The sequence below is a fragment of the Pseudomonas sp. K2I15 genome (assembly GCF_002204795.1).
Taxonomy (GTDB): domain Bacteria; phylum Pseudomonadota; class Gammaproteobacteria; order Pseudomonadales; family Pseudomonadaceae; genus Aquipseudomonas.
The window spans coordinates 55,689-112,122 of record NZ_NIXO01000002.1; the positions used below are offsets into that span (position 1 = coordinate 55,689).

Genomic DNA, 56,434 nt, shown 5'->3' on the forward strand with positions numbered 1-56,434 from the left:
AATTGGCCAATGCGGGCAGTGGCCTGGACCGTACAGCGGTGCTCAATGATTTACTCCCGATGGCCGAGTCTGTGGTCGGCATTGACGCGGGCGGGGAACTACAAGGCATTGCCCTGCTCCGTCGCTTTGGCCGTGGCCATATCATTGGTCCGGTTGTTGCGCAGAGCCAGGAGCAGGCGCAACACCTGATTACCCACCTGCTGCAGTTGATACCTGGCGCCTTCGTGCGCTTCGACATTCTTGCCGATTGTGGGTTGGCCGCCTGGCTGGAAAAACTGGGGCTGCAATGCGTGGATAGAGCACCGCGGATGGCTCTGGGCGCGCCCCCGCAAGCAAGCGACGGGATCAGGCAGTTTGCTCTGGTTACCCAAGCAATCGGCTAGCGATCACGACGGGCAGCGAGCGTTTTATCGGGTGCAAAAGGCTCAGTTGCATGAATGCCAAGTAAGCCTGCCCGATACAGCAGATTATCCCTTGCAGACGTGAACAACGGCATATTTTGCAGGGCGGTTTTGTTAGTTTATTGAGACGACACGGCCCCAAGTATTTACGGGGCGCTACGGCGACTCGCAAGTTCGCAGCGCCTATTACCGCTCTAAGGAGCCAGTTGGATGACCACGCACTCTTCGAATAGCCACGGCGTTGATCCGCAAACTTCTCTCATGTTTTATATCAACGGCCGTTGGTCTTACCCGGCGCTCCCGGCCAGTTTGCCGGTGGTCAATCCTGCAAGCGAAGAGGTTGTTGCACAGGTCGCGCGCGGGTCTGCCGAGGATGTCGATCGGGCAGTCGCTGCGGCGCGTGCAGCGTTTCCCGGTTGGTCGGCTTCCTCCACAACATCGCGTGCGCTTGTGCTTGGCAAGATCTACGAGCTGATCCTCGAACGAAAAGAGGTGCTTGCACAGGCCCTCTCTCTAGAAATGGGCGCAGCCATCGGTTTCGCCCGGGCAATGCAAGTGCCATTGGCGGCCGAACACGTGCGTGTCGCCCGTGACCTGCTGTCCAGCTATCGCTTCCAAACGGTTGAAGGCGGCACCGCGATTGAACGCGAACCCATCGGTGTCTGCGGTCTCATCACGCCGTGGAACTGGCCGCTTTATCAAATCACCGCGAAAGTCGCGCCGGCTATCGCCGCCGGATGCACCGTGGTGTTAAAACCCAGCGAACTGTCACCCCTGAGCGCCCTTCTTTTTGCACAACTGGTACACGACGCGGGCCTCCCGCCGGGTGTGTTTAACCTGGTGAACGGAAGCGGTCCCGAGGTCGGCGCCGCCATGGCGGCGCATGCCGATATCGATATGATTTCAATTACCGGCTCTAACCGCGCAGGCGCACTGGTTGCGCAAGCGGCGGCACCCACGGTGAAACGCATCACACAGGAATTGGGAGGCAAGTCCCCGAACCTAATGCTTCCAGACGCCGATTTCGCCAAAGCCGTGCCGCTGGGAGTGATGTCTGCGTTTCGCAACGTAGGGCAATCCTGCAGCGCCCCGACAAGAATGATCGTGCCAAAAAACCGGCTGGCCGAGGTTGAGTCGCTGGCTGCGGCAACCGCCAATGCGATCATCGTTGGTGACCCGCAATCGGAGGAAACGATACTGGGTCCGATTGCCAACGAGGCACAGTTCAATCGCGTTCAAGCCATGATCAAGCTGGGCCTGGACGAGGGTGCCAAACTGGTGTGCGGTGGGCCAGGACGCGTGCCGGGTTTTGAAAAAGGCTTCTATACCCGACCGACTGTTTTCTCCGAGGTGGACTCGGCCATGCGGATCGCCCAAGAGGAAATTTTTGGTCCCGTGTTGTGCATCATTGCGTATGAGACGGTCGATGAGGCGGTCGCTATCGCAAACGATACGATCTATGGGCTGGGCGCCCATGTTCAGGGTCAGGACCTTGATCTAGCGCGGGCTGTTGCCTCTCGCATACGCGCAGGTCAAGTGCACCTGAACTACCCCGCGTGGAACCCAATGGCTCCCTTCGGAGGCTATAAACGATCGGGCAATGGTCGAGAGTACGGTGTACACGGTTTTGAAGAGTACCTTGAAACCAAAGCCATCATTGGATTTGGCGAGCCGTGAATCACCCTGTCGTCTTTTCAACGACGCTTGGCTTTCGCCAGCTCAGCAATCAGGAAATCCCTGAACGCAGAAACCGCCGCCGGTAAATTGCGTCCAGCCATGCTTTGCAGTTCGATGCGCCGTGCCTGCATGCCTTCATCAAGGATCGGCAAACATTGCAACTCCTTGTCCGCCACCTGTTTGTGCAAGGTCATTTCGCTGGCCAGGCTGATACCGCCCTCTTCGCGGACGAAGCTGTAGAGCGCGGCAACGTAATTAGTGGTCAGCACCGGGTCGAACAACAACCCCTGTACACCGCAACAGATGTCGAACAGTTGCCGTATCGTGGTATCGGCCTTGGGTAACGCAATGGGCCAGGGTTGCAACTCGGCGAGGCTGACCGCTTCACGTCCGGCCAAGGGATGGGCATTGGAAACCACGGCAAAAATCGCCCCACTGAGGACATGTTCGACCTTGATTTCCTTTTGCGGCGTCAGGCTGAAGGTCATCGCCAGGTCGGCTTCACCGGAACGAACCTTCTCAGTCGCCTCCGCCGGCGCACAGACCTCCAACGTGAAATGAATGCCCTGATACTCACGCCTGAACGCACCAATGCTCCTGGGCATGTATTCCAATGCAAAACCTTCCGAGCACGCGACATGCACATGGCCCCGTTGCAAGCCATGCAGCTCGGTAATTTCCAGTACCACCTGCTCGGCCTCAAGCTGCGACTTGCGCGCATAAACCGCCAATCGCGCCCCCGCCTCGCTAAGCACCATGCCGCGGGCACGACGCTCAAACAGGCTGGCATCCAGGGCCAACTCAAGCTTGGAAATTTGTCGACTCACCGCTGACGCCGCGACATTCAGCCGCACCGAGGCTTCGCTGATCGATCCGCATCGCGCGACTTCAAGAAAATAGCGCAGTGCCGTGGACTGCACGCCATACAGCTGCATCAGTGCCCCCAAGGATTGCCTTTTCGGCAAAGGAAGTATCGAAATATTGTGCTTGTGGCATTGATAGCCCTTCCCTACATTCGTGTCCAGACCATAAAAAAATAACCTGAGCTTTTCATCCTCCTTTACGCATTTGCGATTCGCTGCCCTTTGATTCAACCACTCTCGCCAACGGAGACGACGGCATGGGCATCAAAGGTTTCGCCTGCAGTATTGCGCTGATGGGCCTTATCAGCAGCTTCCCGGCGCATGCCGGCAAAGCCAACGACACCCTGGTTTACGCTTCCGACAGCGAGCCTGAAAACATCAGCCCCTATCACAACGATTTACGCGAAGGCGTAATTCTCGGCCGGCTGATCTGGGACAACCTGATCTACCGCGATCCCAAAAGCGGCGAATACAAACCCATGCTGGCCACCAGCTGGAAACAGGTCGACGACACCACCATCGACTTTGAGCTGCGCAAAGGCGTCAAATTTCACAACGGCGACGCGTTCACCGCCGACGACGTGGTGTTCACCCTCAACTACGTGGTGTCGCCCGAAGCGAAAGTCGTTACCGTGCAAAACGTAGACTGGATCAAGAGCGCCGAAAAAACCGGTGACTACAGCGTTCGCGTGTATTTGAAGAAGCCTTTCCCTCCGGCACTGGAATACCTGTCCAACGCCGTTCCGATGTTTCCCAAGCAGTATTTCGAGAAGGTCGGCCTGGCCGAATTCAGTCGCAAGCCAATTGGCACCGGGCCGTATAAAGCCGTGTCGGTGGTGGCTGGCGAAGGCGTGACCATGGAGATCAACAAGGACTACTTCCCGGACAGCCCACAAGGCAAGCCGCATATAAGCCACCTCAAGTTCCGGGTGATCCCGGATGCAGAAACCCGCCTGGCCGAGTTGATGACTGATGGTGTCGACTGGACCTGGCGTGTGACCGCGGACCAGGCAGTCGACCTAAAAGGTATGCCGAACCTGACCGTGACCAGCGGCGAAACCATGCGCATCGGCTTCCTGATTCTTGATGCCCGAGGCACGTCCACTGAAAACTCACCGATGAAAAACCTCAAGGTGCGCCAGGCCATCAACCATGCGATCAACCGCGATGCGCTGGCCTCGCAATTGGTGGGTGGCGAAGCCAAACCCTTGCAGGTTGCCTGTTATCCAGGCCAGTTCGGCTGCGATACCAGCGCGGCCACGGTCTACAACTATGACCCGGCCAAGGCCAAGGCGCTGCTCGCCGAAGCCGGTTACCCAAATGGCTTCGAGACCGAAATCTTCGCTTATCGTGACCGTGATTACGTCGAAGCCATCATCGGCAACCTGCGCGCCGTGGGCATCAACGCCAAGCTGCGCTACTTGAAGTACGCCGCCCTGCGCGACCAGCAACGTGGCGGCAAGGTTCCCATGTCGTTTCAGGCCTGGGGCTCGTTCTCGATCCTCGACACCTCGGCGTCGGCCGGTACCTGGCTCAAGGGCAACCCGGACGACAACATCAAGGACCCACAAGTGCAGGGCTGGTTGCAGACCGCCGACAATGCCCTCGACCCGCAAGTGCGCAAGGACAACTACCGCAAGGCGTTGCAGCGCATCAGCGAACAGGCTTACTGGGCGCCGCTGTTCAACTACTCGATGAACTACGCCTACACCTCCGAACTCGCGTTCACGCCGTACCCGGATGAGCTGCCGCGTTTCGTCGAGTCTACGTGGAAGTAATACGCAACCTGGCGGATTGATCGAAAGGTGCCGTGGCGCATGGAGTCTTGCGCGCCACGCACATGTCCTCACACACGCTACCCTTTGGATATGAGGAAACTTGCCATGCTTGGATTCCTTCTGCGCCGCCTGGGCATCGCTATTTGCGTTGCCATTACCGTGTCGGTGATCAGCTTTTCTCTTTTGCATCTGTCCGGCGACCCGGCCACCGCCATTGGCGGGCCGGAAGCCACCAGCGAACAAATCGAACAGATTCGCGTGCAGTACGGTTTGAACAAACCGCTACCGACCCAGTACTTCAACTGGCTGGGCGATTTGCTACGGTTGGACCTGGGCAACTCTTTTTTCTTTCAGGAGTCGGTCTACAACCTCGTCGCCAGCCGCTTGCCGATTACCCTCGGGCTGGGTGCCATGGCGCTGGGTATCGCCTTGCTGGTAGCGATTCCACTGGGCGTGCTGGCCGCGGTCAAACGCGACACCTGGGTTGACCGACTGGCCTTGAGCATTGCGGTGCTGGGCCAGGCAATGCCAAGTTTCTGGTTTGCGCTGATGTTGATCGTGGTGTTCGCGGTGACGCTCAAGTGGCTGCCGGTGTCTGGCAACTCGAGCCTGCTGCACTTTGTCATGCCGGCCATTGCCCTGGGCTACTACGCAACCCCGGCAATCATGCGCCTGACCCGCGCCGGCATGCTGGATGTGCTCAGTTCCGATTACATTCGCACCGCCCGCGCGAAGGGCCTGCGCCCGGCCCGCGTGTTGTTCAAGCATGCACTGCGCAACGCCTTGATTCCGGTAGTCGCGCTGGCGGCGGTGGAGTTCGGCTTCATGCTCGGCGGTTCGGTGGTGATCGAAACCGTGTTCTCCCTGCAAGGCATCGGGCAACTCGCCTGGGACGCCATCGCCCGTGACGACTTTCCGGTGGTGCAGGCCGTGGTCCTGCTGATTGCGGTGATCTACATCATCCTCACCTTGCTGGCCGATGTGCTCAACGCACTGCTCGACCCGCGCATTCGCGTGCGCTAGGAGGCTTACATGAGCACCCCCACTCCCCTCGCGATCAATGACTACCTGCCACCTCCGAGCAGCCTGAGCCGAGTACTTGGCAAGAGCTTTCGTCATCGTGGTTTCGCCATCGGCGCGGTGTTGTTGCTGATCATCTTCGCGGGTGCACTGTTCGCGCCGTGGCTGGCACCTTACGACCCTTATGCGCAAGACGTGATGCTGCGCATGAAACCGCCGGTATGGATGGCCCACGGCACCTGGGAATACGTCCTCGGCACCGACAAACTGGGCCGTGATTACCTGTCGCGACTGCTCTACGGCGCACGTATTTCGCTGTTCATCGGCATTGCGGCGGCGCTGATTTCCGGCTTTATCGGCACCGTCATGGGGCTGTTGGCGGGTTACTACGGCGGCAAGGTCGATGCGTTTATCAGCTACCTGATCACCACCCGGCTGGCGATGCCGGTCGTGATGGTGGCGCTGGCCTCGGCGTCGCTGATGGGCGGCTCACTGAAAGTGGTCATCGTGCTGCTCGGCAGCTTGTTATGGGATCGCTTCGCGGTGGTGGTGAGGGCTTCGGTGCAACAGATTCGCGATGCTGAATATGTGGCGTCAGCCCAGGCGCTTGGCTGCTCGACCCTGCGCATTCTGGTCAGTGAAATCCTGCCCAATCTGGTCGGCGCGCTGATCGTCGTCGCGACGCTGGAAATGGCCCACGCGATCCTGCTGGAGTCAGCACTGTCGTTCCTGGGGGTTGGCGTGCAGCCGCCGACGCCGTCCTGGGGTTTGATGATCGCTGAAGGTAAACCCTACATGTTCTTTTCCCCGTGGGTCATCGCCATTCCCGGCGTCGCCCTGATGATTCTGGTGCTGGGCATCAACCTGGTCGGCGATGGCCTGCGCGATCTGATCCTGCCCGACGGCCGTAACTGATAGACGGCCGTAACTAATAGAGGGTACCGAACATGGCACTACTCCATGTAGAAAACCTGCGCGTGGACATCCCCATGGGCAACAGCCCGACGCCGGATGACATGCTGCATGCCGTGCGTGGCCTGGACTTTGAAGTCGAGCGCGGTGAAATGCTGTGCATCGTCGGCGAATCCGGCTGCGGTAAATCCCTGACCTCGCTGGCGCTGATGGACCTGTTGCCACGCAAGGCCAAACGCACCGCGTCCCGGCTGACGCTGGACGGCATCGACATGCTCGGCCAGAGCGAGCGGCGCATGTGCGACCTGCGTGGCAACCGCCTGGCGATGATCTTCCAGGAACCGATGACCTCACTGAACCCGGCCTACAGCATTGGCGATCAGCTCAGCGAAGTGCTGACTCAGCATCGCAAGGTGTCGCGCAAGGATGCGCTGGCTCGCGCCGCGCAGATGCTGGAGAAAGTCGGGATCAGCAATGCCACCGAGCGCTTGCGTCAGTATCCGCATCAACTTTCTGGCGGTTTGCGCCAGCGGGTAATCATCGCCATGGCGTTGATGTGCGAACCGGACCTGATCATCGCTGATGAGCCAACCACGGCACTGGATGTGACCATTCAAGCGCAGATCCTGCGCTTGATCCGCGACATTCAGAAAGAACTCGGCCTGGCGGTGATTTTCATCACCCACGACCTTGGGCTGGTGGCACGGATCGCCGACCGGGTCGCCGTGATGTATGCCGGGGAAATCGTCGAAACCGCCCCTGCCCTGCAACTGTTCGAGAACCCGCAGCATCCGTATACCCGTGGCCTGCTGGCCAGTATTCCAATCCCTGGCCGGACCAAACCGGGTGAGGCGCTGGGTTCGATTCCAGGCCTGGTGCCGAGCCTGGTCGGCGAACAGCAAGGGTGTGCGTTCCGCAATCGTTGCGGCCTCGCGATACCGGCCTGCGCGCAAGACATCCCCGAAGTCGAACAGGACGGGCACATGGCGCGCTGCCTGTTCGCCGCACCGGCCCCGGCACCGATTCGCCTTCAGGAGCGCGCAAGGTCATGAAAAAAGACATCACGTTGGAGCTGTGTGACATCCGCCGCGAGTTTCGGATCAACAAGGGCTTTTTCAAACCCGCCGCCACCCTGAAGGCCGTGGATGGCGTTTCCCTGCGTCTGATGCGTGGCGAGACCCTCGGCCTGGTGGGCGAGTCCGGTTGCGGCAAAAGTACCCTGGCCAAGATGCTGCTCGGTCTGTTGCCGCCTACCAGCGGCGATGTGCTGGTCAATGGCAAACATCTGGCGGCGACTGACCGCAAGGAAATGTCCCGGCATATTCAACCGATATTCCAAGACCCGTATTCCTCGCTGAACCCACGCAAGACCCTGCGCGAAATCGTTACCCTGCCGCTGATCGTGCATGACATCGGCAGCACCGCCGAGCGGCGCAAGAAGACCGAAGAAATGCTTGATGTGGTCGGCCTGCCCAAGCGGGTGATCGACAGCTACCCGAGCCAGCTGTCGGGCGGGCAACGCCAGCGGGTGGCGATTGCACGGGCGCTGATCATGCGCCCTGATGTGTTGATCTGCGACGAGCCCACCTCAGCGCTGGATGTGTCGGTGCAGGCGCAGATCCTCAATCTGCTGCAAGACCTCAAGCGCGAATTCGGCCTGACCTATCTGCTGATCAGCCATAACCTGGCGGTCATCGAACACCTCGCAGACCGGGTCGCAGTGATGTATCTGGGGCGCATCGTCGAAGAACGCACTCGCGAATCGTTGTTCGCCAACCCCGGCCACCCTTATACCCGCGCCTTGCTGGATTCGGTGCTCACGCCCGATCCGCGCCTGGGCATTCCCGAAATCGGCCTGCACGGCACCTTCCCCAACCCCATGTCACCGCCGTCCGGTTGCGCCTTCCATCCGCGCTGCCCGAGCTGCTACGCCCCCTGCAAAACGGCCTATCCGGCCAATGGTCCGCTTATCGGCGGCAACGTGCGTTGCCACCTTCACGACAATTCTGCCCAAACACTGGAGCTTGTCCACTCATGAGTCGTTCACTGGCTATCAGCAACACCACAGAGCAATTCGACAACGGCGATTTTTTTAATCTACTCGAACGTAGCGTCGCCTTGCACACCGAAAGCCAGGCAGCGGACAGCCAGCCCGAGCTGTATCGCTACCTCAATGACTTCATCACCCCGCATGTCGAGGCGATGGGCTTCAGCGTCAAGGTCTATGACAACCCGGTGGCAGAACGCGGCCCCTTCCTGATCGCCACACGTATTGAACATCCGGAACTGCCGACCGTGCTCAGCTACGGCCACGGTGATGTGGTGCGCGGCTACGAGGCGCAATGGCGTGAAGGCTTGTCGCCGTGGCAAGTCATTGCCGAAGGCGATCGCTGGTACGGCCGCGGCACGGCGGATAACAAAGGCCAGCACCTGATCAACCTGACCGCGCTGGAGCAAACGCTCAAGGCTCGCGACGGCAAGCTGGGTTTCAACGTCAAGCTGCTGTTGGAAATGGGCGAAGAAGAAGGCTCGCCGGGCTTGAATGCGTTCTGTGCCGCACACAGTAAAGAGCTCGCGGCGGATATTTTCATCGCCTCGGATGGCCCGCGCCTGGCGGCATCACGCCCGACGATTTTTCTCGGCTCACGCGGGGTGTTCAACTTCGAGCTGGTGGTCAATTTGCGCGAAGGCGCTCATCACTCCGGCAACTGGGGCGGGTTGCTGGCCAACCCCGGCATCATTCTGGCCAATGCCATCGCGAGCATGGTCGATGAACACGGTCGGGTGAAAGTTGCGGGCCTGATGCCCGAGACACTGCCGGAGCCGGTTCGGCAGGCACTGGCCGATATTGACGTCGGTGGCGGACCGGGCGATCCGGAAATCGACGCCAACTGGGGTAACCCGCAGCTCTCGCTGAGCGAAAAGGTGTTCGGCTGGAACACCCTCGACGTCATCGCCTTCAAGACCGGCAACCCGGACGCCCCCGTGCATGCGATTCCCGGCAAGGCTAACGCCCACTGCCATATCCGCTTCGTGGTCAACAGCGACTACACGACTTTTATCCCGGCTGTGCGCACCCACCTGGATGCTCATGGTTTCAGCAATGTCGAGGTCAAGCAAAGCCGCATCGATGTGATGCATGCCACTCGGCTGGATCCGCAAAGCCCGTGGGTCAGCTGGGCGCTCAGCTCCTTGGCACAAACCACCGGCAAAAAACCTGCGCTGCTGCCAAACCTCGGCGGCTCGCTGCCCAACGACGTGTTCGCGGACGTGCTCGGCCTGCCGACATTGTGGGTGCCGCACTCGTACCCGGCATGCTCACAACATGCGCCGAACGAGCACTTGCTGGCACCGGTGGTCAAGGAAAGCCTGCAAATCATGGCCGGGCTGTTCTGGGACCTGGGCAACGACGCGGCACGCCTGACTCAGGAACATCAGTTACGGGAGCAAGCGCAATGAGCGCCACCCCACAACAGGCGCTGGACTGGCTTGCTGACCAGCGCCAAGCCATGGAAACGCTGCTGCAGCGTATCGTCGACACCGATTCCAACAGCTATGACAAGGCGGGCGTCGATGCTGTGGGCGCGCTGCTCGCGGCTGAACTGGAAGCCGACGGCATCCTGCTCAAGCGCATACCGGTCGATGGTTTTGGCGACGTGATGCTCGCCGAAGTGCCAGGCGAATCTGGAAAGCCGGTGTTGCTGCTGGGCCATCGCGACACGGTTTTCCCCAAAGGTACCACCACGACTCGCGGCTACAGCCGCGACGCCAACCTCGCCTTTGGCCCCGGTGTCGCCGACATGAAGGGCGGCCTGGTGCTCAATTGCTTCGCCCTCAAGGCGCTCAAGCGCGCCGGTCGGTTGCCCTATCCGGTGCAGGTTCTGTACACCGGTGACGAAGAAATCGGCTCCGGCAGCGCCAGAACCCATATCGAAAACGCAGCCCTTGCCGCCCGCGCCGTGCTCAATACCGAGCCCGGCCGGGCCAGCGGTAACGTGGTCAGCGCACGCAAGGGCGGTGCCACGCTGATCATCGAAGTCAGCGGCCGCGCGGCACATGCAGGGGTCAACCATGCCGACGGCGCCAGCGCGATCGAAGCCCTGGCACGCAAGATCGTCAAGCTCCATGCCTTGACCGATTACCCGGCAGGCATCACCACGAACGTCGGCCTGATTTCCGGTGGCACCTCCAGCAACACCGTCGCGCCGAGCGCCTGCGCCCGGCTGGACGTGCGCTTTATCGAACTCAAGCACTGGGACCAGATCTTCAGCGCAATCCAGGCCATCGTCGCAGAAGAAGAACTGATCGGCACCCGCGCCATCCTCAAGGAAGCGACGACCTTTCTACCGATGGAAGCCCATCACAGCGAACGGCTGCTGCACATCTACCAGCAAAAAGCGCTGGCGCTGGGTTTCAGCGTCGAAGGCGAGTTCACTGGCGGTTGTGCCGACTCCGGATTCACCGCCAGCCTGGGCATTCCAACCCTGTGTGGCCTGGGGCCCGTGGGTGGCAAGGTCCACACTGATCGTGAATACCTGGAACTGGACACGCTGGTGCCTCGCGCCCTGGCCTTGGTGGCGACTATTTTGGCTGTCGGCGACAGCGCTTGAGGTAATGGGTCTCTATGAATCGTCGGGGTCAGGGTGTCGGACAGGTTCACCGAGCACCCCAAAACAGTTGACGAGGGCATTGGTTAAATCACGCCGCGCGACTGCAACAGGCTTTTCGCCAGACCCCGGGTCGCCGATAACACCTCTTCCACCTGTCGATCCATCGCCGCAGTGGAAGAGGCTATTTTTCCAAGCTCGACAACGCGCAGCGGATGGCCACAGACGGACCCCAGCCAGGTCAGGCCAGGAGCCGTGCCAACTTCGACATCCAGTAAAAAGCTTCCATGAGGGACACAGCGCAACAGTTGGCTGGCATAACACGCGTCGCCCCCAGCAGATTTCTCCGGGCTAGACCCAGCCCGCAACCAGTCGACCCTCAACGCCTCGGATTGCTGGATGGCCAGATGAGCCACTTGGTCCCAGTCATCTATCGCCAGGTGCAGCTTGTCGATCATGTATTGGGGCAATGCGACGCTGGTAACGATGACCACTGCGGCATCCGCCGAAGGTTGCTTGATCCAGACTGCGGATTGCGATATCGCATGCATGGCGGTACTCCCGGCGGTTTGGTAGGAGCCGCTTGCTCCGGACGGCGGTCTGACGATGAGGCCATGACATTCAATATTGATGCCGACTAACCCCACCGCTTCGTGAGCAAGCTCGCGCCTACAGGTTATTGGCGTTAATCAACCGTTGCGGAACAGGAAGCTGTAGGCATTCAGCGCAGGCGCCCCGCCCAAGTGCGCGTAAAGCACTTTCGAGCCTTCGGGGAACTCGCCACGGCGGACCATTTCAATCATCCCGTGCATGGACTTTCCCTCGTACACCGGATCGGTCAGCACGCCTTCGAGGCTCCCGCACAGGCGAATGGCTTCCAGCGTACCTTCGTTAGGCAAACCGTATTCCGGATAGGCGAAGCGTGTGTCGAGCACCACATCCTCTTCGGTGATCTCGCGGCCTAACTCCACCAGTTCTGCGGTGTGCCGGGCGATACGCAGGATCTGTGCCTTGGTTTTCTCGGGCTTGGCCGAGGCATCAATGCCGATAACGTTCTTCGAACGGCCGTCCGCGGCGAAGCCGACGACCATGCCGGCCTGGGTACTGCCAGTCACGGAGCAGACCACGATGTAGTCGAACTTGAACCCCAGTTGTTTTTCCTGCTCCCGCACTTCCTCGGCAAAGCCGACGAACCCGAGGCCGCCGTAGGGATGTTCGGAACACCCCGCAGGGATCGGAAACGGTTTGCCGCCCCGCTCCACCACATCGTTCATGGCCTTCTCCCAGCTGGGCCGGATGCCAATGTCGAACCCGGCGGCGTCCAGTCGTACATCCGCGCCCATGATGCGAGACATCTCGATATTGCCAACGCGGTCATACACCGCATCGGAGTAGTTCACCCAATTTTCCTGGACCAGCACACACTTCATGCCCAGATGGGCAGCGACGGCGGCGACCTGACGGGTCTGGTTCGACTGTATCCCGCCGATGGACACCAGGGTGTCGCAGCCCTGTTCGAGTGCTTCGGGAATCAGGTATTCGAGCTTGCGCGTCTTGTTGCCGCCGAAGGCCAGGCCGCTGTTGCAGTCTTCACGTTTGGCATACAACTCGACCTTGCCGCCCAGGTGTTCGCTGAGGCGTTTCAAGGGCGTGATGGGAGAAGGACCGAAGGTCAGCGGATAACGTTTAAAACGATTCAGGTTCATGACTCTGCTCCTTGTTTATTGGGTATCCAAGCGCCAGGCCGAAAGGCAAAAGAGGCTGCATTGCAGGCTCTTTCAGAGGGGCTTCGATGAGTTCAATATTAAGAACAAAGCTGAAAATATGTGTTGCAAGTTTCAATCATTTAAAGAAACATAAATCATCAAATACTACTTAAAACATATTTTTATTGTGTAGAAACCAATATGAACGCAACAAATAACCACAACAAGCCCGACGCCTCAGGTGCGCAGCCGCACCCGCTGGACCGGACCGACCGCGCCATTCTCAAGACCCTGCAGCGAGACGCCTCACTCTCCAATGTGGCGCTCGCCGAGAAGGTGAAACTGAGCGCGCCGGCCTGCCTGCGACGAGTCGAACGCCTCAAGCAGGCGGGCCTGATCAAGGGCATTGTCGCGTTGCTGGACAATCAAGCGCTCGATGCAGGGATGGTGGTGTTGATCGGCGTGGTGCTGGACCGCTCGACGCCGGAATCCTTCGCAGCCTTCGAAACCGCGGCGCAAAAGGTGTCTGGCTGCATGGAATGCCATGTGGTGACGGGGGAATTCGACTACTTCATGTTGATACGAACCAAGGACAGCAACAGTTTCAACCGGCTACACGCAGAGCAATTGCTTTACCTGCCCGGGGTTCGCCAGATTCGCTCGTTCATGGGGTTGCGCCAGGTCTTGTCGACAACCCACATCCCCCTTTGATGCACAAATCAGCCCGAGCAGGCGTGGGCCTGCATAAACGTTACCTCACCGCGGCAATCGTTTCACAGAGCCCAAGCTGTCGGTCACCTTGTAGATCGGATCGCGTTTACTGTGTGGTAATTGATCGGGAGTGCGGCTTTTAATCCCGCCGCGATTGATAGCGTGTCGTCTTTCATCGTCTCCAGCCTTGCCGGAAACTCTGCAAATGCTCCCTGCAGAAAATCTTTGCTGGCGTCGAAGAGTCAATGTGTTGCCCGGAAGCTCCTGCCCCTCCTACCTCAAGGCCCAATGGATCCACTAAATCCAAAACACAAAAAACATATCCGATGATCGCACAACTAATAGCACTCAAACCAAAAGACACGCTTGACTCCAGCAAACGCGAGCCATTTAATGGATCCATTAAATAAGAACAATCCCTCGCCTGGAGAGTCGCCATGTATCCCAAGAACACCTGGTACGTCGCCTGCACACCCGATGAAATCGCTCAAAAACCGCTGGGTCGGCAGATCTGCGGTGAAAAAATGGCGTTCTATCGTGGCTCGGAAGGCAACGTCGTGGCCATCGAGGACTTCTGCCCCCATCGCGGCGCACCTCTGTCTCTGGGCTATGTCGAAAACGGTAATCTGGTGTGCGGCTACCACGGCCTGGTCATGGGTGGCGACGGCAAGACCGTCGAAATGCCCGGGCAGCGGGTGCGCGGTTTTCCGTGCAACAAGACCTTCGCTGCGGTTGAACGCTACGGCTTCATCTGGGTATGGCCAGGCGATCAGGCCCTGGCCGACCCGGCGCTGATCCATCACCTGGAATGGGCGGTGAGTGATCAGTGGGCCTATGGTGGGGGCTTGTTTGACATCCAGTGCGATTACCGCCTGATGATCGACAACCTGATGGACCTGACCCACGAAACCTACGTTCACGCCTCCAGCATCGGCCAGAAAGAAATCGACGAAGCACCGCCGGTGACCACGGTCGAAGGCGACGAAGTGGTGACCGCCCGGCATATGGAAAACATCTTGGCCCCGCCGTTCTGGCGCATGGCCCTGCGCGGCAATAACCTCGCCGATGACGTGCCGGTAGACCGCTGGCAGATCTGCCGTTTCACCCCGCCCAGCCATGTACTGATCGAAGTCGGCGTGGCCCACGCCGGCAAGGGCGGCTACAACGCCGCGCCCGAGCATAAGGCCGCCAGCATCGTGGTGGACTTCATCACCCCGCAAACCGATACCTCGATCTGGTACTTCTGGGGCATGGCGCGCAGCTTCAATCCACAGGACCAAGCACTGACCGCCAGCATTCGCGAAGGCCAGGGCAAGATTTTCAGCGAAGACCTGGAGATGCTCGAACGCCAGCAACAGAACTTGCTCGCCCACCCCACGCGCAACCTGCTCAAGCTCAATATCGATGCGGGCGGCGTGCAGTCACGCAAGATCCTGGAGCGACTGATCGCCAAGGAACGCGCCCTCGAACCGCAACTGATCGCCACGACCACCGCCTGAACAACGCGCCAATACTGCGAGGACTGAATATGATCGATGTGGTGGTGGTGTCGCGTAACAACGAAGCCCAGGATATTTGCAGCTATGAGCTGGCCGGTGTGAATGGCAACCCACTGCCCGCCTTCAGCGCCGGCGCGCATATTGACGTGCACCTGCCCGATGGCGTGATCCGGCAATATTCCTTGTGCAATCACCCTGAAGAACGCCATCGCTACCTGATCGGCGTCCTCAAGGATCCGGCCTCTCGTGGCGGTTCCCGCAGCCTGCACGAACAGATACACAAGGGCGCCCACCTGAAGATCAGCGAACCGCGCAACCTGTTTCCCCTGGCACACGAAGCCCAGCGCAGCCTGCTGTTTGCCGGCGGTATCGGCATCACGCCGATTCTGTGCATGGCCGAGCGACTGGCCCATGGCGGTGCCGATTTCGAACTGCATTATTGCGCCCGCTCAAGCGAGCGCGCGGCCTTTGTAGAGCGCCTCAAGGGCTCATCGTTTGCCGAACGGGTGTTCCTGCATTTCGACGAGCAGCCCCACACCGCCTTGAATGCAGCCCAGGTGCTGGCGGCGCCTGCAGATAACGTGCATCTCTACGTTTGCGGTCCCGGCGGTTTCATGCAGCATGTGCTCGATAGCGCCCGTGCCCAGGGCTGGCAGGAGGATTGCCTGCATCGCGAATACTTCACGGCGGCACCGGTAGACAGCAGCCTCGACGGGTGTTTTTCGGTGAAGGTCGGCAGCAGCGGCCAGGTATTCGAAATACCGGCCGACAAGAGCGTGGTCCAGGTCCTGGAAAGCCACGGCATCGAGATTGCCGTGTCCTGCGAACAAGGCATTTGCGGCACATGCCTGACTCGTGTGCTGGAAGGCGTACCGGAGCACCGTGATCTGTTCCTCACCGAGCAGGAACAAGCCCTGAACAACCAGTTCACCCCCTGCTGCTCGCGCTCGAAAACCCCACTGCTGGTGCTCGATATCTGAAGCGCGTCACTGCTCGCGCAGAATGACCTTCATGCGCGCGTTGGCAGTGGCTGAACTGAAGATCTCGGCATAACGCAAGGTCGCGTTGGCGTGCTCGCGCATGATCGCCTCGGCCCGCGCGCCCTGGCGATTGACCAGGGCATCGAATACCGAATGGTGTTGCATGTGGGCATAGTTGAAACGCCGGTATTCACGCGCCATGTCCTCGCGATCCACCGCCAGCGCCGTCACCGAAGCGAACGGCAGGTGATCATTGCGTGCCAGCGCGTCGGCGATTGCCGGGTTGTGGCTGCCTTCCACGATGACCTGGTGAAACCGCATGTTCAGGTCGTGATACACCTCAAGGTCGTCCTCGGTCACGTAGCCCTTGTCGAACAGTTGATCACCCTCTACCAGGCAACGTTCCAGCGCAGCGCGTGCCTCGTCGGACAAACCATGCTCGGCGGCTTGACGCGCCGCCAGGCCTTCGAGCACACCGCGCACCTCGACGCCCCCGGCGATGTCGCTGGGGCTGACCGAACGCACTTGATACCCGCGCCCGCCAAACGGGACCAGCAGCCCTTCCTGTTCGAGGGTGCGGAATGCCATGCGCACGGGCATGCGCGACACGCCGAATAACTGTGCCGTGGGAATTTCCATCAGGCGTTCGCCCGCCGCCAACTCCCCGCTGGCAATCATCTTGCGCAGTGCAACCAACACCAATTGACCGGGCTTACTCATCCAGACAACTTCCAGGACACGTGGGCTGCCATAGTACCGCAAGCCTCGCTTCAGCAACCCCCTTTCCTGCATAGCCGCGGAATGCATGGATAGGTTCATTGCTTGTGCTGATGCAGCATCGTCTGAATCTGCTGCGTAGCCTGACGTGTATTCTCCGCCAGCTTTCGCACCTCATCGGCCACCACCGAAAACCCGCGCCCGACATCACCCGCCCGTTTTCACGATTAGGAGCCTGCTGGAGTTCCTCGCGAAACATTTCCAGCGTTTGCCCGCTGCGCTCCCGCCTGGCATTAGAAAAAAACGGCGCCCTCAGGCGCCGTAAACAATCGATGGTTATCAGCAATGACGGATCACAGCCGTGAAGACGGCCGCTGACAAGCATTGATTGGCGGCACCCGACCACGCCAGGGTTGAGCACGCTCAAGCTGTGCGGCAAGACCCAACAACGTACTTTCCTCGCCAAAGCGCCCGGCAAAATGCGCGCCCATCGGCAGGCCGCCGGCGCTCCAATACAACGGCACCGACATCGCCGGCTGACCGCTGGCGTTGAACAGCGCAGTGAACGGTGAGTAACTGTGGAAACGCTCGATCAGTTCTTCAAGGCTCATGCTGTCGTCTTGCAAATCAAGTTCGCCAATGGGTACCGGCTCACGTGTCAGGGTCGGCGTCAGGATCACATCGTAGTTCTGCATGAACACCGCCAACTGCCGGCCCAAGGCATGAATCCACTCAACCGCGCCCGCATATTGCGCGCCGCTGACGTCGCCCTTGCTACGCAAGATAATCCGCGTGCGGGCTTCCAGTTCTTCAGGCTGCACCGCAAACCCGCGCATCTGGCCCAGCACGTCGACATAGTGACGAGTACTCGCGCCAATGATGGTAAAGACCTGATCCAGAAACTGCGGCAACGCCACCGGCAAGCTGACCGGTTCAACACGGTGGCCCAGGGACTGGCACAATCTGGCAGCCTGGCGCACCGCGCCCAGGCTCTCAGTCGAGGTCGACCAGGGCCCTAGTTGCTCAACCAGCCCGATACGCAGTGGACGCGGATCACGCTGCACTGCCGCGACGTAAGGTAGCGTCTGCACTGGCGCAGCGTAAGGCGCGCCCAGATCGATCCCCGCTGTCGCATCGAGCAACGCCGCGCTGTCACGCACCGATAAGGTGACAGCATGCGGTGTACCCATTCCGGCCCAGCCCTCTCCGACCATCGGCCCCGAAGGCAGCAGCCCACGGCTCGGCTTGAGCCCGAATACCCCACAGCAGGAAGCTGGAACCCGCAATGATCCACCGCCGTCGTTGCCGTGGGCGAAAGGCACTACGCGTGCGGCAACCAGTGCGGCTGCCCCGCCGCTGGAGCCACCCGCACTGTGAGCCAGGTTCCAGGGGTTGCGCGTGGCGCCAAAACGGCTTGATTCGGTGGAGTAAGAGGTACCGAACTCCGGGGAGGTGCTGGTCCCGACAATCAAGCAACCCGCACCTCGCAAACGGGTCACGATTTCAGATTCAAAATCTGCCCGAAAACCTCCAAGCGACTGCGAGCCATTGGTCATCGCAGCCCCATTGACCGCAGAGAACAGGTCTTTGATCAGCGTCGGTACGCCGGTGAAAACACCGTCCCTGGACGTCGACTCGCGTGCCGCCTGACGCGCCGAGTCGTAAAGCCGTTCGGCCACCGCGTTAAGTTGCGGCTCAACCAGTTCAATACGATCAATGACCGCTTCAAGTAACTCGCCGGGTTGCACTTCACCGCGCTTGACCCACTCGGCCAGACCTGTGGCGTCTTCACTGTCCAGCAAGTTCTGGATGTCTTGCATACCCATGCTCCTAGTCCCTATAAATTACGAATGACTTGATCCAACAACCGTGACAATGGCTTTGCGTCGCGCCTGCACGCCGGCCAGTGCCCAAACCAAAGCCGAGGCAAAGCTGGCGACCGCTAACCACTGGATCGAATGGCGCAGGTCACCCGCAAAGGCACTGATCAGTGCCACCACCAGCGGGCTGACAAATTGGCCAAAATACAAAAAGGCAGTGAACCCACCCAACCCGCGCCCTCGGGTTTTGGCAGTCAGGGCATTCATTACAGGGGCCATCGCATTGGGCACCAAAAGCCCGGCACCCAGACCGTGGATAAGCACCGCCACCAACACCTCGTTGTAGCTTTGCGCGCGCATCAGCAGCCACAGCCCGAGCCCCAGCATTGCCAGCAACAGCGCATTACAACCGGCGACACCGATGCGTCGGCGCAACAGCGGCCACATCAGCGACCCGCCCAAGGTTGCCAGCAGGCTCAACCCAGCCGACAGCCCGATCAACGTGCTCGAGGTGACGTCCAGACTGACCAACAGAATCGGGGCCTGAATCGGTACGATAAAACTCAACACCATCCCGCTGAGGACCAGCATGTACCCGATGATCAGAGGCAACACAGCGACCGTTCCTGTGTCGGGCTCCTCGAACGGTTGCTTGCCGGTTGCAGGCTCCCATAACACTTTTATCATCACCGGGACCAACAGCAGCGGCAGCAAGTAGAGCAAGAACGGGAGCCGCCAGGAGTGCTCACCCAACGCCCCGCCGACGACAAAAAACAGCGAACCCACAAGGCCAATGGTGACCACTTGGCGATTGACGTAGCGCAGCCGTTCCTCGCCCCGCCAATAGTCTGCAATCAACGTGGCGCAACAGGTCATCACCGCCGCTTCAGCGCAGCCGAACAGCAGGCGTACACCCACAATCGCCGACAAGTTATCCAATACTGCCGGCACCGCTCCCAGCAACGCATACAGCAGGGTTGCAATCACAAGTAACGCCTTGCGTCCAACCCGATCGGCCAGCCACCCGGCCAAGGGGGCGCACAAGGCAATGGCCAGTGCCGGCCCGGTGACGGCCAATGGCACCAGCAAATCCGCCTGGGGATTAAAGGGGCCAAACTCGGCGCCGAGCTTGGGCAGGATCGGTGCAACCATCACCGAGCCCATGATGGTCAGGCTGCTGCCAAGCATCAGTACCAGCCCTTCACGCCGCCCACTGGCTTGACGCGGCGAAGACAGGGTCGCGGGTAAAACAGCGTGTGATTGATTCATAACACCTCCTCAAAAACTTTGAGAAATACGCAACGCCACGGTGTAGCCCTGGGCACGGTTTTGCGCGTCGAACTCCTTGTAGGCGTGCAGCCAGACAGGTGGCAGCCCTGGTTTGAAGTAACTGACTGCGGGGCCGACAGCCAGCACACGCGCGCGGTTACCCGTTTCAAGGTCAGGCGCATTGTCATCGGTGAACTGGCGGTAGTAGTAACCACCCACGCCCAAGGTCCATGGCCCTGCGTGCTGGCCCACCGCAAATTCGTGCCGGTACTCAATACCGCTTTTGTAATCGGTGGCGTTGTTACGTGTATTGATGTCGGCTTCAAAGCTTGAAGACACCTCGAAGCCGCTGTCACTGATATAGGTGGCGTTCAGTATTGGCGAGAAGGTCCAGTGATTCAGGCCCGGGGACACCAGGCGATTCTTGTCGTAGTCACCGGTGGGGGCCTGAATTTGGAACTGCGTATTGATGAACAGATTCGGTGACACGTTCCATTGCAGGATCAATGGCACAAACTGCACGTCGGCCAAACGGAACGGATCGGCTTCCAGGCTCAGCGGCCCTGCGGGCGTGGGTACTTTGATTGAAGCGTCCATTTTGAAGAACGGCACGATAACGCCAAACCCATACTTGGCGCCCAGGACAGTGTTATCCGTCATGCGCATGTAAGCGACGCCGATGGACAGCACATCCAGGGAAAAATGATTATCGACTGAGCGCCCTTCACGGTCCTTCTGAACATTGGCCGAGTAGAACGCGGTTCGCAGACCCAGCGTGCCGAACGGTGTCGCCGGGGGCGACATACCCGCACCAAAATCATAAACGCCGACGGCGGTGGTTGGAGCGCCGCCTTCAGTACCATGAGCGCTGGTGCAAAGACCCACCAGCCCCAAAGTAATCAACGTAAATTGTCTGATGTTTGAGTTGTTTTTATGGTTCATCGAATGCCCTCCCATCCCGTTGGTGTAGGGCCATCCTAGTAAGCAGAACGTTGAGCGGGTTATCCGATTTCAGCAGAGTTCAGTACGGCGTAATGTCTGCGAAGGGCATTCACCGAACAGAGTGCGATAGTCACTGGAAAACCGGCTCAAGTGCCAGAACCCCCACCGTGCGGCGACTTGCTGTACGCCATGCGGTTGAGTGCTCGTACGCAGCTCACGGCGCACCGCATTGAGGCGCAATGCACGCAGATAAGCCACCGGATTGATCCCCAGGGTTTCCTGGAAACAGTACTGGAGTTTGCGGCGACTGGCGCCGATGTGATTACACAGGTCAAGGATCGACAGCGGCTCGTCGATATGAGCCAGCGCATACTCACGCGCCCGATCGACCATGCGCTTGCGCGCCGTGGGACTGAGTGCCGGCGCCGGATCCGGAGCGACCAGTTCAAGCACATGCAGCATCACTGCATCGCGAATACCTCGGCGGATTGAGTCATGGCCCAGCAGTACATCGCATCCTTGTTCACCCTTCGACAGCTCGTCGAACAAGGCAGCGAGCTCCGTTCGAACAGACGAATTGCCCAAGCGGTAACACTTGGGAAGATCGGTAATTTTAAAGTGACTGCCCTGGCACTCCAGCACATGCTCAAGCGCGCGCTCATCAATCGCCACACCCATCAAGTCAAGATGCTGCGGCGTGCTCAGTTCGGGCAGGTTGTCACCGTGAGCAACCAACATGCTGAGCTCTTGAATGGGATGCCCCAAGCAAAAAACCGGGCCATGGGCGCTCAACGGGATGCTGAAGGTAATGGCGCCTTTACAGGCCGCGCCGCTTTTGGTCATGGCCTGATTAGAGCGGTCGCGCACCACCCGCATCCCATCTGCACGAAACTCAATCAGCTCGCCTTCGAAGCGTCCAGGTGTTAACTGATCGTAACGAACCTGCCATCCCTCCATGTTCTGCGCGTGTTCATCAATGTCATTCGTGACAAAACGCCGGATCGGTAGTAGTGGCAAAACAGGTGCTGGGGGCGGTGCTTTCTGCACATTATTATTGTTCATGGGCCCAACCTTTATCAGTTCACCAGGGTGCGTGCCTCTGGTTATGCAAACGTCATTCCGATCATGCCGATGAACTGTCACTTGTGCCGAAATGGGACAGTCCACACGGGGTGGCCTGTCCCTTTTCAGACAAACGCCAGCGTTTCTCGAGCGCCCTCTATCGCCACCCGATGCTGGGCCACCCGGGATGGCAGATAGTTGAAAAAGAACCTGGCACTTTGCAGTTTGCCAGCGCGCAGCGGATCATCTTCGGGTAGCGCCCTGGAGACCCGCGCGGCCCGTGCCCAGGCCAGGGCCAGCAGCGTCACACCGCACAACTGGAGGAAATCCCCAGCGGCCCGATAAGGGTATTCACGGTCCTCGCGGGCACGTTCTCGTATGTCGTCAACCACGGTCGCCAGCACGTCGCACAGGGTGCCCAGCGCAGCGGCAAAGCCAGCGCATTCGGCGCATTCGGCGCATTCGGCCCATTCGCCGCCCTGCCCGGCCTCATCATGCAACTGCGCCAGCAGCAGCCCGAAGGCACGGCCCTCGTCCCCCAAAACCTTGCGCAACAACAGGTCATTGGCCTGAATCTCATTGCTACCCTCGTAGATCATCGCGATGCGGCTGTCGCGCAGGGTCTGTTCGATAGCGAACTCGGCGACGTAGCCGTAACCGCCGAACACCTGCAGGGCATTACTCGCCTGACGAAACCCCTGTTCGGTAAAAAACGCCTTGATGATCGGCGTCAGCAACTGCGCCAGTTGGCTGGCCTGCTGCCGCGCCAGCGGGTCCGGGTCATGCTCGGCTTGATCGAGCAAATGCGCCGCCCAATAGCCGATGGCTCGCATCCCCTCGCTGGTGGTGCGTAACTCCAGTAGCACCCGGCGAATGGCAGGGTGATAAAGAATCGGATCCGCCACCTGAGCCACCACCCCGTCGGGGCGCAGCGGCGCGCGCATCTGCACCCGCCCGGCAGCATACTCACGGGCATTCTGCCAGGCCGCTTCAACGTGCCCCAGGCCTTGCAGGCCCACATGCAGGCGCGCCGAATTCATCATCACAAACATCGCTGCGAGGCCCTGATGGGCATCGCCGATCAGCCAGCCTTGGGCACCGTCGAACACCAGCGAACAGGTGGCGCTGCCCTTGATGCCCATCTTGTGTTCGATGCCGTCGCAACGCACGCTATTGGCGCGGCCATCGTCCAGCTGTTTGGGTACCAGGAACAGCGAAACCCCGCGACTGCCCGGCGGCGCATCGGGCAGGCGCGCCAGCACCAGGTGCAAGATATTGGTCGTGAGGTCGTGCTCACCGCCGGAGATAAACAGCTTGCTGCCACTGAGACGATAGCTGCCGTCCTCTGCAGGTTCGGCGCGACAACGCAGCAAGCCGACATCGCTGCCGGCTTGAGGCTCGGTCAGGCACATGGTGGGCAAGGCCTGGCCACTGACGATTTCGGGCAGGTAGCGTGCCTGCAGCCAAGGGGCGGCGTGGGTCTTGAGGCACAGGTAAGCGCCATGGGAAATGCCGGTGTACATGGCCCAGCCGTGATTGGTGGCGTAGAGCATCTCTTGCAACGCTGCGTCGAGCAGTTGCGGCAAACCTTGCCCGCCCAGTGCCTCGGCGCACGCCAGTGCAGGCCAACCACCGTCGACATAGGCCCGATACGCCTCGGCAAAACCGTCTGGCGTGCAGACCTGGCCCGCCGTCCAACGGCAGCCCTGACGATCACCGCTGCCGTTCAGGGGCGCCAGCACGCCCTGGCTGAAGCGCCCCGCTTCTTCCAGTACCTGCATGGCCAACGGCATGTCCAACGCCTCGAACGCCGGGCTACGGCTCCACGCCTGGGGCGCTTGCAGCCAATGTTCAAGCACAAATTGCATGTCGCGCAGGGGCGCCTGATAGCTCCACATGGGAAACCTCATCGAATAAAAACGAGTAACACCGCTGAAACCTCAGGCGCGATACGCCGGGTTCTCGATCAACAACGCCATGCCCTGCCCGCCGCCCACACACGCAGCGGCAATCCCGTAGCGCAGGTTGTTCTGGCGTAATTGTCGGGCCAGGGTCATGACCAGACGCAAGCCGGTGGCGGCCAGCGGATGCCCGAGCGCGAGGGAGCCTCCCTGGACGTTGAGCCGGGCGCTGTCCAGCTCCAGCTCCTGAGCCACCGCCAGCACCTGGGCCGCCTGGGCTTCATTGATCTCGAAACGGCCGATGTCGCCCAGGCTCAACCCGCTGCGTTGCAACAGCAGGCGGATCGCCGGCGCAGGGCCAATGCCCATGAACTCCGGGGCCACACCCACCACCGCGCTGGCCAGCAAGTGCGCCAGGGCCGGACGCGTGCAGGCCGAAGCCCGCCCCACCAGGGCTGCCGCTGCACCATCAACCACTGCGCAACTGTTGCCGGCGGTTTGCACGCCATCGGCGTGCACCGCGCGCAAGCGTGCCAGGGCCGCAAGGTCCGTGGGCCGTGGGTGGCTGTCCTCGCTGACGGCACCGGCCCGGCGGGCCAGGGTGATGCCCCTAGGCTGATAACCCTCAAGCTCAAACACCTGGTTATCCACCGTCACGACCTCTTCAGCCCAGGCCCCTGCACACTGCGCCTGCAACGCTCGCTGATGGCTGTCACAGGCATAGCGGTCCACCGCCTCGCGACTCAGGCCATAACGCCGTGCAAGGTTGTCGGCGGTGGCAATCATGTCCAGGCCCGGGGCCGGGTCGTACAGCGCCTCCCAAAGAAAATCCTTGAACTGCACTTCGCCGCCGAGGCGAAACCCGTCCCTGTGGGTGTAAGCCGCAATGGGGTTGCGCGACATCGATTCACTCGCCACACACAGGGCCAGTTGCACGTTGTCACGCAGTTGTTCAGCGGCCTGGCGCAACAGCTCGAAACCGGTGGCGCAGATGCGCTGCACACCCAGTGCCGGGACCGATTGCGCCACACCGCTGTACAAGCCGATATGCCGTGGCAGCAAGTAGGCATCGAAGCTGGCCTGGGCCATGGAGCCCGCCAGCACGCTGTCCACCGCCACGGGATCGACGCCCGCCCGGGCCAGCACTTCGCGCCCGACCTTGATTCCCAGGTCGATGGGCGACACCTGGGACAGGGCGCCGCCGAGGTCGACCCAGGGCGTACGAACCGCCTCGAAAATCGCCACATCGGCAAACGCCGAATACTGCCCCGTGCTGCTCAAGGCTTGGGCCCGGCACGCAGGATCGTGGCGTCTTCACCGCGATACAGCGCCTCGACCTTGGCCGCACGCCATTGCAATACGGCGCGCTGGTTGATCGAACCTTTGTCGGTAATTTCCCCACGGTCGATGGACGCCGGCTCATCGAGCAAGGCAATCCACTCCAGGCGACTGGCATTACCGGTGGCCTCGCGATTGAGTCGCTGCAACCAGTTGCCGAACCATTCACGCACCGGCGCGCTGGCCAACACGTCGGCGTCGCTGGCCTCGCTATTCAAGCCCGCCAGCCGGCGGCACTCGTAGAGCCTGGGGAACACGAGCGCGCCCAGGCACTCGCGGTCCGGCGCAGCAATCACCAGGTCCTGAACATAGGGCGAGCCTTCAAGCACCGCGCGATTGCGCAACGGGCCGACGCTGACAAATACCCCGGAGGACAGCTTGAAGTCTTCGGCAATTCGCCCGTCGAACATCAGCCCCAGTTGCGGCTGATGCAGGTCGGCGAGCTTGATCGCGTCCCCCGAACAGTAGAAGCCCTGTTCATCGAACACTTCGGCGGTTTGCTGCGGTGCCCGCCAGTAACCCGGCATGATGTGCGGGCCGCGAAAGCGCCCTTCGAACTTGCCGTCCACCGGCACCAGGCGCACCTCACAGCCTGGCGCCGGCAAACCGATATAACCGGCCATGGACAACGGCCCGGTAGTGAAGGTGCAGGACGGTGCGGCTTCGGTCATGCCCAACCCGGCCATCATGCGGATGCGTTCTCCACAGTGCAGCTCGGCCACACGGTCGAGGCGGTCCCAGACACTTTGTGAAAGGCCCGCGGCGGCGAAGAAGAACAATGTCATTCGCGCAAAAAAGCGCTCGCGCAACTCGGTGTCCTGTTCCAGCGCATTGACCAGCTCTTCCCAGCCCTTGGGCACCGTCAAGTAGGCCGTCGGCGAAACCTCCTTGAGGTTGCGCAGGGTCTGGGCAAAACCCTGGGCCGTGGGTTTGCCATCATCGAGATAAAAGGTGCCGCCGTTGTAGAGCACGATGCCAACGTTGTGGCTGCCACCGAAGGTGTGGTTCCACGGCAGCCAGTCCACCAGCACCGGCGGCTCCTCACCAAACACCGGAAACGTCTGCAACAGCATTTGCTGGTTGGCGCAGAGCATGCGCTGGGTAGTAATCACCGCCTTGGGCAATTTGGTCGAGCCGGAGGTAAAGAGAAACTTGGCGATGCTGTCAGGGCCGGTGGCGTTGAACGCCTGCTCGGCCTCAGCACCACCCGGCGTTTGCAGCAGGCTGGCAAAGCTCACTTGAGCGCGCCCCGGCACTTCACCGCGCACGGTAATCAGCGGGGTCTCAGCCGGCAATACGGCGTCGATCGCACGCTGGTAGGCCGCCGCATCGCTGACGAACACCAGCCCCGGTTGCAGCAGATCGCACACATGTCGCAGCTTGGCGAAATCCTGGGACAACAACGAATACGCCGGCGACACCGGGCAATAAGGAATACCGGCGTACATGGCGCCGAGGGCTATCTGCAAGTGCTCGATGTCGTTGCCCGACAGCAGCGCCAATGGCTTGTGTGCAGAGAGCCCGTAACTCAGCAGACTCTGGGCAATCGCACGCACGCTTTCGAGCATCTGTGCATAGCTGACACGGCGCCAGTCACCGTCGGCCTGTCGCGCGGCGATAAACGTCTGGTCGGGCCGCACCTGGGCCCAATGCACCAGACGATCAAGCAAGCGCGCCGGCAACTCGGCCAGGGGCTCCAGGGAGCGCATATGCAGCACGCCGTGCTCTTCAGTGACCGCCACCGGTGCGTGGCCGATGGAGACCTCGCGGTATCGCGGTGCGGGCTGGGGTTGCGGTCTGAATTCGGAACTCACAAGGATGTCCTCCATCAAGGCGGATCACAGCCGCCTTGTTATTGTTATGTCGCAACGCCTGCTCAGATCGGGTAATGCCGTGGCCCGTTCTGCAAGGTCACCCAGCGCAATTGCGTAAAGTGTTCAATCGAGGCCTTGCCGCCAAAACTGCCGTAGCCACTGGACTTGACTCCGCCAAACGGCATCTGCGCCTCGTCATGCACGGTCGGGCCGTTGATATGGCAAATGCCCGATTCCACCTGCTGCGCCAGTGCCAATGCACGCCCGGTGTCGCGACTGAAGATCGCTGCCGACAGACCGAACTCGGAGTCGTTGGCCAGGCGCAGCAGTTCTTCATCACCGTCACCGCGCAGCAGCACCGCCACCGGCCCGAAGGACTCTTCGCGGTACAAGCGCATGCTCGAGTTGACGCCATCGATCAGGGTCGGCTGCAGGATGCTGCCGTCCAGTTGGCCGCCCACCACCAGCCGCGCGCCCTTGGCCAGGGCATCGTCGATCAGGGCCTTGATGCGTGTGCCAGCGCTGGCGTCTACCAGTGAACCCAGTACCGAATCCGCCGCAACGGGATCGCCCGCGCGCAGGGTCGCGACCTTGGCCGCCAGCTTTGCGGTGAACGCATCGGCGACCTTGGCATCGACAATCAGGCGCTCGGTGGACATGCAAATCTGGCCCTGGTTGAAGTAAGCCCCAAAGGCTGCCGCCGCCACCGCAGCATCGAGGTCGGCGTCGTCGAGCACCAGCAACGGCGCCTTGCCGCCCAGCTCCAGCAACGCCGGTTTGAGGTGGCGCGCCGAGAGTTCGCCGACAATCCGCCCCACATGGGTCGAGCCGGTAAAGTTGACGCGACGCACGGCCGGGTTGGCGATCAACCGCTCGACAATCGCAGCAGCATCCGCCGGGGCGTTGCTAATGACGTTGACCACACCATCGCCAAGGCCGGCATCCTGCAGTACCTGGCCAATCAGGCGATGCACCGCCGGGCTTAATTCCGAGGCCTTGAGCACCACGGTATTACCGCAGGCCAACGGCATGGCGATGGCGCGAGTGGCGAGGATCACCGGGGCATTCCACGGCGCAATACCCAGCACCACACCGCAGGGCTGACGCAGGGCCATGGCGAAACTGCCGGGGACGTCTGAGGGAATGACCTCGCCCGTGATCTGGGTGGTCATCGACGCCGCTTCACGCAGGATGTTGGCCGCCAGGCGCACGTTGAAGCCATACCAGTTGGCCATGGCGCCGGTCTCGCCGGCTGCGTCTATGAACTCGGCGCTGCGCGCCTGCAATTGCTCGGCAGCGTTGAGCAAGCGGGTGCGGCGTTCGTTGGGCGCCAGCGCCGCCCACATTGGGAACGCGGCTTGGGCGGCGGCGACGGCAGCGTCGGCATCTTCCAGGGTGGCGGCGGCAACCCGCGAGACCACTTCACCGGTCACCGGGTTGCGGCGCTCAAAGGTTCGACCGTCGCGGGCGGCGCACGACTGGCCGCCGATCAACAGGGGCACGTCCAGCATGGTGATTCCTCTTTATTGTCTTTATCGGGAATGCAGTGCAGCGGTGTAACAGTAGCGCCCGCAGGCGGCAGCGAACAGCGGGATGCGCCCGCTACTCACCTGCGTGCTTCAGCGTTTGTAAGCCTGAAGGCCGGGCTTGATGCTCTTGTCGTCAAGGAACTGCTTCATGCCTTGCTCGCGACCGCCTTCGGTGTCGAGCAGGCGCGACTGATCGAGCTTGGCGTAGAGGTAATCTTCGTTCTGCTCCCAGGTCAGCTCACGGCAACGCTTGAAGCCATGCTTGGCCGCACGCAGCACCACCGGGTTTTTCTCCAACAGGTTGCGCGCCAGTTCGATGGTGACTTCCCGCAGCTGGGCCAGGGGCACGCTCTCGTTGACCAGGCCCATTTCGGCGGCTTTTTGCCCGCCAAAGGTCTTGCCGGTCATGATGTAGTACAGCGACTGGCGATGGCCCACGGTGTCGGCCATGGCCTTGCTCACCAGGTTGCCCGGCGGGATGCCCCAGTTGATTTCCGAGAGGCCGAAGGTGGCTTCGTCGGCGCAGATCGCCAGGTCGCACGCTACCAGCGGGCTGAAGCCACCGCCGAAGCACCAGCCATTAACCATTGCGATAGTGGGCTTGGCGTACATGCGCAACAGTTTCCATTGCCATTGCGAGGCTTCACGACGGATTTTTTCCTGAAGGATTTCCGGGCCGGCATCCACTTCGCGAAAGTATTCCTTGAGGTCCATGCCGGCGGTCCATGCCTCACCCGCACCCGTCAGTACCAGCACGCCAGCCGCCGGATCCTGCTCGAGGGTTTCCAGTACGTCGATCATTTCCCGGTTCAGGGTCGGGCTCATGGCGTTGCGTTTTTCCGGGCGATTGAGAATGACCCAGGCAATGCCTTCCTCGATCTCTACCTTGACGGTGGTCCAGCGGCCTTCGTAATTGCTCATGGTGGTTGCTCTCTTGTTCTTGACGTGAAGATGATTCGAAATTAAACCGCAAATATAGTTATGTCAATTAACTATTAATTCGCATAACCAATATTTTCGTAACGTAAAACCTGCGCTGTCCCGGCGTTGCGAAAAACCGGCATAGCCATGGCTCGCCAACCCCGGCAAACTAGATAGCCTTCTTAACCTCCACCTTTTGAGGATTGCACTGTTAATGGCCAAGCCTTCCAACATCGCCGACGCCAGCCAGGCCCTGCCCGACAACGCCCAGGCACGGGCGCCGCTGGATTCAGCCCTGGACGAATTGATCGGCTACGCCATGCGTCGCGCCCAGCTCAAGCTGTTCCAGAATCTGATCGGCCGGCTGTCGGACCACGACCTGCGCCCCGCTCAGTTCTCGGCCCTGGCGATCATCGACCAGAATCCCGGCCTGATGCAGGCCGACCTGGCACGCGCCCTGGCCATTGAGCCGCCTCAAGTGGTGCCCTTGCTGAACAAGCTGGAAAGCCGCGCCCTCGCGGTGCGGGTACGCTGCAAGCCAGACAAACGCTCCTATGGGATCTTCCTCAGCAAGACCGGCGAAACCCTGCTCAAGACGCTCAAGGAGATCGCCGCCCAGAGCGACCTGGATGCCACCGCAGCCCTGGACCTTCAGGAGCGTGAAGAGCTGCTGCGCTTGCTGAAGAAGGTGTATCAAGACTGATCCGCGCCCATCGCGTGGCGCCTACCAGAGCGCCACGGTGTAGAGCACCAGGAAGCGGGTCTGGTTTTCATCGCGAAACGCCGCACCGCCAGGGAAGTCATTGCGGTAGATCGATTTGCGCGCCATCAGCCCGACGTTCTTCAAGGGGCCGCTCTGGATCACGTAACCCAGTTCCATCTGGAACTCGCGCTCCTTGCGGTCCTCGGCATTGAAAGCCGCCAACTCGATATTGTCGCCGCGCACGTACCGCAACCGGCCCTTCAGGCCCGGTAAACCCGATGCCGCAAAGTCATAGTCGTAGATGGCTTGCCAGGTGCGCTCTTTGGCGTTGAGAAAGTCCGAACTCATGGTCAGTTCGCTCATGCCCATCAGCTCGGTTCCCGAGATATAGGGCGTCGCCGTGTCCCCGCTGGAATGCATGTATCCCAAGCTGAACCGGTGCTCGCCAAGGCGGTAGCCAAACAGTGCCGAGAGGTTGCGGTTATCCACTTTCCCGGCCTTGGCGCTGCCGTCCTCGCGACTGAAGAAACTGCGCAGATCGCTGGTCAACACACCGTCGCCCACTGGCAAGTTATGCAGCAGCGCGAAGGTGTCCTGCTGGTAGAGGTCCGCCACTTCGGCGTGATAGGCGCGCAGGCTGAGGTCCTTGTTGACCTGATAATCGCCCCCGACGTACGCCAAGTGCGAGGTGGTTGCCGTGGCGTTGAAACGCCGGTTGGGCGAGGCAATGGTCATCGCCTGATAGTCAGTGGAATCACGCTTGTTGATACGGTCGATATAGCCGGTATTGAGGGTCAGGCCATCGATGTCCTTGGAACTTAAGGTGGTGCCGCGAAAAGTTTGCGGCAGCAGGCGTGAGGGGCTGGCAAAGGCGAACGGCAGGAAGATCGACACGTCGCCGGTCTTTACCGTGGTTTGTGCAAACCGCAGCTTGGCGGTGGGCGCCAGGCGTGAGTACTCATTGGCGGCGCGCTTGTCGCTGGCCGACACCGGCAATAGCTCGGTGCCGCTGCGGTCCGGCGAAGAGTCGAGTTTGACCCCCATCAGCCCGCGCACATCCAGGCCAAACCCCAGGGGGCCAGGGGTGTATCCCGACTCCATGTTGACGATAAACGCCTGGGCCCATTCCCGCGCAGCGGTCTTCGCACCGTCGTCCTTGTAGTCGCGGTCCAGATAGTAATTGCGCAGGGTCAAGGTGCCGTGGCTATCGTCGATAAAGCCCTCTGCCCATAACTGGGTAGGCAAAGCGCTCAAGGCCAGCAACGCCAGGGCCCAGCCTGGATTGCTGTTCGACACACAGGAAACTGACGCAGCCGCAGCGGCGTCCGCAGGGTGTTTTCGCATGTTCGATGTCCATTTTTTGTTGTTGTTTTTGGGGTGACACACGCTCGGCGCAATCGGCCTGGCGAACAAAGAATGGAAACAGCCGACGGCTCTCGTCAACTGCCAATGACCGATAATCGAACATTAATAAAGCTATCTATTTTTTTATTGCACATTGATCTACATATCAACCAATTGTTTTTATTGATTTTATTCGTATTTTTTTGCCATTCTTATACACCATTCATTTTTTAGTTATCTTTGTTATCTTAATCGCCAGCAGCCGATCAGGCGTGCCACCACAACAAAAACAACAATGAGGTTTGCCCATGAACAGTCCATCGCGTCGTTCGACGCTGACTATCGCGTTGTGCTTTATCGTTGCGCTGATCGAAGGGTTCGATCTGCAGGCCGCCGGAACCGCCGCCGCGGGGTTGCGCCAGAGCTTTGCCCTGGACCCGAAGATGCTCGGCTGGGTATTTAGTGTCGGGATCATCGGCCTGCTGCCCGGCGCGTTCTTCGGCGGCTGGGTTGCCGACCGAATCGGGCGCAAGAAAATCCTGGTCAGCGCCGTGCTGCTGTTCGGGCTGTTCTCCCTGAGCACCGCGTTTGTCGAAAGCTACTCGAGCTTGCTGTTGGTGCGTTTTCTGACCGGCCTGGGCTTGGGTGCGGCGCTGCCCAACCTGATCGCCCTGTGCGCCGAAGCGGTGAGCGAACGCAACCGAGGCACCGCCATCAGCGTCATGTACTGCGGCGTACCGCTGGGTGGCGCATTGGCCGCCGTCGTGGCGATGTTTTCCAGTGAGCACTGGCAGACTACTTTTATTATCGGTGGCCTGGCGCCCTTGCTGGCCGTGCCGCTGATGATCCTGCTGCTGCCTGAATCCAACGCCTTTCGCCAACAACTCGAAAAACCCCTGAGCCTGCGCCCCTCCACCCGCCAAGCATTGTTCGGCGAAGGTCGCGCACGCACCACGCTGGCCTTGTGGCTCAGCTACTTCTTCACCCTGACGGTGATGTACATGCTGCTCAACTGGTTGCCTTCGTTATTGCTGGCACAAGGCTTCAGCAAACCCCAGGCAGGCATTGTGCAGATGCTGTTCAACATCGGCGGCGCGCTGGGTTCGCTGCTCGGCGGCGTGCTGCTGGACCGTTGCAATGCGCTCAAGGTGGTGCTGTTCGTGTATGCCGGGTTGTTGGCGGCGCTGGCCGGCGTCGGCCTGTCGGCCGGCATCGTGCCGATGGCTATTGCCGGCTTCGCCGCCGGGTTGTTTGTCATGGCCGCGCAACTGGTGCTCTATGCTTCGGCGCCGCCCTCCTACCCCACCGCCGTGCGCGCCACCGGCGTCGGTGCAGCCGTGGCCATCGGCCGCTTGGGCTCGGTGGCCGGGCCGTTGGCCGCCGGGCAACTGCTCGCCGCAGGCGCCGGCACCACGGGGGTACTGCTGGCCACTTCCCCCGGGGTGGTGATCGCCGCACTGACCATCATCAGCGTCATGGTGCGTACAGCGCCGCTGAACCTGCCCGGCCTTGGGGCTGCCCGGCACACGAAAGCCTAGAGCTTGTGCAGCCAATTGAGCACCAGCTTGTTGCCCTCGGTGCGGTTTTCGGCCTGCTGCTCAAAGTAAGCGTTCACCGACAGTACGTTTTCCTTGTTGAAGGCGTAGACCAGGCCTGGGCCAATGGCCCAGACCTTTTCCCGACGCCCGCTGACGGCGTGCCCGTCCACCTCGGTGTCAGTGATCTGCTTCAACCAGTACCCATTCAACCCCACGCTCAGTTGTTGGCTGAGGGCGTATTGCACGGTCAGGTTGGCATGCAGCGCCTGCCCGGCCTGTGTCGTGGAGACATCACCGAAGCCCGCTTGCGGGTCATCGTTCTTGCCGTTCCACAGGTACATGAAACGCCCGCTCGCCGACCACTTGGGATTGAACCAGTACGTCGCCGCGTAATACGGGTTGAATGACCAGAAGTTGCTACCCGGATTGATTGAGCGGTTGCGGTCGTAGGCCCCCACCGGAATCGATACATCGGCCTCGACCCGCTGGGTCAGCAGCGGGCTGCCGTCGGCCCGGGTCAGGGTTGGTAATTGCAGGAACGGGCCAACAATCAGATCACCAAAGCCGGCGCGGGAACTGAGTGCTGCGTTGTGCAAACCATCGTCGACATCAACGTGGGCCAGCGACGTATTGATCAGGGTGAAACCCGGCATTGCCCCGTTCGCCAGGGGTTGGCCGACATAGATGATCTGCGTGGTGGGCGCCACGACTTCCAGGTCCTGCTTGGGCAATGCCAGCTTGTTGCCGTTGGCATCATTGAAACGGCTGGCGCGGGAGTACGTCAGGTATTCCTCCAGGTACCAGCCAGGGCCGGCGGGTGCCGGTGAACCGTCGTAGAAACTGGTGCTGCCCAGGTTGAGTCCGGGTAAGTCATAAGCGTAGGCAGTCGATGAGAGTGCGACAAAAGTCATGGCCGCAACTGTCCGCAAGATTGGCTTGAGCATCTTGTAAGTCCTGTATTTTTGTTGTTGTTCAAGACCCCCGGCGCGGTGGGTCCGCGCCGGGGCTTACCGCTGTTGCAACCGCTACACGTAGGTGGCCGCCAAACCGCCGTCCACCGGCAAGTTCACGCCATTGATCCAGCGCGCGGCGTCCGAGCAGAGGAAGGCGATCACGGCTGCCACCTCATCGGCCAATGCCGGACGGGTCATGCGCTGGCTGTCCTGGGCCACCCGCTCCGGCCCGAGCATGCTGACGAAATCGCCGAGAATCGGCGTAAACACCGGCCCCGGCGCGACGCAGTTGATGCGCACCGAATGATCGCGAAACCAGCCCTGGGATTGCTGGAAGCTCCAGACGATCAGCGCTTCCTTGAAGTACTGATAACCCGTGGCCTGCTCAACCGGGTTGGCTGCCAGCCACTGCTGCCCGGCCCCAAAGCTTTCTGTCGCCGCCAGCGCTTTGTGCAGTTCCAGCCGTTGCGGCCACTGCGCGCCCAGCACCGAGGCGACGTTGACGATGCTGCCGCCCGCCGGCATGCGTGGCAGCATCGATTGAGTGAGATGACGCAACCCCAGGTAATTGACCTCAGCCACGGTTTGTACCGGCGCCGTACCGGGCACACCGGCGATATTGCACAGCCCGTCGACCCGCGCCGGCAGGCGCGCCACCAGCGCATCGATGCTCGCGGCATCGCTCAGGTCGGCATGGAAAAAGCCATCCAGGGTCAACTGCGGTTCGTGGCGGTCCACACCGATCACCGTGGCGCCCTGGAAGCGCGCCAACCGCGCCACTTCCGCACCAATGCCCGAAGCCACACCGGTGACGATCAAGGTTTTGTTGTACAGGTTCATGTTCAAGCCCTCTTATTTTTGTATAGGCATGCGTGTATCAAACCCATGAGCCAGGGCTCAGAAGGGATAGATCGGTGGCGTATTTTTCACGGTGACCCATTGCCACTGGCTGTACTCGTCCCAGTCGGCCGGACCACCCACACTGCCGCCATTGCCGGATGCGCCGCGCCCGCCAAAGGGGTTGATGCATTCGTCGGCCACGGTTTGGTCGTTGATGTGCAACAGGCCGCAGTCAAGCCGCTCGCCGATGGCCATGGCGCGCCCAACCGACGGCGAGATAATGCCGGCCGACAGGCCGTACTCCGTGCGATTGGCCAGTTCGATGGCTTCCTCGTCCGTGGCAAAACTGACCACCGTGGCCACCGGGCCGAAAATTTCATCCTCGAACGCGCGCATGCCCGGGCGCACGCCACTGAGTACGGTGGGCTGGTAGAACAGCTGGTCATATTCGCCTCCCGCCTCCAGCCGTGCGCCGGCCTGCAGGCTGTCACTGACGATCTCGTGCACGCGCTGCAATTGGCGCTGGTTGATCAACGGGCCGAGCGCCGCTTCACCCCGAGCGGCATTGCCCACGGTCAGCGCCCGGGCCTTGTCCACCAGCTTGCGCGTGAGGCTTTCGGCGATGGACTCATGGGCCAGAATCAGCCCGGTCGCCATGCAGATTTGCCCCTGGTGCAGCCAGGCGCCCCAGGCTGCGTTGCTCGCGGCCAGGTCCAGGTCGGCGTCTTCGAGAATGATCAACGGGTTCTTGCCGCCCAGTTCCAGCGCGACTTTTTTCAGGTGTCGCCCGGCAACCTCGGCGACTTTGCGCCCCGCCGCCGTGGACCCGGTGAACGCGATCATCCGCACATTGGGATCGCGGCACAGCGCCTCACCGGCCGGCGCGGCGCCGGGCAACACGTGCAGAAGGCCCTTGGGCAAGCCCGCCTCTTCGAATAACCGGGCAATGATGAACCCGCCACTGACCGGGGTCTGCGGATCGGGCTTGAGCACCACCGCATTGCCTGCGGCCAGGGCCGGCGCCACTGAACGCAGCGACAGCACCAACGGGAAATTGAACGGGGAGATCACGCCGACCACGCCATGGGGCCGGCGCCGTGCATAAGACAGGCGCCCTGCCGCACTGGGCAACACCAGCCCATGGGGTTGGGACAACAGGCCTGCCGCCTGGTGCAGCAGCACAATCGCCTCGCGCACTTCGTGTTCGCCCTTGAACAGCGCGCCCCCGGTTTCCCGGGCGACATACAACGCCAGTTCGGCGAATGACTGCTGGGCCAAGTCGGCAGCCTTGCGAAAAACCTCGGCACGCTCCCGTGGGCCGAGTGCGGCCCATGCCGGCTGGGCCAGGGCCGCGCTACGGCAGGCGATAGCGATGTCGGCCGGCTGGGCCATGGCGCAGCGCATCAGGGGTTCGCCGGTGGCGGGTTCGATCACCGGGATCACGGACCCCGAATCGGGTATCCAATCGCCGTTGAACAGGCATTCGGACTCAATGGCCCGTTGTAGAAAGTGGGTGGTTTCAGACACTGACATGGCAACTCCCGGTTCTTGTAATTGTCATCGTCTGCACACTGTGCAAACGCCGCATCAAGCCTTGAGCAAAGGCTGTGCCGCTTGCGTACAGCGGCGCTGACATAAACCGGCGCAAGCTCTGGAACAAGGCCTGCAGCGCGCAGCTCACACGCGGCCCACCGATTGGTTGCAAAAACCGCGGGCGTGCCACTTGTCCAATTGATAAGGTTATGTTTAATAACTATCTCAGCAGTTACTCATATCGTTCACTCGCTTTGCAGGGGCATAACAATGACTAATCCCCACAGCTCGCTGCCCGACGACCGGGCCGCCACCGCGCCCTACCATCCTCGGGGCGACAGCCGCCAACTCAGCGACAGCAGTTCGCCGACGCCGGCGGAACTGACCGACTGCCTGTTCTTTTCTCCCGAAGATGGGCGCATCTGGCTCAACGACCAACGCATGCTGTTGCTGCACAGTTCCTCGTTCGGCGCCCTGCGCGGGGAGGTCATCGAGCGCCTGGGGCTGGAGCAGGCGCGCGGCCTGTTCACGCGCACCGGTTACGCCTCGGGCGCGCGCGACGCGCGGCTGATTCGCGAACGCTGGCCACAGGCCGATGCCGCCGCGGTGTTTCGCGCCGGGACGCACCTGCACACCCTGGAAGGCATGACCAAGGTCGAACCCTTGCACTTCAAGTTCGACGCCGACTCAGGGTTCTACGAAGGCGAGTTTCTGTGGCACCACTCCTGCGAGGCCGACGAACATGTGGGCGCCTATGGCATCGGCCAGGACCCGGTGTGCTGGACTGAGACCGGCTATGCCATCGGTTTCGTCAGTGGCCTGTTCGGGCAAATGGTGATTTTCCGGGAGACGGAATGCCGTGGCATGGGCCACAGAAGCTGCCGGGTCATCGGCAAGACGGCCGAGCAATGGGGCGACGTCGAGCAGGACCTGCGCTACCTGAATGTGTCCCAGGCCGTCACCGGCCCCCTCGTCGCCCCCGCGCCCGACAACCCGCTGAGCCCCAGCGCCAGGGTCAACCAGCCACAGGCGTTGATTGGCGCCAGTGCGGCCTTCAATGCCGCGACACAAGCCTTGCAACGGGTCGCGCAGACCCCGGCAACGGTGCTGATCAGCGGTGAGTCCGGGGTGGGCAAGGAGATGTTTGCGCGCCAGTTACACCAGCTCAGTGATCGGCGCGACAGCCCCTTTGTGGCCCTCAACTGCGCAGCCATCCCGGACAACCTGATTGAGGCTGAGCTTTTCGGCGTCGAACGCGGCGCGTATACCGGCGCGACCCATTCACGACCTGGACGTTTTGAGCGTGCCCAAGGCGGCACACTGTTTCTGGATGAGATCACCAGCCTTAGCCTGGGCGGGCAAAGCAAGTTGCTACGGGCCTTGCAGGAACGGGAAATCGAACGGGTTGGCGGCGTGCGCGGGATCAAGGTGGATGTGCGAGTAGTGGCCGCCACCAACATTGATCTACGCAAAGCTGTTGCCGACGGTACATTTCGCGAAGACCTGTTCTACCGGCTGAACGTCTACCCCATCGCCCTGCCACCGCTGCGCGAACGCAGGGATGACATCCCGCTGCTGATCAACGCCTTCCTGACGCGCTTCTGCCAGGAATACGCGCGAACACCGGTGGGCCTGACCATGCGCGCCCTGAAAGTCTTGCTGCGTTACGACTTCGCGGGCAATGTGCGCGAGCTGCAGAACCTGATCGAGCGCGGCCTGATCGCCAGTGATGAAGGCCAGGCGATTGACCTGGTGCACCTGTTTCGCAACGAACCCATGCCAGCAGATGCCTATGGCCTGGACGACCACGGCAGCCTGTCAAACACCGGGCTTCATGCAGCGCCCTCGGTACCCCGTGCGGCAATGCTGGAAACCCTTAGTCAGTTGGACCAAGGGTTTTCCATCGAAGGCCTTGAATCGCGGCTGATCAATGAAGCGCTGCAACAGAACTCAGGCAATCTGGCTGCCGCGGCCAGGCTCGTGGGGTTGAGCCGTGCTCAATTTGCCTACCGCTTGAAGAAGCATCAGCGGCGCAAATGTTGATCACTACTGGACCAACTGGGACCTGGCTAACATAGGCTCGATGATCGCCATCGGCATCCTGACGGATCGTCGCGACATCTATGAAGAAGCCGTCCTTCGTAAGCGCTCCATGAACCCCACATTCAAAGCCGCCAAGTGATCCCGGATGCGCGACTTGCGCGCCAAGGCTGGTACCGACAAGGCGCAATCCAGCGCAGACACCCTACAAGCGAGGGATCAACTTGGGCACACCACCTTGGTGATGACCGAGAACTACATTCGCAAACGGGTAGGCAAAAAGGTTGCGCCAACCTAGTGAGTTGCGGCGCAACGTTTGAAATTGCGCAGCGGAAACAAAAAGGACCTGCCTGATAAATCATGCAAGTCCTTGAATATGATGGTGCCCGAAGCCGGAATCGAACCGGCACGCCCTTACGAGCGGGGGATTTTAAGTCCCATGCGTCTACCAGTTTCGCCATTCGGGCGGTAGCGCTATACAGCGAGCCAAGCAGCTTCAAAAGCCCTTGAGCGGTGCAGCAGGCTAGGGAATATATAGATCCAGCCCCCTCGATGCAAGGTCGGGCGCGGGCTTTTTCAAACAAACCAGCTGCGCCCCGGCAAACAAAAAAGCTCGCCAGATCAGTGATCTACAGATTTCGGCAGCCACAATGGGCGACAGCGGCGCCGACCGCTTCGCCATGTACAGCAATTAAACCGAGGCACCCTAAGAAAAATAGGTTATTACCGCAATAACCACTGAAACCCAAACCAGGGTCATCAAAAACGACAGCGCAGCCAACGTTTTGCCCATTTGCCTACTCGCCCCGATGAAAACCGCTTCAGTGGATCAACTCTTTTGCCTTCTCCAGGCACTCCGTGGCGCTGTCCAGTGCTTCGGCGGCTTTCGCCGAATCGGCATTGTCATTTTTGCTGCGTTTGCCGGTGATGACAAACAACACATCGATACCTGCCGCGGCAATCAGCGCCAGATAATCTGCGCGCGGAAAACGCACGCCGTTTTCATAACGGCCCTGGGCATTGGTTTCAACGCCCCCGACCTTGCCCAGCGCCGCTTGAGAATAGCCAAGCCTGACACGCTCTGCCTTTAACCTTGCGCCAATATTCATGAAGAACCTCCTTGGTGGGACCGTGAATACGATACTGCGCACAAAAGGTTAGTTCCTTGACTGGTTCAAGCGCCAGCCCCCCTTAGCCATAGCGCCACTGCCCACTGTCTATTCCCTGATACCCGAAAATGATCATCCACGGTTTACCTGCTCCTGCTGCGCCCCGACTCATCTGATACGCTTTTTTCTTGCGCATCTGCCCCTGTATCGGAACTCGCCCTGCCCTGACAATAGACCCACTCCCGACACGCCCGTGGAGCCCGACAGGAACCGTCCTGCCGGCCCGTTCATTTCGGAGGCCTTATGGCTAAGATGGCATTTTTCCTGTTCGGTTTTCTTGCACTGACCATCGCGATTGGTCTGCTTGCCACCATCTCACCGGTCTAGGGATCACCGCCTGGGTTTTGAGGGCGTTTCAGCCCGCAAAAAACATCGGGTACAACGACAGCACCAACAACCCCGCCATCGACCAGTTGAACACCCTCAACCAGCGCGGCTCGCGCAGCACATTGCGCAGGCCGCTGCCACAACCGGCCCATACGCAAACGCTGGGCAGGTTCACCAAGGCGAACACGGCGGCAATCAACAATACGTTGGTGACATAGCCGTCGGCAGGCGTGTAGGTGGTGATCGCGCCCAACGCCATGACCCAGGCTTTGGGGTTGACCCACTGGAATGCCGCCGCACCGAGAAACGTCATGGGTTTGCGCTCGTCATCGGTGTCATCGGACATGGCGCTGGAGGTCGCAATTTTCCAGGCCAGATACAGCAAATACGCCGCCCCCACATAACGCAATACGGTGTAGGCCCAGGGTAACGCCTTGAACACTTCACCGAGCCCAAGGCCCACGGCGATCACCAGCAACATGAAGCCAATGCTGATGCCTAGTGCATGGGGAATCGAACGGATAAAACCGTAGTTCACCCCGGAAGCCAGCAACATGGTGTTGTTGGGGCCAGGAGTGATCGAGGAGACAAAGGCGAACAGCGCAAAGGCTGAAAGCAGGCTTGAAGACATGAACATGGGGCGACATCCGAACGAGATACTGTGGCCATGACAGTAGAACGTTGCGCTGGCACGCGCCCCGTACAGCTACGGATAGATACAGGCATACACTTCGTCAGGCCTACGCTAGCAACAAGCGCCCGCCCCGTGGACAGGTCCACCACACCCAAACCGCACCCAGTACCAGCAAGACGATTATCACGAGCTTCAAGGCTTCTCCGAACACGGGAACGACATACAGGATTCCGGAGTGCGTTAACCGTCGGACAGCGATGAGGTGATCTGCGCAATCGCGTCCTGATCCATCCCGTCCAGCGTGCGGTAGTGGTTGATGATCAACGCTTCCTTGTCGCTCAGCGCGTCATGGTTAATAACCGCCCGCTCCCCTGTCAGCACGTAAAGCACGTCCACGCCCTTGCGCCGCAGGGCAACCAGGTAATCGGACTTGGGCAAACGCGCACCACTCTCGTAGTGAACCTGGGCATTGGCGGCCACACCGCCAATCGCGCCAAATTGCTGTTGAGAGAGCCCAAGAACCTTGCGTTCTTCTTTAAGGCGAGCGCCGAGCTGATCGTCCATGGTGGGTACCTCGATAAGCGTGTTTAACATCCACCATACGCTTATATGCAGGAACAGGGCCCACTCATTCGGATGGGGCCTATTGCGCGCGCATGAAAGCGAACATGTGCGGCACGTAATCGGCCTTTCCGAGCGGCACGCCGTTATGGCGGAGGATGTTGTAAGCGGTCATCAGGTGGAAGTAGAACTGCGGAAGGGCCCAATTGACCGCGTATTCGTGGGCCGTCATATCAAAAATGATGCCGTCGGGAAGCTCGATGGCGACTGGCCGCCCGCTGCTGGCGTCGATAAGCGTGCGATCTGCCGTGGCAAGGGTTTGCAGCGTTTGCTCAATCAACCCCCGCGCCTCGTCCAGGGTGGTGGGCGTGCTCAGCGCTGGCAGCGGCTGGTGAGTGAGACGCTGGATCGCTTCCTGGGCCTGGGTGCACGCAAATCGGATTTGCGTTGCTAGCGGATGCATGTCCGGCGCCAGCCGTGCGTTCAGCAGGTTTTGTGGGTCGTAACCCAACTCGTGGGCGTGGGATTCACCTTTGGAGAGAAGACCCTTGAGCGACCGCAACATCTGCGCAAAGCAGGGGACGGTGATGGCATAAATCGACATCGTTCTTCCTTGACTGGATGCTTGGCGCGGGAGCATGCCATGGCCATGATCCACACAGCTACCCTGCAAGCTTCATCCACCTTCACGTGACGCCGGCGGAGGGCTGACTTACCTTGGCCGCCCGCCTCTCTTTTGGTTTCTAGCATAATGAAGATAGCGACCCTTGCCGCCGGCATTATCTACTTGTCGCTGCAGCCCGCTGCTGCCCAGGCGAGCGATGGGTTCTACGTCAACCCGCAGTCCACCGCCGCACAGTGGGTGCAGCACAACCCCGGCACGCCTGCCACCGCAAGGATCCGCGCAGCGATTGCCAACGTGCCCAGCGCCCTGTGGCTGACCGGCACCAGCCAGGCCACAGGCATGCTGACCGACCGAGTGAGTCGTTACGTATCGGCCGCCGCCGGCACCGATAAAACCCCAACCCTGGTGGCCTACAACCTGCCCGACCGTGATTGCAGCGGCGGCGCCTCGAAGGGTGGCGCGCCGAATGCCACAGAGTACCGGGCCTGGATCAACCATTTGATCGATGGCATTGGAGACCAACCCGCGGTGGTTATCCTGGAGCCGGATGCACTGGCCGATATGCAGTGCCTGGACAAGAACAAACGCTCCCGGCGGCTGGCGCTATTCAACTACGCCGTGTCGGGGTTCAAACAGCGCGCGCCTCATACGGATGTTTACCTGGACGCAGGCAATCCGGGCTGGAAGTCTCCGGGCGTGATGGCTGATGCGCTGAATGCCGCCGGCGTGCAACAGGCGCGGGGGTTTACCTTGAATATCGCGAACTTCTACACCCTTGCCCAGGTGCGCAGTTACGGTGACGCGATCAATGCCAGGTTGTTAAGCGAATACAGCTATACAAAAGCCATCGCGGTGGACACGAGCCGCAACGGCAATGGTGCTAACCCCGGCGACTGGTGCAACCCCGCAGGTCGCAAGCTCGGCATTGCACCGCAAGTGCTTTCGCCACAGTTGCTTGCCCTATGGATCAAACTCCCGGGTAATTCGGACGGAGCGTCTTCACCAAAAACCGATTGTCATGGAGGCCCGGCGGCAGGCAAATTCAGCGCCGAGTTGGCGCTTCGCCTGATTGATGGAAACTAAGGTGCCCCAGGCTATTGAGCCTTGCATCGCCCGGCCTCATTGCTCAGGATAGCGCTCTTCATCTCAACACCGGCAAAAGGCTACTGCATGAAGCTGTTGCGTAAATGGCGTGAACATCAAGCGCGCAAGGCACTGCGCGCACTTCCCCAACTTGAGCGTGCTACGCAAAAGTTGCGCAATCGCTACCCCAAGTACACGTTTGGTGTCGGCACCTACGGCGATTTGAAAGTTCACGACTGGAACGAAGGCACCACGTTACGCGTAGGCGCTTATACGTCCATTGCCGGCAACGTCGAAGTGTTTCTGGGCGGGCATCATCGTACCGACTGGCTGAGTTGCTACCCCTTCCCCGCCAAGATCGAAGAAGCTGCGCATATCACCGACTTCGGCGGCAGCAAAGGTGACGTGGTCATCGGGAATGATTGCTGGATAAGCTCGCGGGCGATCATCCTGTCGGGCATCACCATCGGCGATGGCGCCGTGGTTGCCGCAGGCGCGGTCGTGACCAAGGACGTTGCGCCTTACGCGATTGTGGGCGGCAACCCGGCCAAGCCCATCCGCTGGCGGTTTGATGAGCCTACACGACTGATCCTTGAGCAGTCGGCCTGGTGGAACTGGCCGGTCGCAGAGGTACGTGAAGTGGCGCACTTGCTGTGCAGCACTGACATAAAGCCCTTTGTCGATTATTTGAAGCAGAGGGCCACCAAGGCGAAATAACCATGACGATCCATGAAGAAAATCCATCGGCAATCAACGTGCGTCAGCACCCGCTAGGGTTTTGGCGCTGGTTGCCCATCGGGTTTTTGATGGGTTTTATCGCGATAACATCGGTGATTTTATTGGGCGCGCAGCCACCTGAGTGGATGTTTGTGGCGCTTAACCTTGGCTGGGCGATTGTTGCGTTGGCGCTGTTGGTAAAGCTTTCGGGTGTGTGCTGCGCCAAGTGATGCAACAACGCGCGTCGCGACTCCAGAGGCACCGCCAAAAAACCCGTAAACGCCTCCCTGTTTTTTAAAGGCCAGCAAGGCAAATAGCTTTAGCTTGCGGGACATTTCCTAGAGAATCTTTCGGCCTTGTGCCCGCTGGAATCACTGGCTAGTCTTCGCTCCGTCGCTGCACATCAGCGACCGGGTGTGAGAACCTGGAACCAGTAGGCGCCAAGCGCCACTACCGTCTATAGCATTCTCTATGGCGGCTGTGTGCGGGCAGACTTCGGTCTGGCCGGAGTCCTACTGTCCGGTATTCTCACCCTGCACATAGCTGCCACCTTTTTGTCGAGTGAGACCGACACGAGGCTGGCTCCAGCCTCAGTAGGAGCTTATGCATGGACAATTTCGTTCCAGACCCACCTCGTACCACCCGGGACCGCTAGGCTTTTGATCGCGCGTTGAGCCACTACCTGCAACCCGATCCCCTCCCTCATCCGATATTCACCGTTCACAAAGACGTCAGTTTTGAAGACGCCATCGCCCAAATATCTGAATTACTGCGCTGTGCAGCCGCAACGGCTGAAGGCTCTGTGCAGGGTTCAAACGGGGGAAACCGCGACATGGCGCGCTCCACCGCGCACCTGATCGACATGGCCAGGACCCTGGCGGATCAAGCGCTGGATTGTTTCAAACCGCACTAACGCCGTATGGGGACTGATTCAAATAAATCAGTCCCTTTTACCTTCGCGCACCATCATTGGAGGGAGCAAGGCTGCCCCGGCTACCAACTTCTTTGCGGTGATCTGGCCGCGCATCCAGCATCGATGGAATACCAATAGCAGGGTTTGATTCAGAAATAGTGGCACTATGCCTTATCAAGCGCCACGCAAGGGATGATAATGGCTGCCGTAACAGCGAATACACGTCCAGCGAAGGCGCCGATTTCCCTACCCAAAACGATCAATAATCAACGAGCCACCCTGGTCCTGCGCCTGCAAGCCCAAGGACTGTGGTTGCGCCAATTTCGGCGCAGATACAACTGGGCCGCCGCCCGCGACACTCAAAGGATTGGTCCCCGTGAAACTAGCCTATCTGGCTCTTGCTGCCTGCTTGATCTCTCAGCCCGCATTCGCAAAGGCTAAAACCGATCCCCAACAAGACTTACTGCCTGATGAGTCTCAGTTGATCGAGCATGGATCTTACTTAAATAGCGACGGAAAGACTGTACACAGCCCAGCCCATACTAAATCAGATAGTAAACCAGAGGGGGCGACAGCCAGATGTCGTGACAGCTCCTACAGTTTTAGCCAACATCGGCGTGGCACGTGCTCACGCCATGGAGGCGTAATGGCTTGGCTGTAGATGCACGTGGTTTTTAGGTGGTTTACAGCTATCTTGCGCGTAACACCTACTGTCGGTCACCGCGCATGAAACACCGCATTCACGCGAACGGCATGGGACCAGGAAAACTCCCTATAGGCACCCAATGCGTAATGATGCCGGTATCGGGCTTCCAATGGTGAAGCAGCATGGCTGGTGGCTCAATAAAGGACGCTTCAAGCGCATGTGGATCAAACTGCAAAGCAATGGCTGTAGTAGTACTGGGCGCAGTACACAGCACTGAGCCACCGAACCGTAATTGCATCGACCGATGGATGTGCCCGCACACCACTCGCTCGACTGCAGGAAAGCGTTGTATGACATTCGCCAGGCTTTCACCGTTTTCGCATCCATAAATATCTATATATGGAATACCGCTGAGAAAGGGATGGTGATGCATCATGATCAGCGTGGGCCGTTCTGGCTCTTGCGCTAACGCATTTTCAAGCCACTCCTTCGATCGAGCATCAAAATTGCCGTGATGTTTCCCAGGCACGGTGATGTCCAGACCGATGATTCGAACGGGGCCAAACTCGCAGGCAACAAAATTGAAGGGTTCCAAGTCCACACCATACGACTCAGTCAGGTGTGCGGCTCGAAATTCGCGTCGATCATCGTGGTTGCCTGGGATAATCAGTACGGGCTGCTTTAATTCGGACAGCAGTTTCTTTGCCATGATGTACTCGGCAGGCGAACCTCTATCCACGATGTCTCCCGTCACTATCACGACATCTGGAGCGGGATTAAGAGCGTTCAAATGTGCGATAGCTGCTTCACACATAGCATTAGAATCTACCAAGCCTTGATAAAGCTGGCCCTGAGGCCTGATATGTAGATCCGATAAGTGCGCTATTAACATACCAATCCTCCCAAGATCGCCCCGATAAAGTCCCGATGGAATGTATCGCCGCCCGAAGTGTGGCTACGCACTCCATTGGCGCTGATAGGCCGCGACGTGCTCAGGAAAGACATCACCATAGGCTGGGTACTCGATTCCCAGAACGCTCAGCTCTATTGCGTCTTCCCCACAATCAAACGAGTAGTCAGCAATGGATACGCCAGCAGCTCGAATTTCCTCTGCGCCCACAATACGCACAGTAAACTTGAAATGGCGCTGATCACGCTGAGCGAATGTTCTGACTTGCTCCTGGATTCTGGAATACCCAAGGCCTGGCACAAATACACCGAACGCAACCCCCATGGGCGGATCGCCCAGCTCTAAGTCGGACCAACCGATGTGCTGCCCATCACTAAAAACTTCAAATCGTGGCATGGAAATGACCTGAAAGAGCACAGCTGAATTTCCCGAAGGATAACTCATGAACTTGATAGCCAGCATTTTGGAAAGCGGGCATCGATCTCGCTGATCCAGTCTCGCGCCATCCTGAGAGTCGGTGCGCGCTTGCTTATGGACTTGGCATCCATTCGGACCCGTCAATAATCACCAAGTCTGGCGTGGTAACTGGCATGGATATGCGTGAACACGGCATGCAGAAAAACTATGCAGAGATATCAGCAATTAATGACAAAGCTATGCAAGAGATAAGGGGTGAGCCCGACTCCCCAATTAAAGGATGAGAGGCCCGCGCCCAAAAAATCACAGAGTCTGAGTTTTGCAAAAAATATCTGAGCAGTCTGCAACGAGCCACGGCCAGTCTTGCGAAGCACCTGGCGGCGACCATGAAGGGTGGCCGGATCGGGATGAGGGCTCAGTAATAAGCTCCGCAAATGTGGCAGCCGGTGCAAAACGCGAACGTCGGCGCCTGCCCTTTTCCCGCACCCAATAAAAAACCCCGTAGACGTTAATCTACGGGGTTTCTAAGAGTGGAGGCCGAGGTCGGAATCGAACCGGCGTAGGCGGATTTGCAATCCGCTGCATAACCATTTTGCTACTCGGCCTCAAACGATCAATGCCTTACAACCGACATTCACCGCATACAAACTTGAGTGGGCTATGTGAAGCTTGCCTCTACTCTATCTCATTGAAAACATTGAAGTTTTTAATGCTTCAGTGCGTTCGATGGGCGCAATTATGTACTCATTTGCCAGGGCTTGCAACCCCTTGATTTCAAAAAATATTCTCTCAAGGGGCGGCAATTGCCGGTGGGCCACCCTACCGCCCGGCTTCATCCTTGTCACGGATAACCTGCAATTGATACTGCGGGTCAGCCTTGATCTGCTGCTCGGTAAACGGCAGCGGCCTGAGTTTTTTCTCGGAAAACGCCTGGGTCTGGTCCTTGAAGTATTTCGACGCCGGGTCGCTGGACAACGAGAACGCCAGCACGCCTGCGGCTTGCGGGCCTTTCTCATCGAACGTCACGATCTGCAAGTAGCTGCTGCCGCTGACCACCTCGCGTTTGCCATCGGCCCGGGGCACGCTTTGCATGGCGTTGTACACGCCCAGCTCTTGCGGCCCGCCATGGATTGGCGTTTGGCCCGACACTTGAACGTCACCCCAGCGGCTGTCGGAGGTCAGTCCACGCTTGGCAACGTCGGCGGCGGACGCCAACATCGCTTCACGCAGCGCCTTGGCCACGCCTGCCCGCTCAATTGCCAGCCCACGCGGCGTGGTCAATGGCTGCGCCGGGTCGAAGCCCACCTTCCACGCGTCAGGCGCTTGCGCCAGTTGCTCTGCCAGGTTGATGAAGTGCACCAGGCCCACGCCGCTGTCGAGGTTGGCCCGCTGGTCCCAGCTTTTCAGGCTGTCGCACACCGATTTCACGGCAGCGTCGGCATCCGCGCAGAATTTCAGCAGGTCGGGCATGACCTGGCTCGCGAGATACACCTGGTTGTCCATGACCATGTTCTGCAAGTCGGTGACGGTGATCGGGTGTTTGTCGAGTTCCTGCAAGCGCTGCAAGGCGAAACGGGCACGCGGGCCCAGGCCGATCTTGTCCTGGCTGATCACCGGCGAGAAACCGGTCAACGGTGCCTTGGGGTTGACCATCCACGCCGAGTCGTTGGAGTGCTGCACATAGTCGGTGCGCTCCAGTTGCGGTAATTGATCAGCGGGGAAAATCCCGGCCTGGGCCGCACGCGGGTCCACGTCCCAGGCGCAGGCGCTGCGGGAACCGTCGAGCATGATGAATTGCAGGCCGACGCGCGGATCGCTGCACTGCGCGAGTTTTTTCGCGCTGACGTTGGGCACCACCGACAGGTTCATGTACAGGCTTTGGCCCTGGTCGTCCGCCGCCAGGGTGTTGACCCACGGGATACCTTGCAGGGTGTGCACCGAGGTTTGCAGTTCCTTGAGATTCGCGGCGCGGTTCATTGCGTACCACTGTTGCAGCACACGGTCGTTGCCCAGGTTGGCGTCCCGCAGGCTGAACGCATATTTTTTATCCCAGTCCAGCTTGCCCGGCCATTGCACTACCGGGCCGAACTGCGAGCTGTAGACCGTGCGGGACTCCTCCTTGATGCTGCCGTCGGCGGCTTTTACCGCCACCTTGATGCTGGCTTTATCCATGGGCACAGATTTGCCATCCAGCAGATAGCGAGTTGGGTCCTTCGGGTCCAGGGTCAGGCGGTACAGCGTGAAGTGCTTGGAGGTATCAACGGTGTGCGTCCAGGCCACGTGCTGGTTGAAGCCGATATTGATCACCGGCAGGCCCGGCAAGGCGGCGCCCATCACATCCAGCTGGCCTGGGATGGTCAGGTGCATCTCGTAGAAACGCATGCCGCCGACCCACGGGAAATGCGGGTTGGCCAGCAACATGCCACGGCCATTGAACGAGCGGTCGCGGCCTACTGCCACGGCGTTGCTGCCGCGGTCCAGGGCGAAACGTTGCTGGTTGGCGGCGGCGACCTCAAACGCCTTGGCATCCACCCGCGCGACGGCATTCGGCGGCATGGCGCCCACCACGGCTTCGGCAAACTGCCCGACGCCACCTTCCACCAGCAGCCGACGAGTCAGCTTGACCAAGTCTTCGGCGGTGATCGGCCGTACCCAGGCGGCCTGGCACTGCGCCGGCAAGCCCTGGGCGGTACGCTCCTTGAGGTAACGGTTATAGCCGGCCACATACCCTTCAATGCGCTGCTGCATCGCCGGGGTTTGGGCCTTCCAGAACGCCGCGACAGCTTCGGGCGTGTTCAGCCAGGTGAAGAACACGTCGTTGGCGAGGTTGTTGCGCCCTTCCAGCGTCGCCTGCTCGGGGCCAAAGTACCTGGCGCGCTCGCCGTTAACCGTCACCACCTCATTGGCCAGCAGGCACAGGTTGTCTTGGGCATAGGCGTAACCAATGCCATAACCCAGCCCGCGCTCATCGCTGGCCCGGATATGCGGGACACCAAAACTGGTACGGCGGATCTCGGCCGAAGCCTGTTGTTCCTGTACCCGCGCCGTGGCCGAAAGACTCAGCCCCAGTAACGCCCCAGCCACGCACACCCTGAACAACCCGTTGGAAATAATCACGCAGACTCCACAGCCAAATTAAACACCGTGACGAGGGACAGCTTCGCCAACACCTCAGTTAAGACGTAAAAACCGGGAATAATTTAGCAGCCGCAGACGTTTTTTCGGATATATCGATATGTCTCCAGGGTGTTACCGACAAAATTTCTACATCCCGCGCTTCATGATTTGCGCTGTTCGTACGTCTTATTAGTTAAGAGCGCCATCATTTTCCTGATCAGGCTCTGATAAGGAGTTTTTGCATGTACAACCCGCAACTGCCCACGGAAGGACACTCATCCATGCATGACGCAGGTTTTGCCTCCGGCGACCAGGCGTTCGGCAAGGCGCCGGAACATGGCAACCAGCGCATTCGTCATTTGCTCAAGTGCTTTGGCCTGCGCACCAGCCTGATCCGGCTGAAGGTCATTGACGCGCTGCTGAACGCCGCCGACAACCAGCGCTCCCTCGGGGTACGGGGCGTGCACAGCCATTTGTTGGAGCTGGGCATCCCGTTGTCGTTTCTCAGCGTGCGCGAGGTGCTCAAGCGCTTGTGCACCGAGGGCGTTATCACCCTCAACGCCGACAAGAGCTACAGCCTGCATGAGCAGGCTGCCAAAGTCCTGGAAGGCCGGGACTGACTCAGAGGTTAGGCTTGACCTTGCGGCGCATCACTCCGTTGATCACCACCACGGTCACCGCCACGGCAATGGCTATGGTCTGGAACGTTTTTTCGCTGATGACCCCATTGCCCTGCAGGTAGGACAGGCCAAACATCGTCCCCAGCACTACCAGGGAAATCAGAATCGAGTATTTCAAACGTTGCTTTTGGGTCATGACGGGGTCCTGAAGCTAAAAAATTGTATCCACTTTGTATCGGCTGCCACACCAAGCACATACCCAATGGCGGGGATGGAATGGGGTCGGCAGGGTCTCATGTTACAGGCGATGTAAAACTTTGGCTCGTCCAACGCCTGATAGAACCTGTGAGAACCTTAGAGGATTTGGAAATGCTCCGTCGAATCACACTGCTGATTCCCTTGCTGATCATGCTGAGCATGAGTGGCTGCATCATTTTCCCCCACGGCGGCGGCGGTTGGCACGACCATCGCTACTACGACGGCGGCGGGCCGGGGTATTACCATCGCTGATCAGGCGGCATAAACAACAAACCCGACATCGAGTCGGGTTTGTTATGAAAGGCCAGGCTTAACTGTTTGCCCCATGCACCCAACGCTGATGCAACCACCGCGCAAACGCATCCAGGGCAAACCCCAGCAAGCCGATCAGCAGCACCATCGCCATCAGTTCCGAGTAAGCCAGCCGGTCACGGGTGTCGAGGATGTAGTAACCCAGCCCCGCACTGACCCCGAGCATTTCGCACGGCACCAGCACGATCCACAGAATGCCGATAGCCAGGCGCACGCCGGTCAGCACGTGCCCCATCACCCCGGGAATAATCACCCGGCGCAAGGTTTCCAAGCGCGTGGCGCTCAGGCTTTTGCTCAATTGCAACCAGCGCGGGTCCAACTGCCGCACGCCCGCCGCCGTATTCAGCAAAATCGGCCACACCGCCGCGAACGCCAACAGGAAGTAAATCGGCTGGTCGCCCACGCCCATCAACATCACCACGATGGGCATCCACGACAGCGGCGAAATCATCCGCAAAAACTGGAAAGCCGGCGTGGTCGCCGCTTCCAGCTTGCGCGAACTGCCCACCAGCAAGCCCAACGGCACGCCAATCAGCAACGCCAGGAACAGCCCCACGAAGATCCGCTTGAGGCTGACGGCGATGTTCAGGTACAGCTCGCTGCGCCCCAACAATTCCCACAGACTGGCGAGGGTCGCCGACAGCGAAAACCGCGCAGACAAACCGTCTGCACTGCCAAACACCCTCACCCCCAACCACCAGAGCAACAACAATCCTGCCAGCCCGCTCAAGCCAAGCAACCAGCCCGGCAACGCCAAGGTTTTGCCGTTGTTCAAACGCCAATCTCCTCGGTTCGTTCGAAGCCTTCCGGCAAGCCAAAGGTCTTCATGCCACCCACTGCTGCAATCGCATTGCGTACGAAGCGATCGTCCACCAGATCTTTGGCGACGAAGGCCGGATCCAGGTCGGCGAGGAATTTCTTGTCGCCCTCGATCAGCGTGTCTTTCAGGCGACGCACCAGCTCTTCGGTGTAGCTGGGGAATGGATACGGTTGGAAGTCGATGCGGTGCTCGTCCCAGTTCGCATGCTGGATGGCGCCGTCGGCAAGGTACGCCGCACGGTCGCTGGCAGCAGGCGCCAAGACTTTACGCAGCACCGGTTCTGCATGCGGCGTATAGCGGTTTTCGCCGTCCTTGGACAGCAGCTTCACCGCCTCTTCACGGTTGTCGCGGGTCCAGACCTGCGCCTTGACGATCGCATTCACCACCTTCTGCGACCATTCCGGGCGGTTGGTCAGGTCGTGCTCGTGCATAAACACCACGCAGCATGCGTGATTGCGCCACACGTCACCGGTAAAGCGCTGCACGCGGCCCACGTTAAGGTTTTCGGCCAGGGCGTTGAACGGCTCGGCGACGATGTAGCCGTCGATGCGTTTGCTGGCCAGGGCCGGCGGCATGTCCGAGGGCGGCAACACGATCAGGTTGACCTCGTTGGCGGCAATCGCGCTGCCGGCGGCACGCGCCACCGGCGTCAGGCCGTTGTCGCGGAACAACTGCTGCACCACCACGTTATGGATCGAGTACCAGAACGGAATCGCCACCGACTTGCCGCCCAGTTGCTTCACATCGGTAATGCCTGGCGATACGGTCAAACCCGAGCCGCCTACGTGGTTCCAGGCCACGACCTTGGCCGGGACCTTGCTGCCATAACGCGCCCATACCGTCATCGGCGACAGCAGGTGAATCACGTTGACCTGGCCGGAAATAAACGCCTCGATCACCTGTGCCCAACTGCGCAGCAGCACCGGGCGCTCGGCCTTGATGCCTTCGGCTTCGAACAGGCCATTGTTGTGGGCTACCAGCAACGGCGTGGCGTCGGTGATCGGCAAGTAGCCGATGCGTACCGGTGCGTCCGGCTCACTGGCCGCCCGGGCCTGCAAGCTGCTCAGCAGTGGCAAGGCTCCGGCGGCACTGAGCACGGCCGAGAGTTTGAGAAAATCACGGCGCGAGTGAGTGAGGTCATCCAGACACATGGCAGGGCTCCAGCAGTTCAGTGGGTTGGGGGTCAGTGCGGCTCGCCTGCCGTAGGGTTTTGAGAATCTCGATGCGCAGGGTGCCGATGGCTTCTACCTGTTCTTCCCGCGGTTGCGGCAGGTCGATGCGCCATTCGCCGAGGGTTCGCGCCGGGCGGTTACCCAGTAGCAGAATCCGGTCGCTCAGCAGCAGCGCTTCGTCGATGTCGTGGGTGATCAGCACCGCCGCCGAGCCTTGCTCGCGGTTGACCTTGAGCAGCAGGTGCTGCATGTCGGCACGGGTCACTTCATCCAGGGCGCCGAAGGGTTCGTCCAGCAGCAAAACCTGCGGCTGGCGCGCCAGGCAGCGGGCCAGTGCCGTGCGCTGGGCCATGCCGCCAGACAGCGCCGCCGGGAATTGCTGGCGGGCGTGTTCCAGGCCTACGGCGTGGATCGCGTGGTCGACCCGGTGGCGTCGTTCTTCCGGGCTAAGGTGCGGTTGGCGGGCAAAATCCAGGCCGAAGGCGACGTTCTTTTCCAGGCTCAGCCACGGCAGCAGGCTGGGGTCCTGGAACGCCACCGCCACCCGCGGATGTGGGCCATTCAACGGCTCGCCGAGCAGGCTGATGCTGCCGCCCTGAGGCGCCTGCAAACCGGCAAGCACCCGCAACAGGCTGGATTTGCCAACACCGCTGGGGCCGAGGATCGACACCACTTCACCCGGCTGCAGCTGCAGGTCGAAACCTTCCAGCACCGACTTGCCCGCGTAGCCCAGGCAAATCCCCTGGGCGTGCAATACCGCCTGGCTCATAGATTGGCCTGACGGTTCAACTCGGTGCGCAACTGCACCAGGCTCGGCGTCACGATCGGCACAAACGCCGACTCGCGCCAGCGCCGGGCAAAGCCGCTGCCGTGAGCGGTCAAATAGGCCTTGCCGCCGCTGGCTTGCAACTCAAGTTGAACAGCGCTGGCAGCCGTTTCCGCAAGGGCAATGCGCAGGCGGAACAACGGCACCGGCTCTGTGCCGAAGCGGCCGGCCAGTAAACCTTTCTTGAGCTCGTTGACCGACTGTTCAAGCGAACTGCGCAGCACTTCCAATTCTTCGCGCAACACGGTGCGGCTGGAGCCCAAATGATTGGCCACCTCCGCCAGCGAACGCCGGGCCAGGCCAATGGACATGCCGCATTGCAAACCCAGAAACGCCGGGCGTACTGCCGGCAGGAACTTGCGCGCATCCTCATGCAGCAACCAGTCGCGGCTCAGCTCAACCGCTTCAAAGCCCAGGGCTGCGGTGTTGCTGGATTGCAGGCCCAACAGTTCCAGGTCACGGGAGCGTTGCAAGCCGGCCACCGAATCGGGAATCGCCAGGATAAACGGCGCGCCACCCTGAGCATGCTCGATGGCTGCCGCTACCACAAAACCATTCTTGCGCAGGTTGGTCACCCAATGCAGGCGGCCATTGAGGTTCCAGCCATCATCGGTTGGCTCGGCGCTGATCTGCAACGACTCGATGCCGGAGAGAAATTTCATGGCGTTGGACAGCCCGGTCGCCCCGGCGAGCTTGCCGCTCAGCAGGTCCGGCAGCAGTTGCTCGCGCAAGCGCTGGTTCGGGCTTTGCAACAGATACTCGATAAACGAGCGTTGGCCCCAGAAGACGAACGCTGATGCCAGGGAATGACTGGCCACATCCGCGATGGCTTCTACCGCGCCCGTGACATCGCCGCCCAGGCCACCTAGCTCCTTGGGCACACCGATACGTAATACATTGGCCTCTGCCAGCCGTGGCAGCACTTCCTGCGGATCGCAACTGCCCACGTCCAGGGCCTGCGCTTGAACATCGAGCCAGCGGCTCAAGACTGGGTCAAGCATTCATGTTTCTCCTTGTTACAGCATGTTTACCATCGCGAACGCTTGCGCGCCTTCAGCTTGCCGGTTTTTCCCAACGGTACTGCGCCAGCTCCGGGTTCAACGGGGTGCGGGCGAACACGTTGGCGAAATTGCACAGAGTGGCCAGGCTCACGCCCAGGATAACCTCAAGCGCATGACCGTCGGTGTAGCCAGCCTCACGGAACGCGACATAACCTGCGTCGCTGACATCACCACGGGTGGCGATCACTTCGCGAGTGAACGCGGCGAGTGTCTCATAACGCTCGTTGGGCAATTCACCGCGCTGGCGCAGGGCATCGATCACGTCTTCCGGCAACTTGGCCTTGTTGCGCGCTACGGCAGTGTGCCCGGCGACGCAGAAATCGCAACCGTGGTTGGTGGCGGCAATCAATTGCACCACTTCGCGGTCGGCCAGGCTCAAGTCAGACTTGGCGTTCAGGCCGGAGACGGTGATGTAAGTTTCCAGTGCTGCCGGGGCATTGGCCAACACCGCCAGCAGATTGGGGATGAACCCGGAACCCTTCAGGGCATTTTCCAGAAAGGGTTTGGCCGCTTCAGGGGCGGTTTCCAGGGTTAGCATCGGTACGCGGGACATGGAGTGGTCTCCTCATGGATTCGTGTACCAAGTCTGTTGGTTATAAAAAATCCGCTCAATAGTCTAAAGTAGCGATTACTTGCTCTAGAGTCTTTCCATTAGATGAATTCGTCCAGTTCCCTCGTCGATTGGTTATTAGATAGCCTCGAACTCAACACCAGTCTGTTTCACGTGGGCCGTTACTGCGGCGACTGGCACGCCAGCACCCACGGCCTGGCGAGCGCGAGTTTTCATCTGGTGGTGCAAGGGCAATGCTGGATGCACATCGATGGCGACCCGACCCCCTATCCGCTGAACAACGGCGACGCGGTATTCCTGCTGCGGGATCTGGCGTATCGCCTGTCCAGCGATGGCAGCGCCGCCGGCGCTCAGGAATGCCCGCGCAAGCCGATGCTGGCGCTCGACAGCCAGGCGAGTGACGGCGTGGGCCTGGTGTGCGGGTTCTTCCATTTCCAATCCGGGTTGTCGGCGATGATTGTCGACACCCTGCCCGCCTGGATCATTCTGCGGGCCGGCGACCCTTCGCTGACCGCCGCACGCAACCTGTTCGAATTGATCCTGCAGGAATGCGAGCGCACGCCGGCGCCCTCGCCCGCCCTGCTGGAGCGCCTGTGCCATTTGCTGTTTCTGTATGTGCTGCGCCAACAAGTGCTGGACAACACCGACCTCGGCGGCCTCCCGGCCCTGGCCCGGCAACCGGCCTTTGCCAGCCTGCTGGAACAGTTGATCGCGCGCCCGGCCGAGCCCTGGACCCTGGAAAGCATGGCGGCCTGCACCGGCTTGTCGCGCTCGGCGTTCTTCAAGCGCTTCAATGAACTGTGCGGCCAGTCGCCGGGGCAAGTGCTGCTGATGATGCGCGTGCGCCACGCCTGCCAGTTGTTCAAGCAGGACCAGACCGTCGCGGATGTGTCCCTGGCCGTGGGTTATCAATCGGTCGCCGCGTTTACCCGGGCCTTCCATAAAGTCACCGGCTTCCAGCCCGGCGCCTATCGCAAGGCTCAAGGCTGACGCTGCAACCCGTTGCCCGGCCGGGCGCAAAGCTCCACCAGCCAATCGACAAATACCCGCACCCGTTGCGACAGCTGGCGGTGCGGCGGGTACAGCGCGGTCAGCGGCAATTTGGGCGGTCGCAAATCCGCCAGCACCTCCACCAGCGTGCCCGCTTCCAGCTGGCGAACGGCGTGGTAGTAAGGCGTCTGCACCAATCCATAACCCGCTTCACACGCCGCCAGGTAACCATCAGCGCTGTTGACCGCGACCTGTTTGGGCAGGTCC

General features: G+C 60.3%; 54 protein-coding genes, 2 tRNA genes and 2 pseudogenes (2 of these 58 only partly in view). 24 read left to right on the plus strand and 34 right to left on the minus strand.

Annotation, left to right across the window (positions count from 1 at the left end):
* On the plus strand, positions 1–383 hold the end of the coding sequence (locus CEC48_RS02435; protein ID WP_088422283.1) for a GNAT family N-acetyltransferase. The gene continues 475 nt to the left of window position 1, outside the view; the window shows 383 of its 858 coding nt (coding positions 476–858); its start codon lies off the left edge, out of view; the stop codon is at positions 381–383.
* 228 nt (positions 384–611) lie between these two features.
* Positions 612–2,078 (plus strand): aldehyde dehydrogenase family protein, encoded by a 1,467-nt coding sequence (locus tag CEC48_RS02440; RefSeq protein WP_088422284.1) that lies wholly within the window; start codon positions 612–614, stop codon positions 2,076–2,078.
* Between the two features lie 17 nt (positions 2,079–2,095).
* On the opposite strand, the gene CEC48_RS02445 is transcribed toward CEC48_RS02440, so the two are convergent.
* Positions 2,096–3,013 carry a LysR family transcriptional regulator gene (locus tag CEC48_RS02445; RefSeq protein ID WP_088422285.1) on the minus strand — a complete coding sequence of 306 codons (918 nt, stop codon included), beginning with the start codon at positions 3,011–3,013 and terminating at the stop codon, positions 2,096–2,098.
* Between the two features lie 185 nt (positions 3,014–3,198).
* Here CEC48_RS02445 and CEC48_RS02450 point away from each other — a divergent pair, with 185 nt between their 5' ends.
* The 7 genes from CEC48_RS02450 (at position 3,199) to CEC48_RS02480 (ending at position 11,261) form a co-directional block, all read left to right on the plus strand.
* Positions 3,199–4,719, plus strand: a complete 1,521-nt coding sequence (locus tag CEC48_RS02450) for an ABC transporter substrate-binding protein (protein WP_088422286.1) — start codon at positions 3,199–3,201, stop codon at positions 4,717–4,719.
* Between the two features lie 105 nt (positions 4,720–4,824).
* Positions 4,825–5,742 carry an ABC transporter permease gene (locus tag CEC48_RS02455; RefSeq protein WP_088422287.1) on the plus strand — a complete coding sequence of 306 codons (918 nt, stop codon included), beginning with the start codon at positions 4,825–4,827 and terminating at the stop codon, positions 5,740–5,742.
* A 9-nt stretch (positions 5,743–5,751) separates the two neighbouring features.
* On the plus strand, positions 5,752–6,654 hold the full coding sequence (locus CEC48_RS02460) for an ABC transporter permease (protein ID WP_088422288.1): 903 nt from the start codon (positions 5,752–5,754) through the stop codon (positions 6,652–6,654).
* 32 nt (positions 6,655–6,686) lie between these two features.
* Positions 6,687–7,703, plus strand: a complete 1,017-nt coding sequence (locus tag CEC48_RS02465; RefSeq protein WP_088422289.1) for an ABC transporter ATP-binding protein — start codon at positions 6,687–6,689, stop codon at positions 7,701–7,703.
* A complete protein-coding gene (locus CEC48_RS02470) occupies positions 7,700–8,689 on the plus strand; it encodes an ABC transporter ATP-binding protein (RefSeq protein ID WP_088422290.1) in 990 nt (329 codons plus the stop codon). The genes CEC48_RS02465 and CEC48_RS02470 overlap by 4 nt, the downstream gene beginning before the upstream one ends.
* Entirely contained in the window at positions 8,686–10,110 is a 1,425-nt protein-coding gene (locus CEC48_RS02475) for a M20 family metallopeptidase (RefSeq protein WP_088422291.1), read from the plus strand. Before CEC48_RS02470 ends, CEC48_RS02475 begins: the two co-directional genes overlap by 4 nt.
* The gene (locus CEC48_RS02480) at positions 10,107–11,261 is read left to right on the plus strand and encodes a M20 family metallopeptidase (RefSeq protein ID WP_088422292.1); all 1,155 of its coding nucleotides are present in this window, start codon (positions 10,107–10,109) and stop codon (positions 11,259–11,261) included. The genes CEC48_RS02475 and CEC48_RS02480 overlap by 4 nt, the downstream gene beginning before the upstream one ends.
* 83 nt (positions 11,262–11,344) lie before the next feature.
* On the opposite strand, the gene CEC48_RS02485 is transcribed toward CEC48_RS02480, so the two are convergent.
* Together CEC48_RS02485 and CEC48_RS02490 are read right to left on the minus strand one after the other, a co-directional pair.
* Positions 11,345–11,809, minus strand: a complete 465-nt coding sequence (locus CEC48_RS02485; protein ID WP_088422293.1) for a transketolase — start codon at positions 11,807–11,809, stop codon at positions 11,345–11,347.
* Positions 11,810–11,947: 138 nt separating this feature from the next.
* Positions 11,948–12,964 carry a 1-aminocyclopropane-1-carboxylate deaminase gene (locus CEC48_RS02490; protein WP_088422294.1) on the minus strand — a complete coding sequence of 339 codons (1,017 nt, stop codon included), beginning with the start codon at positions 12,962–12,964 and terminating at the stop codon, positions 11,948–11,950.
* A 201-nt stretch (positions 12,965–13,165) separates the two neighbouring features.
* On the opposite strand from CEC48_RS02490, the gene CEC48_RS02495 reads away from it, so the two are divergent.
* The 3 genes from CEC48_RS02495 to CEC48_RS02505 all read left to right on the plus strand — a co-directional run bounded on the left by CEC48_RS02495 (position 13,166) and on the right by CEC48_RS02505 (position 16,154).
* Positions 13,166–13,675 (plus strand): Lrp/AsnC family transcriptional regulator, encoded by a 510-nt coding sequence (locus CEC48_RS02495; protein ID WP_088422295.1) that lies wholly within the window; start codon positions 13,166–13,168, stop codon positions 13,673–13,675.
* Positions 13,676–14,112: 437 nt separating this feature from the next.
* Positions 14,113–15,174 (plus strand): aromatic ring-hydroxylating dioxygenase subunit alpha, encoded by a 1,062-nt coding sequence (locus tag CEC48_RS02500; RefSeq protein ID WP_088422296.1) that lies wholly within the window; start codon positions 14,113–14,115, stop codon positions 15,172–15,174.
* A 29-nt stretch (positions 15,175–15,203) separates the two neighbouring features.
* Positions 15,204–16,154, plus strand: coding sequence for a PDR/VanB family oxidoreductase (locus CEC48_RS02505; RefSeq protein WP_088422297.1), 951 nt, complete (start codon positions 15,204–15,206; stop codon positions 16,152–16,154).
* Between the two features lie 6 nt (positions 16,155–16,160).
* Here CEC48_RS02505 and CEC48_RS02510 read toward each other — a convergent pair whose 3' ends face one another.
* The 11 genes and pseudogenes from CEC48_RS02510 to CEC48_RS02560 all read right to left on the minus strand — a co-directional run bounded on the left by CEC48_RS02510 (position 16,161) and on the right by CEC48_RS02560 (position 29,467).
* Positions 16,161–16,874, minus strand: a complete 714-nt coding sequence (locus CEC48_RS02510; protein WP_088422298.1) for a GntR family transcriptional regulator — start codon at positions 16,872–16,874, stop codon at positions 16,161–16,163.
* Positions 16,875–16,969: 95 nt separating this feature from the next.
* Positions 16,970–17,089: pseudogene (locus CEC48_RS02515) on the minus strand (methyl-accepting chemotaxis protein); the annotation flags it as partial.
* Positions 17,090–17,224: 135 nt separating this feature from the next.
* Positions 17,225–18,697 (minus strand): amidase, encoded by a 1,473-nt coding sequence (locus CEC48_RS02520; protein ID WP_176438649.1) that lies wholly within the window; start codon positions 18,695–18,697, stop codon positions 17,225–17,227.
* Positions 18,698–18,715: 18 nt separating this feature from the next.
* The gene (locus CEC48_RS02525; RefSeq protein WP_088422300.1) at positions 18,716–19,960 is read right to left on the minus strand and encodes an MFS transporter; all 1,245 of its coding nucleotides are present in this window, start codon (positions 19,958–19,960) and stop codon (positions 18,716–18,718) included.
* A 9-nt stretch (positions 19,961–19,969) separates the two neighbouring features.
* A complete protein-coding gene (locus CEC48_RS02530; RefSeq protein WP_088422301.1) occupies positions 19,970–20,902 on the minus strand; it encodes a transporter in 933 nt (310 codons plus the stop codon).
* A 69-nt stretch (positions 20,903–20,971) separates the two neighbouring features.
* Positions 20,972–21,964, minus strand: coding sequence for a helix-turn-helix domain-containing protein (locus CEC48_RS02535; RefSeq protein WP_088422302.1), 993 nt, complete (start codon positions 21,962–21,964; stop codon positions 20,972–20,974).
* A gap of 125 nt (positions 21,965–22,089) precedes the next feature.
* Positions 22,090–23,862 carry an acyl-CoA dehydrogenase gene (locus CEC48_RS02540; protein WP_088422303.1) on the minus strand — a complete coding sequence of 591 codons (1,773 nt, stop codon included), beginning with the start codon at positions 23,860–23,862 and terminating at the stop codon, positions 22,090–22,092.
* A 42-nt stretch (positions 23,863–23,904) separates the two neighbouring features.
* The gene (locus CEC48_RS02545; protein ID WP_088422304.1) at positions 23,905–25,146 is read right to left on the minus strand and encodes a thiolase family protein; all 1,242 of its coding nucleotides are present in this window, start codon (positions 25,144–25,146) and stop codon (positions 23,905–23,907) included.
* Positions 25,143–27,017, minus strand: coding sequence for a feruloyl-CoA synthase (locus tag CEC48_RS02550; protein WP_088422463.1), 1,875 nt, complete (start codon positions 27,015–27,017; stop codon positions 25,143–25,145). Before CEC48_RS02550 ends, CEC48_RS02545 begins: the two co-directional genes overlap by 4 nt.
* Positions 27,018–27,079: 62 nt before the next feature.
* The gene (locus tag CEC48_RS02555) at positions 27,080–28,528 is read right to left on the minus strand and encodes an aldehyde dehydrogenase (RefSeq protein WP_088422305.1); all 1,449 of its coding nucleotides are present in this window, start codon (positions 28,526–28,528) and stop codon (positions 27,080–27,082) included.
* A 108-nt stretch (positions 28,529–28,636) separates the two neighbouring features.
* Entirely contained in the window at positions 28,637–29,467 is an 831-nt protein-coding gene (locus CEC48_RS02560; RefSeq protein ID WP_010567568.1) for a p-hydroxycinnamoyl CoA hydratase/lyase, read from the minus strand.
* A gap of 214 nt (positions 29,468–29,681) precedes the next feature.
* Between CEC48_RS02560 and CEC48_RS02565 the strand changes: the two genes are divergently transcribed.
* The gene (locus tag CEC48_RS02565) at positions 29,682–30,170 is read left to right on the plus strand and encodes a MarR family winged helix-turn-helix transcriptional regulator (RefSeq protein ID WP_088422306.1); all 489 of its coding nucleotides are present in this window, start codon (positions 29,682–29,684) and stop codon (positions 30,168–30,170) included.
* A gap of 21 nt (positions 30,171–30,191) precedes the next feature.
* Here CEC48_RS02565 and CEC48_RS02570 read toward each other — a convergent pair whose 3' ends face one another.
* A complete protein-coding gene (locus CEC48_RS02570; protein WP_176438650.1) occupies positions 30,192–31,514 on the minus strand; it encodes an OprD family porin in 1,323 nt (440 codons plus the stop codon).
* A 308-nt stretch (positions 31,515–31,822) separates the two neighbouring features.
* On the opposite strand from CEC48_RS02570, the gene mhpT reads away from it, so the two are divergent.
* Positions 31,823–33,052, plus strand: coding sequence for a 3-(3-hydroxy-phenyl)propionate transporter MhpT (gene mhpT, locus CEC48_RS02575; RefSeq protein WP_088422307.1), 1,230 nt, complete (start codon positions 31,823–31,825; stop codon positions 33,050–33,052).
* Here mhpT and CEC48_RS02580 read toward each other — a convergent pair.
* The 3 genes from CEC48_RS02580 to CEC48_RS02590 form a co-directional block, all read right to left on the minus strand.
* Positions 33,049–33,996, minus strand: coding sequence for a transporter (locus CEC48_RS02580; protein ID WP_088422308.1), 948 nt, complete (start codon positions 33,994–33,996; stop codon positions 33,049–33,051). The two genes, mhpT and CEC48_RS02580, sit on opposite strands and share 4 nt — an antisense overlap.
* Before the next feature lie 81 nt (positions 33,997–34,077).
* A complete protein-coding gene (locus tag CEC48_RS02585; protein WP_088422309.1) occupies positions 34,078–34,845 on the minus strand; it encodes a coniferyl-alcohol dehydrogenase in 768 nt (255 codons plus the stop codon).
* A 57-nt stretch (positions 34,846–34,902) separates the two neighbouring features.
* Entirely contained in the window at positions 34,903–36,378 is a 1,476-nt protein-coding gene (locus CEC48_RS02590) for a benzaldehyde dehydrogenase (RefSeq protein ID WP_088422310.1), read from the minus strand.
* A gap of 270 nt (positions 36,379–36,648) precedes the next feature.
* On the opposite strand from CEC48_RS02590, the gene CEC48_RS02595 reads away from it, so the two are divergent.
* Together CEC48_RS02595 and CEC48_RS30825 are read left to right on the plus strand one after the other, a co-directional pair.
* Positions 36,649–38,421 carry a sigma-54-dependent Fis family transcriptional regulator gene (locus CEC48_RS02595; RefSeq protein ID WP_088422311.1) on the plus strand — a complete coding sequence of 591 codons (1,773 nt, stop codon included), beginning with the start codon at positions 36,649–36,651 and terminating at the stop codon, positions 38,419–38,421.
* A 142-nt stretch (positions 38,422–38,563) separates the two neighbouring features.
* Positions 38,564–38,716 (plus strand): annotated as a pseudogene (locus CEC48_RS30825) (integrase); the annotation flags it as partial.
* A gap of 82 nt (positions 38,717–38,798) precedes the next feature.
* Here CEC48_RS30825 and CEC48_RS02605 read toward each other — a convergent pair.
* From CEC48_RS02605 to CEC48_RS02625, 5 genes are all read right to left on the minus strand, one after another.
* Positions 38,799–38,885, minus strand: a tRNA-Leu gene (locus tag CEC48_RS02605).
* Positions 38,886–39,239: 354 nt separating this feature from the next.
* A complete protein-coding gene (locus CEC48_RS02610) occupies positions 39,240–39,527 on the minus strand; it encodes a helix-turn-helix domain-containing protein (RefSeq protein ID WP_088422312.1) in 288 nt (95 codons plus the stop codon).
* Positions 39,528–39,942: 415 nt separating this feature from the next.
* Positions 39,943–40,551, minus strand: coding sequence for a LysE family translocator (locus tag CEC48_RS02615; protein ID WP_088422313.1), 609 nt, complete (start codon positions 40,549–40,551; stop codon positions 39,943–39,945).
* A gap of 237 nt (positions 40,552–40,788) precedes the next feature.
* Positions 40,789–41,112 (minus strand): helix-turn-helix domain-containing protein, encoded by a 324-nt coding sequence (locus tag CEC48_RS02620; RefSeq protein ID WP_088422465.1) that lies wholly within the window; start codon positions 41,110–41,112, stop codon positions 40,789–40,791.
* Positions 41,113–41,191: 79 nt separating this feature from the next.
* Positions 41,192–41,713: a DUF1993 family protein gene (locus tag CEC48_RS02625; RefSeq protein WP_088422314.1), complete on the minus strand. Its 522-nt coding sequence runs from the start codon at positions 41,711–41,713 to the stop codon at positions 41,192–41,194.
* A gap of 147 nt (positions 41,714–41,860) precedes the next feature.
* Here CEC48_RS02625 and CEC48_RS02630 point away from each other — a divergent pair, with 147 nt between their 5' ends.
* The 5 genes from CEC48_RS02630 (at position 41,861) to CEC48_RS02650 (ending at position 45,108) form a co-directional block, all read left to right on the plus strand.
* The gene (locus CEC48_RS02630; RefSeq protein ID WP_256579652.1) at positions 41,861–42,817 is read left to right on the plus strand and encodes a glycoside hydrolase family 6 protein; all 957 of its coding nucleotides are present in this window, start codon (positions 41,861–41,863) and stop codon (positions 42,815–42,817) included.
* Between the two features lie 87 nt (positions 42,818–42,904).
* Entirely contained in the window at positions 42,905–43,534 is a 630-nt protein-coding gene (locus tag CEC48_RS02635) for a CatB-related O-acetyltransferase (protein WP_088422315.1), read from the plus strand.
* Between the two features lie 2 nt (positions 43,535–43,536).
* The gene (locus tag CEC48_RS02640; RefSeq protein ID WP_088422316.1) at positions 43,537–43,764 is read left to right on the plus strand and encodes a hypothetical protein; all 228 of its coding nucleotides are present in this window, start codon (positions 43,537–43,539) and stop codon (positions 43,762–43,764) included.
* Between the two features lie 440 nt (positions 43,765–44,204).
* Positions 44,205–44,447, plus strand: coding sequence for a DUF6124 family protein (locus CEC48_RS02645; RefSeq protein WP_088422317.1), 243 nt, complete (start codon positions 44,205–44,207; stop codon positions 44,445–44,447).
* A 376-nt stretch (positions 44,448–44,823) separates the two neighbouring features.
* Positions 44,824–45,108, plus strand: a complete 285-nt coding sequence (locus CEC48_RS02650; RefSeq protein WP_088422318.1) for a DUF3761 domain-containing protein — start codon at positions 44,824–44,826, stop codon at positions 45,106–45,108.
* A gap of 79 nt (positions 45,109–45,187) precedes the next feature.
* Here CEC48_RS02650 and CEC48_RS02655 read toward each other — a convergent pair whose 3' ends face one another.
* The 4 genes from CEC48_RS02655 to CEC48_RS02670 all read right to left on the minus strand — a co-directional run bounded on the left by CEC48_RS02655 (position 45,188) and on the right by CEC48_RS02670 (position 49,537).
* A complete protein-coding gene (locus CEC48_RS02655) occupies positions 45,188–45,985 on the minus strand; it encodes a phosphodiesterase (protein ID WP_088422319.1) in 798 nt (265 codons plus the stop codon).
* 63 nt (positions 45,986–46,048) lie between these two features.
* On the minus strand, positions 46,049–46,447 hold the full coding sequence (locus CEC48_RS02660) for a hypothetical protein (RefSeq protein WP_256579653.1): 399 nt from the start codon (positions 46,445–46,447) through the stop codon (positions 46,049–46,051).
* A gap of 504 nt (positions 46,448–46,951) precedes the next feature.
* Positions 46,952–47,025 (minus strand) — tRNA-Cys (locus tag CEC48_RS02665).
* Positions 47,026–47,239: 214 nt separating this feature from the next.
* Positions 47,240–49,537, minus strand: coding sequence for an acylase (locus CEC48_RS02670; protein WP_088422320.1), 2,298 nt, complete (start codon positions 49,535–49,537; stop codon positions 47,240–47,242).
* A gap of 242 nt (positions 49,538–49,779) precedes the next feature.
* Between CEC48_RS02670 and CEC48_RS02675 the strand changes: the two genes are divergently transcribed.
* Positions 49,780–50,157 (plus strand): fe2+ zn2+ uptake regulation protein, encoded by a 378-nt coding sequence (locus CEC48_RS02675; RefSeq protein ID WP_088422321.1) that lies wholly within the window; start codon positions 49,780–49,782, stop codon positions 50,155–50,157.
* Position 50,158: 1 nt separating this feature from the next.
* Here the strand turns inward: CEC48_RS02675 and CEC48_RS02680 are convergent, their stop codons facing one another.
* Positions 50,159–50,353: a hypothetical protein gene (locus CEC48_RS02680; protein ID WP_088422322.1), complete on the minus strand. Its 195-nt coding sequence runs from the start codon at positions 50,351–50,353 to the stop codon at positions 50,159–50,161.
* 173 nt (positions 50,354–50,526) lie between these two features.
* On the opposite strand from CEC48_RS02680, the gene CEC48_RS31475 reads away from it, so the two are divergent.
* Positions 50,527–50,667, plus strand: coding sequence for a hypothetical protein (locus CEC48_RS31475; RefSeq protein ID WP_176438651.1), 141 nt, complete (start codon positions 50,527–50,529; stop codon positions 50,665–50,667).
* Positions 50,668–50,725: 58 nt separating this feature from the next.
* Here the strand turns inward: CEC48_RS31475 and CEC48_RS02685 are convergent, their stop codons facing one another.
* The 5 genes from CEC48_RS02685 to CEC48_RS02705 are packed head-to-tail and all read right to left on the minus strand — an operon-like array spanning position 50,726 to position 55,159.
* Positions 50,726–51,484 carry an ABC transporter permease gene (locus tag CEC48_RS02685; RefSeq protein WP_176438654.1) on the minus strand — a complete coding sequence of 253 codons (759 nt, stop codon included), beginning with the start codon at positions 51,482–51,484 and terminating at the stop codon, positions 50,726–50,728.
* A gap of 14 nt (positions 51,485–51,498) precedes the next feature.
* The gene (locus CEC48_RS02690) at positions 51,499–52,698 is read right to left on the minus strand and encodes an ABC transporter substrate-binding protein (RefSeq protein WP_088422324.1); all 1,200 of its coding nucleotides are present in this window, start codon (positions 52,696–52,698) and stop codon (positions 51,499–51,501) included.
* Complete coding sequence (locus tag CEC48_RS02695) at positions 52,685–53,488, minus strand: ABC transporter ATP-binding protein (protein WP_088422325.1); 804 nt, start codon at positions 53,486–53,488, stop codon at positions 52,685–52,687. Before CEC48_RS02695 ends, CEC48_RS02690 begins: the two co-directional genes overlap by 14 nt.
* A complete protein-coding gene (locus CEC48_RS02700) occupies positions 53,485–54,546 on the minus strand; it encodes an acyl-CoA dehydrogenase family protein (protein WP_088422326.1) in 1,062 nt (353 codons plus the stop codon). The genes CEC48_RS02695 and CEC48_RS02700 overlap by 4 nt, the downstream gene beginning before the upstream one ends.
* A gap of 52 nt (positions 54,547–54,598) precedes the next feature.
* Positions 54,599–55,159: a carboxymuconolactone decarboxylase family protein gene (locus tag CEC48_RS02705; protein ID WP_088422327.1), complete on the minus strand. Its 561-nt coding sequence runs from the start codon at positions 55,157–55,159 to the stop codon at positions 54,599–54,601.
* Positions 55,160–55,261: 102 nt separating this feature from the next.
* On the opposite strand from CEC48_RS02705, the gene CEC48_RS02710 reads away from it, so the two are divergent.
* A complete protein-coding gene (locus CEC48_RS02710; protein WP_088422328.1) occupies positions 55,262–56,167 on the plus strand; it encodes an AraC family transcriptional regulator in 906 nt (301 codons plus the stop codon).
* Here CEC48_RS02710 and CEC48_RS02715 read toward each other — a convergent pair.
* Positions 56,158–56,434 carry the final stretch of a LysR family transcriptional regulator gene (locus CEC48_RS02715; protein ID WP_088422329.1) on the minus strand. It continues 641 nt past the right edge of the window, so 277 of the gene's 918 nt are visible here — the last part of the coding sequence; its start codon lies off the right edge, out of view — the gene reads right to left on this strand; the stop codon is at positions 56,158–56,160. The genes CEC48_RS02710 and CEC48_RS02715 overlap by 10 nt on opposite strands.

Excerpts from the sequence above, each read along its gene's own strand:
- CEC48_RS02440 (WP_088422284.1), top strand. The coding sequence starts at position 612 with ATGACCACGCACTCTTCGAATAGCCACGGCGTTGATCCGCAAACTTCT.
- CEC48_RS02445 (WP_088422285.1), bottom strand. The coding sequence starts at position 3,013 with ATGCAGCTGTATGGCGTGCAGTCCACGGCACTGCGCTATTTTCTTGAA.
- CEC48_RS02450 (WP_088422286.1), top strand. The coding sequence starts at position 3,199 with ATGGGCATCAAAGGTTTCGCCTGCAGTATTGCGCTGATGGGCCTTATC.
- CEC48_RS02455 (WP_088422287.1), top strand. The coding sequence starts at position 4,825 with ATGCTTGGATTCCTTCTGCGCCGCCTGGGCATCGCTATTTGCGTTGCC.
- CEC48_RS02460 (WP_088422288.1), top strand. The coding sequence starts at position 5,752 with ATGAGCACCCCCACTCCCCTCGCGATCAATGACTACCTGCCACCTCCG.
- CEC48_RS02465 (WP_088422289.1), top strand. The coding sequence starts at position 6,687 with ATGGCACTACTCCATGTAGAAAACCTGCGCGTGGACATCCCCATGGGC.
- CEC48_RS02470 (WP_088422290.1), top strand. The coding sequence starts at position 7,700 with ATGAAAAAAGACATCACGTTGGAGCTGTGTGACATCCGCCGCGAGTTT.
- CEC48_RS02475 (WP_088422291.1), top strand. The coding sequence starts at position 8,686 with ATGAGTCGTTCACTGGCTATCAGCAACACCACAGAGCAATTCGACAAC.
- CEC48_RS02480 (WP_088422292.1), top strand. The coding sequence starts at position 10,107 with ATGAGCGCCACCCCACAACAGGCGCTGGACTGGCTTGCTGACCAGCGC.
- CEC48_RS02485 (WP_088422293.1), bottom strand. The coding sequence starts at position 11,809 with ATGCATGCGATATCGCAATCCGCAGTCTGGATCAAGCAACCTTCGGCG.
- CEC48_RS02490 (WP_088422294.1), bottom strand. The coding sequence starts at position 12,964 with ATGAACCTGAATCGTTTTAAACGTTATCCGCTGACCTTCGGTCCTTCT.
- CEC48_RS02495 (WP_088422295.1), top strand. The coding sequence starts at position 13,166 with ATGAACGCAACAAATAACCACAACAAGCCCGACGCCTCAGGTGCGCAG.
- CEC48_RS02500 (WP_088422296.1), top strand. The coding sequence starts at position 14,113 with ATGTATCCCAAGAACACCTGGTACGTCGCCTGCACACCCGATGAAATC.
- CEC48_RS02505 (WP_088422297.1), top strand. The coding sequence starts at position 15,204 with ATGATCGATGTGGTGGTGGTGTCGCGTAACAACGAAGCCCAGGATATT.
- CEC48_RS02510 (WP_088422298.1), bottom strand. The coding sequence starts at position 16,874 with ATGAGTAAGCCCGGTCAATTGGTGTTGGTTGCACTGCGCAAGATGATT.
- CEC48_RS02520 (WP_176438649.1), bottom strand. The coding sequence starts at position 18,697 with ATGGGTATGCAAGACATCCAGAACTTGCTGGACAGTGAAGACGCCACA.
- CEC48_RS02525 (WP_088422300.1), bottom strand. The coding sequence starts at position 19,960 with ATGAATCAATCACACGCTGTTTTACCCGCGACCCTGTCTTCGCCGCGT.
- CEC48_RS02530 (WP_088422301.1), bottom strand. The coding sequence starts at position 20,902 with ATGAACCATAAAAACAACTCAAACATCAGACAATTTACGTTGATTACT.
- CEC48_RS02535 (WP_088422302.1), bottom strand. The coding sequence starts at position 21,964 with ATGAACAATAATAATGTGCAGAAAGCACCGCCCCCAGCACCTGTTTTG.
- CEC48_RS02540 (WP_088422303.1), bottom strand. The coding sequence starts at position 23,862 with ATGTGGAGCTATCAGGCGCCCCTGCGCGACATGCAATTTGTGCTTGAA.
- CEC48_RS02555 (WP_088422305.1), bottom strand. The coding sequence starts at position 28,528 with ATGCTGGACGTGCCCCTGTTGATCGGCGGCCAGTCGTGCGCCGCCCGC.
- CEC48_RS02560 (WP_010567568.1), bottom strand. The coding sequence starts at position 29,467 with ATGAGCAATTACGAAGGCCGCTGGACCACCGTCAAGGTAGAGATCGAG.
- CEC48_RS02565 (WP_088422306.1), top strand. The coding sequence starts at position 29,682 with ATGGCCAAGCCTTCCAACATCGCCGACGCCAGCCAGGCCCTGCCCGAC.
- CEC48_RS02570 (WP_176438650.1), bottom strand. The coding sequence starts at position 31,514 with ATGCGAAAACACCCTGCGGACGCCGCTGCGGCTGCGTCAGTTTCCTGT.
- mhpT (WP_088422307.1), top strand. The coding sequence starts at position 31,823 with ATGAACAGTCCATCGCGTCGTTCGACGCTGACTATCGCGTTGTGCTTT.
- CEC48_RS02580 (WP_088422308.1), bottom strand. The coding sequence starts at position 33,996 with ATGCTCAAGCCAATCTTGCGGACAGTTGCGGCCATGACTTTTGTCGCA.
- CEC48_RS02585 (WP_088422309.1), bottom strand. The coding sequence starts at position 34,845 with ATGAACCTGTACAACAAAACCTTGATCGTCACCGGTGTGGCTTCGGGC.
- CEC48_RS02590 (WP_088422310.1), bottom strand. The coding sequence starts at position 36,378 with ATGTCAGTGTCTGAAACCACCCACTTTCTACAACGGGCCATTGAGTCC.
- CEC48_RS02595 (WP_088422311.1), top strand. The coding sequence starts at position 36,649 with ATGACTAATCCCCACAGCTCGCTGCCCGACGACCGGGCCGCCACCGCG.
- CEC48_RS02610 (WP_088422312.1), bottom strand. The coding sequence starts at position 39,527 with ATGAATATTGGCGCAAGGTTAAAGGCAGAGCGTGTCAGGCTTGGCTAT.
- CEC48_RS02615 (WP_088422313.1), bottom strand. The coding sequence starts at position 40,551 with ATGTTCATGTCTTCAAGCCTGCTTTCAGCCTTTGCGCTGTTCGCCTTT.
- CEC48_RS02620 (WP_088422465.1), bottom strand. The coding sequence starts at position 41,112 with ATGGACGATCAGCTCGGCGCTCGCCTTAAAGAAGAACGCAAGGTTCTT.
- CEC48_RS02625 (WP_088422314.1), bottom strand. The coding sequence starts at position 41,713 with ATGTCGATTTATGCCATCACCGTCCCCTGCTTTGCGCAGATGTTGCGG.
- CEC48_RS02630 (WP_256579652.1), top strand. The coding sequence starts at position 41,861 with ATGAAGATAGCGACCCTTGCCGCCGGCATTATCTACTTGTCGCTGCAG.
- CEC48_RS02635 (WP_088422315.1), top strand. The coding sequence starts at position 42,905 with ATGAAGCTGTTGCGTAAATGGCGTGAACATCAAGCGCGCAAGGCACTG.
- CEC48_RS02640 (WP_088422316.1), top strand. The coding sequence starts at position 43,537 with ATGACGATCCATGAAGAAAATCCATCGGCAATCAACGTGCGTCAGCAC.
- CEC48_RS02655 (WP_088422319.1), bottom strand. The coding sequence starts at position 45,985 with ATGTTAATAGCGCACTTATCGGATCTACATATCAGGCCTCAGGGCCAG.
- CEC48_RS02660 (WP_256579653.1), bottom strand. The coding sequence starts at position 46,447 with ATGAGTTATCCTTCGGGAAATTCAGCTGTGCTCTTTCAGGTCATTTCC.
- CEC48_RS02675 (WP_088422321.1), top strand. The coding sequence starts at position 49,780 with ATGTACAACCCGCAACTGCCCACGGAAGGACACTCATCCATGCATGAC.
- CEC48_RS02680 (WP_088422322.1), bottom strand. The coding sequence starts at position 50,353 with ATGACCCAAAAGCAACGTTTGAAATACTCGATTCTGATTTCCCTGGTA.
- CEC48_RS31475 (WP_176438651.1), top strand. The coding sequence starts at position 50,527 with ATGCTCCGTCGAATCACACTGCTGATTCCCTTGCTGATCATGCTGAGC.
- CEC48_RS02690 (WP_088422324.1), bottom strand. The coding sequence starts at position 52,698 with ATGTGTCTGGATGACCTCACTCACTCGCGCCGTGATTTTCTCAAACTC.
- CEC48_RS02695 (WP_088422325.1), bottom strand. The coding sequence starts at position 53,488 with ATGAGCCAGGCGGTATTGCACGCCCAGGGGATTTGCCTGGGCTACGCG.
- CEC48_RS02700 (WP_088422326.1), bottom strand. The coding sequence starts at position 54,546 with ATGCTTGACCCAGTCTTGAGCCGCTGGCTCGATGTTCAAGCGCAGGCC.
- CEC48_RS02705 (WP_088422327.1), bottom strand. The coding sequence starts at position 55,159 with ATGTCCCGCGTACCGATGCTAACCCTGGAAACCGCCCCTGAAGCGGCC.
- CEC48_RS02710 (WP_088422328.1), top strand. The coding sequence starts at position 55,262 with ATGAATTCGTCCAGTTCCCTCGTCGATTGGTTATTAGATAGCCTCGAA.